Here is a 55,280-nt window from a genome sequence, read left to right as displayed (position 1 = left end):
GGTCGCAGCCGATGATGTTGGCGTACACCATGGCCTGCTGGACCACGCCATCGACCTCGGCGGCATGGATGGACAAGGCGCCGACCAGCACCGTGGGCATGTTGTTCATGATCGAGGACAGGAAGGCGGTCAGCAGCCCGGTGCCCAGCGATGCGCCCCAGAGGCCGTAGCCGGCAAAGACGTTGAGCAGGTGCGCGATGTAGTCGGTCAGGCCCGCGTTTTTCAAGCCGTAGATCACCAGGTACATGCCCAGGGAGAAAATCACCACCTGCCAGGGTGCGCCCTTGAGCACCTTGCCGGTGTTGATCGCGTGACCTCGGGCCGCGATCACATACAACACGAAGGCGCACACCGCTGCGATGGCACTGATCGGCACGCCCAGCGGCTCGATCACGAAGAAGCCGATCAACAGCACCGCCAAGACCCACCAGCCGGCCATGAACGTTGGTCGGTCGCGGATCGCCTCATCAGGGTGATGCAGCTGCGCCAGGTCGTAGGTGTTGGGCAACTCCTTGCGGAAGAACCACAGCAGCATCAGCAAGGTCGCCGCCACGCTCACCAGGTTCACCGGGACCATGATCGAGGCGTACTCGCTGAAACCGATGTTGAAGTAGTCCGCCGAGACGATGTTGACCAGGTTCGACACCACCAGCGGCAAGCTCGCCGTGTCTGCGATAAAACCGGCTGCCATGACAAAGGCCAGGGTGGCTGCAGGGGAAAAGCGCAACGCCAGGAGCATCGCGATGACGATCGGGGTGAGGATCAACGCGGCGCCGTCATTGGCAAACAGGGCCGATACTGCGGCGCCCAAGAGAATGATGAACGCAAACAGCTTGCGTGTGCTGCCGCCTCCCCAGCGCGCGACATGCAACGCGGCCCATTCGAAAAAGCCGGCCTCATCCAGCAGCAGGCTGATGATGATGACCGCGATAAAGGTCGCGGTGGCATTCCAGACGATGTGCCACACCTGGGGGATGTCGCCCACGCTGACCACACCGGTCAGCAGGGCCAGCACGGCACCAAACGTTGCGCCCCAGCCCACGCCCAGCCCCCGGGGTTGCCAGATGACAAGCACGATGGTGGCTATGAAAATCAGTACGGCAGTCAGCATTGGGGTCACTCGGTTGGGACGTGATTCAGCTGCACACGGCCTGGTTGACGGGACGGTCGTTCATGCCGCAAAGGCGTTTGGCCTCGGTTTCCAACCACTGCTGGTTAGCGTCCACCACGTCTTTAAGCACGGCGGTGACCCACGCGGGCAACTTGGGATGCAGGCGGTAGTACACCCATTGGCCCTGACGGCGGTCCATCAGCAAGCCGGCCGAACGCAGCAGGGCTAGGTGGCGGGAAATTTTCGGCTGGTTCAGGTCGAGCGCGGCGGTGAGCTCACAGACACACAGCTCGCCCTGGCTCACGATCAGCAAGGTGATTTTGGTACGGGTGTCATCCGCCAGGCACTTGAACAGTGCCGTGGGGGTCATGGGCGGGGCCATACGTCCTCCAGAAATCGCTGTCGTATACGAAAAATCGAATATACGAACTTTCGCATATTTGATAAAGCATATGTATAACTTCGGGCTCAAGCAGCCGTGCCGTCAGCCTTCAGCGGCTTGACTGAGCAGCATCCCTTTTGAGGGGTGTGTCCGGTTTGCAGACGCCAGACGACGGCTGGACCGAAAAAATCTTGCCGTACGGGATTTGGCTGTAATACTGTAAATTCATACAGTTAAGAGTCATCCCCATGGCCACGTCTTCCTCCACCCCATAGCGCGGACTGGGGATGCGCCGCGAGCTGATGGCCAGAGCTACACCACGCGGGTTGACCTGCTTTGGGCTATAAGGATCCGTTAATTGATGTTTTCTAATAGCAACCGTTGACTGCTCTTATCTGAAGAAACCGGCAAGGATGTACGATGATTGACAATTCAAACGAAGTAATTAATGCAGTTAAAGAAAGTAAGAAAGGATGGCGAACCTTAGTAGATCTCGCAGCCATAGGCACAGTGTTATTGCTCATATCTTCTTGGGTTTTTTCACTGAATGGTCGGTCTTATCATGACGGTTATTTATCATATTTAAATCAGGAAACGACCATGTATCCAGTGGCATCAAGTGATGCTGGTTTCTATGGAACGATTGCGTGGTTTAAGTTAACCATAGGCATCCTTAATACGCTTTCTAAAAGCTCAATTAAGGTTTTTATTATAACCTTGCTCCTTATTTTGCTGGGGGTTATTGTCTATACTGTGTTTCACCACTACGCTTCAGCAAAAATTCCAACAAATAGGGTGGGGAAGAAAGTCTTAATTAATCGGTCACCGCTTTTTCGGGCTTCGATTATTAATAGCTTTTCTGTTATTCTCGCGCTCTATGCTGCGCTGGGCATGTTGATATTTACCATATTGTCGATTATGCTTATGATTAATCCTTTCAGGGATGTTGGGAAAGATGCCGCGCGTAAAGATGTTGAGGATGGATATCTTAATGCACCGTGGTTGATGCTACGTACGCCATCCGGCGAATCTCCTGAGCGCTGGAAAGTAGTTGAGTGTTCCACCCAATTCTGTATCCTTTATAAAGATTCTACGGTTATCTCTGTACCAGTAGGCAAGCTTGAATGGGTAGAGGCATTACCTCCGGGGATTAAAAAGCAAAAGCTTTAGCCGAGCCTAACTGTCTAATCGCCATAACGCGCGTAGAGCGCTTCGTGGGAAGCTAGACATCTGTAGCTGCGCGATCTACGGATCGCGGCGCACTAAAATTATGGAATGGGCTGTCTAAAAGCTTACTAATCGTTCAGTTTTCCCGACAAATAAACCGTGTTAGTAAATATTTAGGAATAAAGTCGTGGCAAAAAATTCAACTTATGGCTCTGAATCAAATATAGATTTATGGTTAGGCCGGCTTAGCCATATATCTCAATTTGGATTTTTTGCGCTTACTATAGGCGCCTTATATTTTACGGTTATCCCGTTATACAAAACTGCGGCTTTAGAGGAAGCCATCGCTAGGCGTGAAGCTGAGCTGGTCACTACAAATGAGAAGCTGCTAACGGCGACAGAGAGCCTTAAGAAATTGAATGCCGAAATTTACCTCCGTAATCGAGATGATTTAATACAAGATCTAGTTTATATTTCTCCATTTTGCTCAGGGCTTATGGTGCCGCCAGCCAAGCGGCGCAACGCTGGCTCTTTGGGGGATAACCTGTTAAAGGTGGATGCTGCTGTATGTTTAATGGAGCATTTTGAAATGTCTAAAGCAAAAGTCGTTCTTTCTAGTGCTGACTACGAATATCTGAAAGGTGTCGTAGAAAATATTAGTAACGAGTTGGCTAAAGAACAAAACTCTTTGGTTGATAATATTGCAACCCTCGAAGATCGCGCAAAGAAAGACCCGTCTATTCTGCTTCCTCCGGACGAAGCTGATTTGGAGCTATCCAGGGTTTTTAAGACGATCGGAATTGATGTGTCAGGTGATGACGAAAAATTAGCTGTTGTAAGAACAAAAACCCGATTAGCTTCGAGTTTCTATGAAACGGTCCGAGTGAAAATACTTGGTCTTAGGAAGCTAAGTTGGCCTCAATCCTAACTTTGACTCCCAATGGGCTCTACCGCCCTGCAGCATCAGGGTAATCAAAGGATGGGAGGGTTCGAAGCCTAGGGAGCAGAAGGTTTGCGGCGATTCCTTGCTAAGCCTAGCGGGGCGAAGGTCAACCCCTAGCCTGTTGACGGGGCTGTCAGCTATGACATAATCATTAAGCGCACACGTGGCGCGCAAGGGTGGTTACAGGGATCTTCGGATCGCGCCCCGTTGCTGAGCTTGCTCAGTTCGCCCATGGCGAGGTAACAACGTCCTGCCCCGTCGCAATGCGCGCAACGCGGCGGCTGAGACCCCCTCTTTAAGGGGGGGTCGCCTTTCTCTCACGGCGTGTGCCGGTTCCTCACTTCCTTCGGATACTGCCCTTTGGGCTTTTTCTGCGTGTCCAGGGCAACCTTGAAAATACTGAAGCCTTTTTTGTTGACCGGCACCCCCGGAGCACCTTCGCCTGTGCGCGCGAAATAGGCGCTGGTAACGTGTATGCGTAGCACGCGGTATTCCCGAAACACGGCCAGGCAGACCTTGTAGGGTTCGATGACCCCATTCAGGTTGTTTTGGACATGCAGGGTGAAAAACCGTTCGCCTTCCTGGTGGTAGAGCAACGCGCCCTGGTCGAGCTGTTCGATGATACGGCGCAGCTGTTTTGAGGCAGCGTACCGCTCCAGGCACACCGCTTGGCTATGGCGACCGTCTGCATAACTGAAGGAAATATTGTGCTCGGTGCCGTCCTTGGTGAAGCAGTGCAGGCCGTAGGTCACCACAAAGCGGATTTCACCCTGGTGAGTCTTGAACACGACTTCATGGCAGTCCAGATGGCTCAAATCGTATGGCTTGCCATCGTATTCAAACGGCGGCCAGGTCTGGATTGAATCTACATGGAATTTAGGCAAGCCGGTCTCTCTGCCGCCAGGTTGATCGAAGGGCCAGCATTATGCCAAACGGGGCTTGGGCCCTTCAGTATTTCACCTTGTACGTCGGTGAATCCTCAGGCCGGTTCTGCCGCCGATCATAGATCCGAGTCGTGCTGATGTTGGCATGGCCGAGCCACGCCTGGACCTTGGCAATGTCTGCCTCATGCTCCAGGGCATTGGTGGCCGCCGTAGCGCGCAGGCCATGCACGCCCAGGCCGTCTACCTTGATGCGGGCTTTTTTTGCATAGGCTTCGACTAGCTTATAGATGCCATCCGCCGTGATGCCGCCTCGGTCAACAGGACCGCGCAGGGGTAGGAAAAGCGGGCCTTTCGGCGCGACCAGGTGATGCCCGGAACGCTCCAGGTAGTCATGGATGCGGTCCGCGGCCACCGGGTGCAACGGCAGGTACCGCACCTTGCCGCCTTTGCCGTGGACTAGCAAATGCTTGATGCCGCGGCGTTCCAGGATATCGCTCACCGTCAGCTGCGCCGCTTCCTCCCGGCGCAGCCCGTGGTACAGCAATACCGCGAGCAGGGCGCGGTCGCGCAGCCCTTTCAGCGTGGCCACGTCCGGTGCTTCCAACAGTGCTTTGGCTTGGTGATCGCCCAGCGCTGGGGTCTTGCCTTCGTTGGTTTCGATTCTGGGCCGTTTGACGCCATGCACGGGGTTTCCACCGGCAACGGCGTTGCATTCCAAGAGGTGGTCGAACAGGCTGGCCAGCGCGGCCAGTTTGCGCCGGATGGTAGCCCCGGCCAGGCCGCGTTTTTCCAGCTGGGCACGCCAGGCGAGAACGTGGGCACGGTTCACCGCCCGAAAATCTTCCGCTGTGGCCAGCCCTATAAAGGAACAGAAGTCTTCCAGGTCGTTTTGGTACGCCCGACGCGTGCGCGGGTTATCAATATTGGCAAACCATTCGACCGCCGCTGGTACCGTGGCCAGGTGCTGGAACTCGGCGGCAGTCAATCGACGTTCGTTTCCCTCCTGGTGAACCATTAGCTCGCTCATTACCCCTCCCCTCCCCCAAAACGATTTTTTGACGCTGCCGGCTAAAAACTCTTGATAACCTATTTTCTCACCACTAATTCCATCCAAATCAGAGATAGTTTTCTTTACTAATGCACCTCCATCGCTGGAAAATTGTATGAGTCCGGCCAATACACCTTCTGCGATCAACTGATCTGAACGGAGTTTAAGCAGCGTCGACGTCAGTCGAACAACTGCCTGTTGAAGCTTTGAACGAACGGGCACGTTGTTTTAATTGGAGGAGCTTTCATCTCTAGCAGGCTTGAGAGAAAGACAACGCGGCGCGACGTTGAGCCGTCCAACTGTAGTGGTCTACTAACCCCGGACAACTTTTTAGGCGAAAATGATCGCCACATAGAGGTGTTTGATGAGCAGACAACGACGTACCTTCACCCCTGAATTCAAGCGCGAAGCTGCCAGCCTGGTGCTTGACCAGGGCTATAGCCACACCAATGCAGCCCAGTCGCTCGGGTTGGTAAAATCGGCCCTGCGCCGGTGGGTCAACCAGCTCCAGCAGGAACGAGGCGGTGTCACACCGACCAGCAAAGCGCTGACACCCGAGCAGCAGAAAATCCAGGAACTGGAAGCCCGAATCAACCGCTTGAAACGAGAGAAATCGATTTAAAAAAAGGCTACCGCGCTCTTGATGGCCGAGGAACACGAGCGCTTGCGTTAATCGATCAATTGCGCTCGGAGGAGCCAGTTGATTTTTTGTGCTCGGTCTTTGAAGTCACTCGATCCTGCTGCTACGCATACTGCCGTAGACGTCGAACTCCGGACGCTTAACGGGTGTATTTGGGCAGCCGTGTGAACGAGTTATTCACGCAAAGCCGAAGCGCTGCGGGTAGCCGCAGCATCATGTTGATGATGAAAGCGGACGGTCTGCAAATTGGGCGGTTCAAGGTACGCAGGTTGATGCGCGAGATGAACTTGATCAGCAAGAAACCGGGCTCCCATGCCTACAAAAAGGCCACCGTAGAGCGACCTGATATCCCGAATGTGCTGAATCGTGAGTTTGCTGTCGCGTCCCCTAATCAGGTCTGGTGCGGTGATATTACGTACATTTGGGCCAAAGGCCGCTGGCATTATCTGGCCCCCGTTATCGACCTATGTGCGCGCCGGGTTGTGGGCTGAGCATTCTCACCCAACCCTGACGCTGACTTGGTAATCAAGGCGTTGGACATGGCTTACGAGCAACGTGACCGGCCGCAGAATGTGTTGTTTCACAGTGATCAGGGCAGCCAATATGGGAGCCGAGCGTTCCGCCAGAGGCTCTGGCGATATCGCTTCAAACAAAGCATGAGCCGGCGTGGTAACTGCCTTGACAATGCTCCGATGGAGCGGCTGTTCCGTAGCTTGAAAACTGAATGGATACCGATGGTGGGCTACATGAGCGCTGCGCTGGCGAAGCAGGATATCGGTCGGTATCTGATCCAGTAGTACAACTGTCAGCGACCGCATCAGTTCAATGCCGGGTTAGCACCTGGGGTCGCTGAGGAAAAACTTAACGCAGTGTCCGGGATCAGTTGACCACCACAATAGGGCTGATGGTTTTCTCGTTTTGCACGCATTGGTGCTGCGCTGGCTATGAAGTTTGATGACGTCTATACGCAGAACCGCCGGCTATGGGTTCGGTTGCGGGAGAAAGGTGGCAAGCAATACACAATGCCTTGCCATCACTCCCGGAAGAGTATCCGCACACCTAACTGGTGGGGACCGGTATTGACCTGGACGGTAAAGGCCCTTTGTTCAGAACGATAGCGCGAGGCACTAAGCAATTTAGCAGGACCGCCCTTCCCCAGCCGAGCGCCTACCTCATGGTACGCCGCCGCGCAACAGCTGCCGGCATTCATACACGTATTGGCAACCATACTTTTCGGGCAACAGGAATCACGGCTTACCTGAAAAATGGCGGTACGCTGGAAAGCGCGGCAGCCATGGCGAATCACTCTTCAACCCGTACCACGCAGAACTACGATCGTCGAAGCGACGAAATCAGTCTGAGCGAAGTCGAACGTATCAGGGTGTGACCCCCATATACCCATCTAGTGATCGACGGTCCTGCCCCTCCAGCTTCATTCCTCTCCGTGTTGCATCGAATAGCATTTTGGAAACCTGACTCGTTGGTTACGACCGATAACCTATATTTAGCGCTTCTACGTGCCAAAGCCTGGCCTAAGGCTGCCTTTGAAATTCAGGTTTACAGTGGCAGTCCACGCTCTGAAATGACGTGCTTCATTACAAGGGTAGACGTTAGCCGCTGGACGTTTGGGAGCCTTGATAAGCCATCGTCGTACAATTTCTGAAAGGCTGGCAGATCCCGCGCTACGACGTGCAGGAGGTAATCAGGCTCGCCGAACAGGCGCTGCGCATTAACCACTTCTGCTATGTCGATAAGCGCGGCTTCGAACGCCGCCACCGCTTCCTGATTGCCTTCGCGCAAAGTGGCGAAAACCAATGCTGAAAAATTGAGCCCAAGGACCGCAGTATCCAGCTGGGCCCTGTAACCACGAATTGCTCCAGATTCCTCCAAGGCCCGCACGCGACGGTGACACGGAGAAAGGCTTAGCCCTACCCTTTCGCCCAGATCAGTGAGAGACAGACGGCCATCCTTTTGTAACTCAGCAAGAATATTTCTATCGAGCCTATCCACAGAGAGAAATCTCCCGATACCCATGCGTTAGACGCCGAATGTTAAAATAAAATACCCGTTTATTCTCGATATTCTTTCGGCACGAACTCGCCATCGCCGCGTTGGCAGATGGGAGGTTTTTCTCGGAAGACAGGATGAGCTTTAGTACCTTTGCGGCTTTCTGGGCTGTGTCGTTTCTCTTCGTCATCACTCCGGGTGCGGACTGGGCTTATGCCATCGCAGCCGGGATGCGGGGTCGTGTCGTTGTGCCGGCTGTAGCGGGCCTTTTAAGTGGGCATTTAATGACAACGGTGATCGTTGCGGCGGGCGTTGGAGGGCTTGTCGCAAGCTTCCCGAGGGTCATGATGGCAATGACTTTGGTGGGGGCCTGCTACCTGATCTGGCTTGGCATAAACGTGCTTCGCCATCCGTCCGTTCCCGAGGCCGGAGCGGATGACATGGGCTCGGGTCTACGCTGGGCTATCAAGGGAGCTTGTATCAGCGGGCTGAACCCGAAGGTGTTTTTGCTGTTTCTGGCGCTGCTTCCACAGTTTACGGAGCCGGATTCGTCGTGGCCTGTCCCCGCACAGATGGTCATGTTAGGTCTGGTGCATACCTTCAGCTGCGCTGTGATTTACCTCTTGGTCGGTTTCGGCTCCGAAGTGATACTCCGTGCTCGCCCGCGTGGTGCCTTGCTGGTGAACCATTTTTCCGGAGGAGCCATGATCGTGGTGGGCCTCCTTCTGCTCATTGAGCAGTCCTTAGCCTAAAAGGTATGAATATGAGTGAACAGACCTTACCCTACGGTACCAGCAGCAATTCAGCTAGCGGTCCCCGGATCAGAATTCCCCATCTGATGCAGATGAAGAAAAATGGTCAACGGTGGGCAATGTTGACCGCCTACGACATGTACACCGCCAAGATTTTCGATGCAGCCGGGATTCCGGTTCTCCTGGTCGGCGATTCGGCCTCCAACAACGTCTTCGGTTACGACTCTACCCTGACCGTGACGGTTGATGAGATGATTCCTCTGGTCCGGGCTGTCACCCGATCCACACACAGGGCACTCGTTATCGCTGACCTGCCTTTTGGCTCCTACCAGGCTTGTGCAGAGCAGTGTTTTCACACAGCGGTGCGCTTTATGAAAGAAGGCGGAGCGCATGCGGTAAAGCTTGAAGGTGGCGTTGAGATCATGCCCCAGGTCGAAAAGCTCGTGTCTTCTGGCATCCCTGTCATGGCTCATATCGGTTTCACGCCGCAGGCAGAGCATCAGTTGGGAGGATTCCGGGTACAAGGGCGTGGCGATGGTGCTCAGCGGCTGATTAATACCGCTCGCGCGTTCGAGTCAGCGGGAGCTTTCGGGCTGCTCATTGAAATGGTGCCTAGCCAGGTGGCCGCTAAAATCACCCATGCGGTAGGTATCCCTACTGTGGGAATCGGTGCCGGCAATGAGTGCGACGCCCAGGTGCTGGTATGGCAAGACATGGCCGGCTTGCGGGGAGGACGTTTACCGAGGTTCGTCAAACAATACGCTGATGTGCGCGGCGTACTGCAGGAGGCCGCCCAGGCGTTTGCTTCTGATGTTGCTGCCGGTACGTTTCCAGCGCCCGAGCATTCATTTCAAGACTGACGAAAGCGTAGTCTCTAAGCGTACTTAGCATTAATAGCCGCCATGTGAATCGCCACGGATGGCAATATTACCGATTGGTAAAAAATAATGTGACACAACAAGCTCAGATGCTGGCACCTCGACAAAGCTTGTTCAAAAGGACATTACGGTGCGAAGCATTTTTGATAAGATCCTGGCGTGCGGGGACACTGATTGAGCAGTATACGCTATGAAAGCCAGTTTTGAGAAAGTGCCTACCCAAGCTAATGCTTCCTGGACATTCCTGAACAGGAGGCTGGATCATGCCATTCCTTTCGAATGGCACCATCACCCTGAATACGAGCTGACGCTCACCTTGAACAGCCGAGGTCATCGTTACATTAGCAGCAATGTTGCCAGCTACGACGATGGCGATCTCGTCTTGGTAGGGCCAAATGTTCCGCATAGCTGGTCATCCTCTGAGCGGATCCGAACAGGACAACCGCATACCGCCCTGGTGATCTGGTTTTCTGAAGCCTGGGCTGAGTCTCTGGTGAGCTTGCTTCCTGAAATGGGCCCGATCCGCCCATTACTGATTGCGGCTCAAAACGCACTTATGTTTAGCGAAGGGGCATCACGCCAAGTACGGCCAATGATCGAGGCGATGGTGACTCAGGAGCCTGCCGAACGGCTAGTGTTCTTGCTCATCGTGCTAAATACATTGGTCCAAGATAACCACGCTACCCAGATTCTTCCTGCGCAACCTATGCACTCCTGCCAAAAGGTTGTAGAAGACGATCGTATTCATCGGGTACTGGAATTTCTGCACCTGAACTACGCCACCATGGTCAGCATCCCCGATTTGGCAGCGATGGCATGCGTCAGCGTCTCGGCATTTCATCGGATGTTTCGCAAGCACACGCGCTGTACTGCGCTGGATTATATTGTGCGCTTACGAATTGGCCATGCATGCGCGCTCCTGATGCAGGGTAATTTAACTATTTCTCTTATTGCCGAACGGGTTGGCTACTCCTCGCAGGCGCTGTTCAATCGCCAATTCAAAGCGCTTAAGGGGCTGACACCCTCGGAATTCCGCCGACAGCATAGCCACCATTTCTGTAGGAACCCGTGTGCCCGATAGGCTTATTGCTTCAGTCTGCAAGGCTACAACGCCACAATAGTATTGGAACTCGCCTCAATTGACACTGCCGGTGACGCAGCTGGAAGTGCTTCTATACCTGTGTGAAAAACAAAAAACAGGTCCTATCATGAGCAAGTATCAATCTTTTGAATCTGCTGTCCTTCCAGAAGATTACAGAGATAGCATCATCAGGATGAAGCGCGCACTACGGTCCCAGATCGGCGACCTAGACGCGTTGTTTGCCGAGGTCAGTGATTTTATTCGCGCAGAGATCGCCTCAATCAAGGACCAAGAGGCCAGGACGGGGTCAGGATGGCCAGTACTTGACTTCGAGGATATTGCTCAAGGGAGAGTTACCGAGGCGCAGATAGCGCACATCAAGCGCCGAGGCTGCATGGTCATCAAAAACCATTTTCCTAGGGATCAAGTACTGGCATGGGAAAAGGACCTTTTGGATTACCTGGACAGGAATGAATTCGACCGCGTTTATAGAGGTCCTGTCGATCAATTTTTTGGCAACCTGGACGCCTCCCGGCCTGAGATCTTCCCTATCTATTGGTCCAAGGCCCAGATGGAATTACGTCAGGATGAACGCATGGGCAAAGCCCAGTCGTTTTTGAACCGTTTATGGAAGACAAACTCACAGGGGCAGGAGTGGTTCAATCCGGACGTCAACGCACTCTACCCTGATCGCGTTCGCCGCCGTCCGCCGGGAACCACCTCCAAAGGGTTGGGCCCGCATACCGACTCCGGTGCACTGGAGCGGTGGCTGCATCCTGCTTACCTAAAAGTGTTCGACAAGATCTACAGCAATGAATTTGCTTCATACGATCCTTGGGACGCCGCCTTCCGCACAGAGGTGGATGAGTATGCTTACGAGGATACGGTCAAATGTTCCGCATTCCGTACCTTCCAAGGGTGGACTGCCCTTTCTGACATGGGGGCTGATCAAGGAGTTTTGCACACCTTGCCAATCCCTAAAGCAATGGCCTACATGCTACTCAGGCCATTGCTCGACGACGTGCCTGAAGATGAGTTGTGCGGTGTTGTGCCGGGCAAGGTGCTTCCGGTGTCCCCAAAATGGCACCCACTTCTGGTAGAAGGGCTTACGCCCATCCCCGACGTGCGGGCCGGGGATTCGGTATGGTGGCATTGCGATGTAATTCATAGTGTTGCACCGGTCGAAAACCAGCAAGGCTGGGGCAATGTCATGTATGTACCCGCAGCGCCGATGTGTCCCAAGAACCAGCGCTACGCTCACGACGTGTTTCGCGCTTTTGAACGGGGGGCATCCCCCGATGACTTCCCACGTGAGGACTACGAAAAATCCTGGAAAGATCGGTTCACTCAAGAAGGGCTGAATGCCATTGGCCGTGCAGGGCTAGGGCTTGAATAAGCGACACCGGTTTCCCCCAGGCAAGCTACAACACCACACAAAAAACAATAAAGGTAACGCTATGAACCGACTCACCCGCCTCGCTTCGATTATTTCGCTGGTTTCACTGCTCCCCGCCGTCGTCCAGGCTGCCGAGAGCAAGGGAACCGTTGAGGTCGTGCACTATTGGACGTCCGGGGGGGAAGCCAAATCAGTGGATGTGCTCAGGAAAATCATTGAAAACGATGGCTTTACCTGGAAGGACGGTGCCGTAGCGGGGGGCGGCGGCGGTGCGGCGATGACGGTCTTGAAGACTCGCGCAGTTTCAGGTAACCCTCCCTCGGCTGCCCAAATCAAGGGACCAGACATTCAGGAGTGGGGTAAGCTGAATTTGCTGACCAGTATTGACGATGTCGCAAGGGCCAATCACTGGGACGATCTGCTGCCCAAGGCGGTGGCCGATAACATGAAGTACGACGGGCACTACGTCGCGGTGCCGGTCAATATCCACCGTATCAATTGGCTATGGATTAATCCTGCCGTGCTCAAACAAGCCGGTGTGATCAAAGCGCCCGCTACGCTTGAGGAGCTTTACGCCGCCGGCGATAAACTCAAGGCCGCGGGGTTCATTGCCATCGCGCACGGTGGCCAGGCTTGGCAGGACACCACGATTTTTGAAAATCTTGTCGTAAGCATTATGGGCGCTGACGGCTTCAAGAAAGCCTTTATCGACATGGATGCTGACACGTTGACCGGGCCGAAAATGGCTGAAGTATTTGCCGCATTGCGCAAGGTCCAAGGGTATCTGGACCCGAACGGCTCCGGTCAGGACTGGAACCTGGAAACGGCCAAGGTCATCAACGGTAAAGCAGGTATGCAGATCATGGGTGACTGGGCCAAAAGTGAATGGACTGCAGCAGGTAAGCATGCCGGTACTGACTACGAATGTGTGCCCTTCCCAGGCTCCCAAGGCTCATACAGCTACACCATAGACTCGTTGGCCATGTTCAAGCCTGCTGAAAATAACAACACGCCGGGTAACATAGCTGCGCGCAATGATCTGGCCAAGGTTGCGCTTGAGCCGGACTTTCAATACACGTTCAACCAGAACAAAGGTTCCATTCCTGTAATCAAGGGCTTGGACATGAGTAAGTTTGATAGCTGCGCTCAGGCTTCGGCCAAGGACTTTGCTGAGGCGGAGCGATCGGGCACCCTTACACCGAGTATGGCGTTCAATATGTCGACCTCCCAAGCCGTTCAGGGCGCCGTGTTTGACGTGGTTACGAATTTTTTGACTGACACGAAGGCCGACGCTAATGCGGGCGGTAAAAAACTGCTTGCGGCAATTACTGCTGCTCAATAAAGGTTGCCGAACGCCGCTGCCAGGCCAAGCGCTGGCAGCGCTATCTGTGCAGCGTTTCCATGGCAGACCTATCAACATTTCACCTTATAAGTAGGTGAATCCTCCGGCCGGTTCTGCCGCCGATCGTAGAGCCTGGTCGTGCTGATATTGGTATGGCCCAACCAAGCCTGGACCTTGGCAAGATCCGCCTCGTGCTCCAGGGCATTGGTGGCCGCCGTCGCACGTAAGCCGTGTACGCCTAGCCCCTCAACCTGGATGCCTGCTTTCTTCGCGTAGGCCCCCACCAGGGTTTAGATGCCGTTGGCTGTTACTACAAGACCTTTGGGCCAGTGCCGCAAGAGTACAAACAACGGCGCTTTAGGGTTGGCCAACACATATCCTGAGCGCTCTAGTTAAGGATGGATACAGTCTGGTGCGACCGGGTGCATGGGTAGGTAGCGCACCTTGCCGCCCTTATCGTGGACCAGCAGATGCGACGTGGAAGCACGGCTGGACGATGGTACCGACCCAGGCACCCCACTGTTCATGAAAGGGCGGATGGTGGATGTCGACGAAAAACCGTTGGCGGGCGCGATAGTCGATGTTTGGCAGGCCAATACCGGTGGCACTTACTCGTACTTTGGCCCGAGCCAGTCGGAATTCAACCTCCGCCGACGCATTGTTACAAATGTCGATGGCCTTTATCGCTTCCGCAGTATCGTGCCATCGGAATACGGCTGCCCACCAGTCGGTCCGACCCAGCAACTGCTCGATTAACTGGGACGCCACGGTCAGCGCCCAGCGCATATTGACTTCTTCATCTCGGCGGCCGGCCATCGGCATCTTACTACCCAGATCAATTTGGCAGGCGATAAGTACCTCTATGACGATTTCGCGTATGCCACCCGTGATGAGCTAGTGGCGCAAATCCGTTTCAGTGAGGACCAGACCGCTGCGGCAGCGTACGGAGTCGTAGGCCGGTTTGCAGAAATCGACTTCGATTTCACGCTACAGCAAACTGAAGTGCTGAACGAGCCGCACCGCCGCGAACGCGTGCGCGCACTTGAGTCGTAGTCTCGGTAAGAGCCGAGCTTGGACGCTTTCTCTAAACGACAGGGTGGCGTCCAACGAGATTATCCTCCGAAGAAAATTGATGATCTTTTTGATTAATTTGAGCACTGTCCTTCGAGCAATGTGGGTGCGCGCCGGCACCTACGAGCCGACCTCCAAGAGTCTCAGAACCGAATCGATAAGCAGACTGCTTTTCACAAGTGCGCTCATAGCCTAGCGAAAGCAATGACCTAAGTTATCAAAAAGCATCGAAAATCTTCTCTTGAAATCGCGAGCTTTAATAAAAAAATTCCGTCTCCTGAGATCGACTCACAGTTCAATCCCAGCGGGCTCGTTACTTGCTGCTCGCGGCTCTGTGCGTTACACTTGAAATGCATTGGAAATGGGGTCCTTCACTTAGGTGAAGTTATTCGAGTCTCTGATTGCGCTGAGTAATTTCGACAGTTTCGTCTAGGATGCACAAACTTCAGATCTCCCTTGTAACCTTGAGGACGGTTAGCCGACGAAGTGTTCGTACATGAGGACGACAGCGATGACTACCATGGCTGCTCCTGATACGCGCATTACAACTGTAGCGGCGGCTGGCCTCGTTCGTAGCACGGTTTTTGCGCTGTAAGCGATTGTGAGAGTCGGCCGTGCTACGAGTGCTCATGGCGAGGGCAAGGCGCTCCTTTTCGCTGTGGACGCGGATATGAATGTCGGTCGGCTCCTAGCCATTGGCCGGGTCGATGTCATCGCGGCAGGACGAACTGCCGCACACCAAGTTGGTCATCGCTTTGAGCAATACGTAATCGCCGGGCCGCGACCACAGTTCATCCAAAGTCATCTGCTGATGGGCATCGATGGCGGTGTTGAAGAAAAAGTTGATCGCAGGGCAGCCTTCCCGCGCTTGAACCCAGTGGGCGGCCAGCACGCGGCTAAGGTTGTCGTTGCAGTTGTCGTGCCCGAAATTACCGTGGCTTTCGTAGTAGCGGGCGGCCCAGGCGAGGGAAGGCGTCGTGGCGGCCGACGGTGTCCTGCACCACTTCCAGCATGCGTTGCAGGCGTCGGTCGAAGAACTTGCCGAACAACCCTGGTGCCGGGTACGCGCTGCCGTTGAGGGTGCGGGTGACGGTCTGGTCCAGCTGCAGCTCGATGCCCCGGTCCAAATGCGCGGCGGTCAAAGGCAACGAAGTCCGAGCACTGCCGTCCGGCAACGTCGAGCACCTGAATGTATTGGCCCTTGGCGACGGTGTAGCTATGGTCGGTGCCCGCGCTGACCGGCTATTTGCAATGGGTTTGGCCATAGACTGCATCGGTCTTGACCCATTCGCTTCAAGGCGAAAGTACATAGCCAAGATCGAGATAGTCGATGACAAAATTCAGAATTTACTCGTTAGTCACATACTGCAAGAGCATAGCTGCCTCACACCTTGAACTGCTCAACCAGGCGCATTGATGGCTAGCCAACGCGTTCAGCTTGCCGCTTACCCTGGCGCTCTCCGTTGCCTGTTCTGCCAGTTGTTCGGTGACTGTACTAATCGCCGCCACGTTCCGATTTACTTCCTCTGCCACGGCACTTTGCTCTTCAGCCGCGCTTGCAATCTGGAGGTTCATTTCGGTGATCACGCCGACGGCATCGCTTATTTGCGCCAATGCCTGGGACACTTGAACGACCTGTTCGGCGTTCGCCTGCGCTTGGTCCCGGCTGGAGTGCATTGTAGCCACTACTTCGCGAGTGCTTCCATGGATGAGCTCAATAACATGACGAATTTCCTCAACCGAGTCCTGGGTACGCTTGGCAAGGCTGCGGACCTCATCCGCCACAACTGCGAACCCGCGTCCGCTTTCGCCAGCGCGAGCGGCTTCGATTGCGGCATTGAGTGCAAGTAGATTGGTCTGTTCGGCAATGCTGCGGATGACATTGAGTATCACGCCGATTTGTTCACTGGTTTCGGCTAAGGTCTCAACCTGCGCGATCGCCTTCCCGACCTCATCTGCCAGAGCCTTAATACCTTGAGTGCTGCGGGTCATGACGTCCTTCCCGGTTCGTGCAGAAACTTCGGCATTCTTCGCGGCGGATGCCGCGCCAGCGGCGCTTGCGGCGACCTCATGCGCCGTCGCGCTCATCTCGTTTGAAGCGGTTGCGACCTGCTCGATCTCTCGATTTTGCAGTTGCATCCCCTCACTGGTCTTTTGCGCGATCAGGGATGACTCGTCTGCCGTCTCGCGCGCATTGGTGATGCTGGTTTTGATATCCGCGACGATGGGCTGAAGCTTATCCAGGAACTTGTTGAAATTGCCCGTTAAAGCGCCAAGTTCGTCGTGCCGCGGGTAGTGCAGGCGCTGAGTCAGATCGCCTTCGCCACTTGCAATGTCTTCGAGCATACCGGCGACCTTATTGACGGGGCGTGTCACACCTGATGCTGTGAGCCAGAGCAATATTATGCCTATCAGACCGGCTACGGCTGCGATCAACAAAGTAGCGAAGGTTCCATCTCGCTGAGCCTTGCTCAATGTCGCCTGAATCCTGATAGAGTCTGCGAACAGCACATCTCTTGGCAGGTCAATGGACACACCTGCCAGGGTGATGATTTTTAGCCTTATGGACAATGTTCGGGCCATAGTCATGATCGCCAATTTGGGAGTGGTGATGGACGTCCGTCTAGTAAAGCGGCGTCTGTATTTGGAATGGCATTAATCCACTTGCGGCTGCCCGGCAGGTGCCGGGCGCGCGTTGTTCGAGAGTTAGAACTTGGCCTGAAAAAGAAGTTGTGCGTAAACATTGGTACGACTGTCGTCTAGCTGAGAGCCGCCGTTGTCGATGTCTTTTTCAGGCTTGTAGATTCCGATCAGAGGAATGGCTGACAGATGCTCATTCATCTGCCACATCGCATAAACGTCTAGTTCGTTACCATCCTGATTTTCGAATACGCCTGCGGTTTTACTCAACGTTTCGAAACGATAGGCGAGGACACCCAGGGTTACACTGTCCGCCGGTGTAAGCGTCAGCCCAAGCTGGTGGATGCGGGTATTTGTACTGAAGGGGCCTGAGTAATTACTAGCGACTTCACCTTGAAACCATGTTCCTATCGCCCTGACGTTGCCATAGAACAGCGGATCATATCCTTCTGAAAAAAGGCTGAATCGATAGCTCACAGTAGGACGCCATGGCACCTCGGAGAACTTCCAGCCAGACTCGAGGTACCAAGCTCTTTCGTCTCGTGCATTGCGATGTTGCTTGGCGTATTCGCCGCTGAGTAAGAGGTTTGGATTCCCCAGATTACCTTGGCCTCTGAGAGAAACTGTCCTCGTACCAGCACGGTCCAAAAAGTCGAAGGCAGGGTCGGTGTCTACTACTTTCAGGTAGGTCAGCCCAACGGTCCCCAGAGCGGTGACGTTTTCCAGCGTGCCGGCGATGGTCTCGGCTTTACCTTGGGCAGGGTTATCGGATTTGAGCCACATAAGGTCTCCACGCAGGTCCTGTGCGCCTCCAATTTTGAGTACGGCCGTTTCATCGAAGGCTTTGCGCCCCGTGAGGTAGTAAGCTCCACCACGGTTCACAGAGCCCCCTAGAAAAGATTTCCCGATGTTGAGTGCGTCGCCTGCGATAAGGAATCCGTCACCAATGATGACGTTCTGGCGACCAAATGAAATGTCCAGGCCGTCCTTGCCCAAGGCCGAAAGGCTGTCACCTGATTTCCAACCCAAGTAAGCGTCCTCAATTTTTGTCGTACGCTCAGTCCCATCAGTCCAGCCAGCTGCATCACCCTGACCAAAAGTCACGCTTGATAACCAGTTAAGCGCACCGTATGCGCGCTGTGATTCCTTGCCCGTGCTGGCCCATCCGCTAAAGCCGTACTTTGCATACGACTCCTGCCAGTCCTTACTCCCGCCAGTCGTGGTGTTGGACTGGCCATAACTTTTGCGACTATGAAAAATGCCGACTGCCAACTCGGCATCCGCATTCAACGCCCCTTCGTCTGACGAATACAGCTCGTATGCATTAGCTTCTGCTGCCGTTTGTAGTGCAGTACAAAACAGCAGTGCGCTAATCTTTTTTTTAGTTTCGACCATCGTGCTCACTCCGTTATGGGTTTTACCGTTAACGTCTTTATAAGTTTGGGGCAAAAGCAGAACGGCAGATACGGAAAAACCCAAACATCGAATGTCATCCGAAATTCGAAAGTAAGCGGGTCTCAATAGCCTGCCTTTTCTTTATTGTTGTTGTACGCAAGCAGTGCCCGAAGGGCGGGTCTTACACATAAGAAATTGCCCTACTGAAGAGGTAGGGCAATTGGTGTTATTAGATAGGGAAGGCACGTTCTCCCATCTGCAGGGTTACCCATTTGAGTTCGGTCATGTCTTGGACAGAATAGCGACCGTTTTCCTTACCATGGCCGCTGTCTTTGAAACCGCCGAAAGGAGCATTCGGATCATCGTCAAACGAGTTGTCGTTGATATGCACGGAGCCTGCTTCAACACGCAGCGCAAAGTCGAATGCTTTTTGCAGATCGTTGGTAACGATGCCCGACGAGAGGCCATAGGAAGTGTCATTGGCCAATTCAAGAGCATGTTCGTAGTCTTTAGCCTTGTAGATAGAAACCAAAGGACCAAAAGTTTCCTCGTTGTAAACTGCCATCGAAGGTTCGACGTTTATCAGTACCGAAGGCTGGAACAAGTTTTTACTGTATTCACCACCTGTCAGCAGCGTAGCGCCTTTCGACACTGCATCATCGATCTGGCCTTTGATGAATTCACATTGGCGTGCATTGATAAGCGGACCGATGATGGTCGAAGGGTCGGTGGGATCCCCACAACGAATTGTCCGAACTTTTTCAGCGAAGGCGCTGCAGAACTTCTCGTAAATGGGCTCTTCAACGACGATCCGGGAGTTGGCCATACAGACCTGACCTTGGTTGAAGAAAATGCCGAATGCCGCCGCACGGACCGCGTATTCGAGATCTGCGTCTTTGAGAATCACGATCGGGCTTTTGCCACCCAACTCCAGCACGATTCGTTTTTGAAATTTACCAGCCAGTTCGGAAAGGTACTGGCCGACTTTGGCTGAACCAGTGAAGGTCACCATCTTCACTCGTTTCTCAGAAAAGAATTTGTCACCTAATGCTTCGTTTGTGGTCGGCAGGACATTGAATACGCCTGGCGGCAGCCCTGCTTCCTCGAGGATTTCGGCAAACATCAAGCCGATAAGAGGAGTCTGCGGAGCTGGCTTAAGCAAAAACGCGTTACCTGCTGCGAGCGCAGGAGCCAGCTTTTTCCCGTTCAGCAGCAACGGGGCATTAAACGGCCCTACACCTGCAATGACGCCAAGCGGCTGCCGGAAGGACATGGAAATACGCCCCGGTCCGTCAGCAGGCATCGTCTCGCCACGAACGTCACGTGCTTGCCCAGCGGCGATCCGGAAGGTACTCACCATATAATCACATTCGAACATGGCTTTTCCGAAGACGTTGCCTCCTTCTTGGATCAGGATATTTACGATGTCGCTGCGGCGTCGCTCGATAATGTCAGCAGCGCGGCAAAGGATAGCCTCACGCTCCTTGGCCAGAGTTTTACCCCAGGTTTTCTGCGCCTCATATGCCGCAGCGATAGCCACATCGATGTCTGCAGCAGTCGCGAGTTTTACAAGTGCCAGCGCCTGTTGATTGTAGGGATTGACGACAACCTGCTCAGGTTGATCAGCACTTTCCCAGGATTTGCCGTTGATATAGGGATGATAGGTTTTTAGTTGCGTTGTGGCCAAGTCAGTCATAACAGCCCGCCTTTGAGTCTAGGGTTGCCCAGGTTGAATTTCTCTGGGCGTATCGGCAGAGAAATTTCAGTCTTTTAAGCGTTGATCAGAGATGAAGCCGAAAAACCAAGCCTCAGATTTTTTCGCTTTTTTTCCAGTTCGCCATCAATGTGTTTGATGGCAGTGTTTCGTCAAGCAGTTTCTGCGCTGTGATCACACCTGCAATCGGAAGCCCTTCGGGGTTCAGCAGGCCTACCTGTACCAGCAGGCTCGCCTGGTCCCAGTAAATGTGCTCGTGGTATAGCTTGTCGCCACGGAACCTGACCACGCCAAGCATCGGGATTTCGACGTATTTTCCAGTCGGTGCAACGTTAGGGAGAAGCCAGTCGATTTCGGTTGTATGCGTAAAGCACATGATGAACTCATCAACAATTTGCAGCGCGCCAACCGTCCGAGACAGCGGGATCAGCTTCATGTCCGGCGGATTACCATGGACGAAGTGGTGTTGGTAGAACCGGCTCAGTTGCTTATTGCCAACGCCGCCAGTCATGGTCGGGATATGGTTCACATAAGGTTCTGCGACCATGGTTGCCATGGTGGCAGGAACGTCGCGGGTATCGAACTCGTGCTTTACATGCTCGTCCCAAAGCTCGGACAAGTTGAATTGCGGACCAATCTCGCGCTTGAGCGCTGCGATGGTGCGTTCGTGCGCCATTAACGCGGCTGGTTTATCGAAGTGTTCGCTGCCAACACGAGCGAAAGCGTGGTCGACATTGGGGTAGACGTAGACCTCGGCACTCTTGTTGGACTTGAGCGCCGTGGAGATATGAGCACGCGCATCAGCATCGCAGTAAACGTCGTTTTCGGCAAAGTGCAGGACTAGGCGCCCCGATATTTGATTGGCTTCATCGAGGTAGCTTTCTATGCCCATCCCATAAAAACCAACGGAGCAAGCTGCTTTCGTCCGGGTAGCCGTCAGATAGGCCAACTTCCCGCCCATGCAGAATCCCACGTAGCCCAACCCGTCGCCTTCGACTTGGTCGAGTGTTTCCAGTTTGACGAAGCTGGCAGCAATGTCGTCGACGGCCCGGCCCACATCCATGCGTTGAAACAGATCAATCGCCTTGGTGAAGTCTTCTTGCGTGTAGCCCAGGTCTACGTCGCGCTCCAACCTCCAGAAGAGATCGGGGACGAGGACAACATAGCCTTCCTCTGCATACAAGTCGGCGACGGCGCGCATGTTGGCGTTAACACCGAAAATTTCCTGGCCTAGTACCAGCCCAGGGCCTTTTCCGCTCGCGGGTACTGCAAGGTAACCGCGAAAGGTATTTTGTTTATCCAAAGTTTGGATAGCAACGAACTCACCCATCTGGAATGCCCCTTAAAAATGAATTACTCAGAATGAAGTTGGAACCAGACCTTTGGCGACAAACCCCGGTCCGGCCCAAGGATCGAGAAGCCGCCATCAACCGGCACATCGACGCCTGTCATCCAGGAAGCGCCTGCGCTACATAGGAAAGCCACAACGTTCCCGATTTCCTCGCCCCGACCTACGCGGCCAAGAGGATGGAAATCCGCGCCGACCTTGTCGGCCAAAGCGATATCGTTATTCGTCAGTGATGCAACACTCGGTGACCAAGTCCAAGCCGGTGATACGCTGAGTACCCGGGTACCCTGGGGGGCGAGGCTAACCGCAAAATTTTTGGTCAACTGCAGCATCGCTGCTTTGGACGCAGGATAAAGCGCCCTGCCAGCGGCACCGAACTTGCCGCCGGTGCTGGTGATGTTGATGATCGTGCTCCCAGATCGTAGAAGCGAGGAAACCTTCTGGACGAACATCGCAGAAGAAACAATGTTGACATTCAAACTCTTGTGCCATTCGTCCCTGGAAGAAGCGATTCCGTTGTCTGCGTAGATGCATGCATTATTGATGAGGATGTCGATCTTGCCGAATTGATTGATGGTGTTATCAATACACCTATCAATGTCTTCATCGTTTTCAACATCACACTCTGTATAAGACGCACACGGGCCCAACTCCTCGCTCAATCGACGACCGGCTTCGGCATTTCTGCCTACCAGCATCACCTCGGCGCCCTGAGCGAGCAAAACTTTAGCGATATCCAGGCCTAGACCTTGAGTGCTGCCGGTAACAATCGCAACTTTGCCTTCAAGACTCATACCAATGACTCCATCAATTGGCGGACGCTGGTGATTCGTGCAATTAGGCTCATGCTATTAAGCGATGCCTGATGCGCTGAAGGATCTGCAGACGAGCAAGCGTCGGACGGCACCATCACCTTGTAACCGCAGTCCACTGCATGTCGAACTGTGCTTTCTACGACCGAGTGAGTGGCAACGCCGGCAATGATCAACGTCCGAGCACCAAGCATCGTTAGCAAAGCCTCGGCATGAGTGCCATAGAACGCATTGATCCGTTTGTGCGTAACGACGTATTCATTGCCGTTTTCATGGGGGCTCAAAACCTCGAGAAACTCTGCACCCCAAGACCCGTCTATCACCGCACCGATTTTTCTCACGTTTTCGAGAATTGGTGCGTTGGCGATCAGGTCAGAATAATTACCGCAGTAAGCGACGCGGGCATGAATGATGGGCCAGTCGTTTTTTCGCGCGCCCCGTAGAAGCTTCCCCGCAGCTGCGATGAGATTCGCCCGACCTTCCCCGTCGGTGTCCATACCTACCTTGATGCGACCGTCAGCGTGCAGGACGTCGTTCTGGTAATGGAGCGCAATGACGACCGGCCGATCCATCAAACGAACACCTCGAGGTTGGCGAAGACGTCGTTGCAGTTGACCAGGTCGACACGTTTCAGCTTGATCTTCCATCCATCGACTTTATTGCCGATCAGTTTGTAGGTGTAGCGCCCTGCGAGTTGACGCTGATCAAGCCGCCACTCGGTTGCTTGGAAACTGGCACTGACCACCAGACAGTCATCCTCGTCCAAACCTTCGATGCAGACGTTACCTACCAAGTGGGCGGTTTGGGTCTGAGGTTGTTGTGACCAGTTGCGAACATTCTCGACCCGGCGGATACGGGTTTCCCGGAGCATCCTGTTCTCCCAGAACAGAGAGATGTGGTCAAACGGGTTGGCTTGATTGTGCTTATGCGGCACCCAGTACATGCCGTCATCGGTGAATAGTTTGTCCCACTCCCAGAACTTCCAGGTATCGAGCAAGCGAGCCTCTCGGTAGATGAATTGTTCGATCGAACGTACTGTTGCTTCTTCGACAAGCGTGAGAGTCAGGTCGGTCGTGTTTACGTTGAAATTACGGTCAAGCAACATTGCCGCTCTCCTTGGCGATGATGGTTCCAGTCATGAATTTTTTCCAGGCAGCGAATTGATTGCGCATCGGCAATTCGCTAGTGCCATTGGTAGAAACTGCACCGTCTTCCAGAATCTTGTCGGTACCAACATAGCGATGCATGCTGATCCAGTTGCCTCCGCGGGTCATATTCCCCTCTTGGCAGCGTGCATAGACTTCAACGTCATCTGGCATTACGTTCGAGGACGGCGAGTTGATGACGTTGGCATAGGTCAATGCACGATCAAAGACCACGTCTGGTGCGCCCTTTGGACGGAACGTCTGAATTTCCACCATGGTTTTGTCGACGGAAACCGGGCGGATAACACGAAATTGCATGAATACGGTGTGAGGCGATCCGCTACCGTAAATTACGGTGTTGTGGCGGTTCATGCCCATGATTTCGCGTGCCCTTTCTGCGCCGTAAGCTTCGCTCAGGCATTCGAAATGGGCTTTGGAAACCTCATCGCGTTCAGCAGCGCCCGGATCGAAGATTGCTTCCATGTAGCCATGACCATTGTGATAAGCGCGCAGCTCCAGTTTTTCCCAGAAATCATACGGCTCACCGTTGCCGTCCATGATCAGCAGTTCGAAAGGCATTTCGCCGATGGATTTAGCTTCCTGGCGAGCCGCATCCACAGATGATTCGTGGGTTACGCGAGCGTGCATCGTGTCATGCAGATTCTCGTAGAACACTTTCCAGTTGGAGCGTTGCTGGACGCGGAATATGCCGCCCGCTACTTCCAACTCACCGATTGGGGAACGGTCACACATATTGTCGATAGACGTGACCACTCCGCCCAGGAACGTTTTCAAATCTTCGCCAAATGCTGCTTGGCTGGCGAATATAAAGCCACGATAATTAGCAACCCGGGCCACACTCACCATGGAGAAATCGGGATGTTTAGGGTCGTAACAGGTGCCTTCGAATCCGCTTTTTAGCGGAGCAGAAAGATGCGATCCGTCGAGCTTGAAAGTCCACGCGTGATAAGGGCAACGGAAGAACTTGCCGACGTTACCGTCGCCGTCAGCAACCAGCTTAGCACCCTTGTGAGGGCAGCGGTTGTAGTGGACATTAACCTTGCCGTCTGGCGCCCTTACCATCACAACGTCTTGGTCACCGATACGAGTGGTATGGTAATCGCCAAGGTTCTTCACTTGGCTTTCGTGACCGACATAGATCCAAGCGTGGCCGTAAATGCGCTCCATCTCGAGCTGAAATAAAATAGGGTCTGTATAAACGCTCTTATGGACACTATCTTCTCGGATCAGGTCCGCGATTTGTTCATTTGTTGGAATCATTGTTGTCTCCATTACTGATTATAGGTCCAGTACCAATTTGGCGGTTTTGGCACGGGAAACACATGTGCAGAACGATCCGCTTGCACGTTCACGATCGGAAAGGCAGATATCTCGGTGGTCTGCCTCCCCATCAATAATCTGGGTAACGCAGACACCGCAGTCCCCTCGGCGGCAATCGAACATTGGGTCCAGGCCAGCTTCGATCATGACGTCTAGCAAGTTTTGCCCAGGATTTACTGCCAAGGTCATACCGCTGGCGCGGAGTTCGACCTCAAATGCCTGATCGCCTTCTTCTTCCAGAGTTCCGGCAAATAACTCGTAATGTAGTTGTTCTTCGGGCCAGCCTAAATCGCGAGCGATCTGAATGACTGAAGTGATCATTGCAGTGGGGCCGCAGATGTACAGATGCTTATTGGGAATGGGATTGGCCAGCACTGTTGCGGCAGGGAATCGTTTCTCTACGTCACCGCCACTGATCCAGCACTGGCTGTTATCCAAGCATTGAACCTCAGTGAGATAAGCCATATTCGATGCTTCACGACCTGCGTAATGCAGCGTGAAGTCCCGATGAGATTCAACCAGTGCACGTGCCATGCTCAGTATGGGGGTGATGCCGATGCCCCCAGCGATAAGCAGGTAGTGCTCGGCGTCGGCCACTAGAGGGAAATGATTCTTAGGAATCTCTACTTCCACCTCCTGACCTTCAACCAGGCTGTGAACCCATTTCGAACCGCCCGTGCTTTGATCATTTAGCTGCACAGCAATCTCATAATGATCGCTAGCTGAAAAATTGACTATTGAATAGGCACGTTTTTGTTTGCGTTCACCAGGAATATGCAACTCTAGATGGGCTCCCGGTGTGAATCTCGGCAGGGACGCATTATCTGGCGAAATCAGCACTAGACGGCGAATGCGCTGAGTCAAATTTTCAATTTTTTCAACTTTTAAGGAAAAACTGGACATAACGAAATCCTACGCGCATATAGCGGTCGAACATAAAACGTAACAGGCGCCCGGAGGTGCTTTGGTTAGGTATTACTTTCTGTAAACTTTTCAAAGTACATACGGATCGAGCTAAGCTTTTTGTCGGTCTGCCAAGATTTGATAGATTCCACCATGGGCGGAGGACCGCACATATACATATCAAATGGCGTGTCAGCCGTTTCGTATTCTCCCAAGTGAGCCGGGATAAATCCTTTCAGACCCTTCCATTGTTCGCTTGCATCGCTCAAAACAGGTGTGAACTCAAACCCCGGGATCTTTGCTTTGTAGGCCTCAATACGTGCGAGCTCACACAAGTCCTGCTCGGTCCGAACGCCGTAGAACAGGTGTATGGGAAAGCCTGATCCGCCTTTTTTGGCCAGTTGATCCAACATGCCCAGGAAAGCAGAGAGCCCAGTGCCACCTGCAATCATGATCACCGGCCGGTCAATGTGCCGCAGATAAAAAGCTCCAAGGGGGGCTTCCATTTTGATCGTATCGCCGACCTTGCAGCGGTCACGTACGTAGTCCGTCATGACGCCGCTCGGCAAGAGCCGAACGAGAAACTCCAAGTTCCGGCTGCCGGGTGCGCAAGCGAACGAGTATGAGCGACTGTGCTCTGTACCCGGTACTTTCAGGCGTGCGTATTGGCCTGGAAGATAGTTCAGGACTGGTTGGTCGGCGTTGATTGCGACTCTGACAATAGCCGTGCTGTTTGAAATCTGGATAACTTCAGTCACTGTGGATGTGACTTCTGCGGTTCCCTCGTTTCCGCATAGGGTTGAGTCAAAGTCAAAATAAAACGAGGCGTCGGAAAGCACTCTTGTCTGACAGGAAAGTACTTTACGTTCAGCCAAATCTTGCTCGGAGAGTGCTTCTTCATCCACGTAGTCTTGCGTGTAGCTACCAGACTCGCAACGGCCCTGACAGGTCGCGCAAACCCCTTCACGGCAATCCAGAGGGATTTTTATTCCGCACTTGAGCGCCGCGTCCAATAGAATGCCATTGGGCGGTACTGAGCAAAACAGAGTTTTGCCGTCAGCGAAGTTCAACGCAACCTTGTACATGGCTTAACCTTTCCTACGGCTTAAATGTGGTAAAAATCCAACACGGAGTTAATGGTGTCGTTCAGGAGCACGGTGTGCTTCTTGGAGATCAGCCAGCCTTCGCCGTTGGGCCGCAATGTGTAGGTGGCCCGCCCAAAGAAATGCTCTGCTGTCGCTTGGCGGTAATACAGGGTCTGCCAATTGACTCGAGCTTCTAAATAGCCACCTTCCATTGGCTGGATACGCACGTTGCTGATCTGGTGAAGCGTGCGCGGCATCGGTGTCGCTGAAGCGGCTTTGCCAGTACGGATACGGAAAACCCGGTCTTCAAGGCCGCCTCGGTTGGGGTAATAGATCAAGGACATACCCTTCTTTGGATCGGTGGTGTAAACGTGTTCCGAGTCCCATTGAGGAAGATGCAAGACGCTGTCGTCGCTGAACAACGCGAGGTAAGCGTCCCAATCTTGGGCGTCACACAACTCTGCTTTCTTATAGAGGAATTGCTCGATTTGGTATTGGAGTTCGGCGCTCATGGCTTATACCTCTTTGAGTTTCAATGCTTGGGCGTTGGCTGCCTTACGAGCGAGTCCGTTGAGCAGAAACTTCTGCCAGTTGCCGTGCTGATTTACGTACAGACCTTCATGGGTAAATTCCGCGCCGATCATCGCTGGGGAGATCCCGATGGTTTCGGTATTGCGGGTAGGGCCCGTTGTCCACTTGTCGCGACCACGTGAAATGTCACTCCATCGTTCCAGACGTGCCTGGAAACCCCGTTGTGCTTCACGGAACTCGACCAGGTCGTCAGGTGTGCCCATCCCGGATACGTTGAAGAAGTCCTCAAACTGGCGGATACGGTTTTCTCGGTCTGCATCAGACTCACCTTTCACGCCAAGGCAGAAGCTGTTGATCTCAGTTTTATCCCACGCTATGGGACGGATAATTCGCAATTGGGAGCTGATCTGGTCGAGGAAGAACATACTCGGATACACGTTCAGGTTTCGCAGGCGGTGCATCATCCATTCCGCTTTGTCCTGCCCGTACTCTTCGACCAGCCGCGGCATGATAGTGGCGTAACCTGGACGCACTTCTGGGTTTGGCATATCGCTGAACAGCACGCTATGACCGTTGTTAAATGCAAACCAGCCGTCGTCGGTTTCTTTATCACCTGCACCCAGCTTGCTGTAATCCAGCGTGTCGCCTGAATCTAGGCCCTTGGAGGCATTGACCTGCTGCCGATGCTGCACGGTCGAAACGTAGTTGTAGTGAACGGTACTGACGTGATAGCCATCAAGGCCATTCTCGTTCTGCAGCTTCCAGTTGCCGTCGTAGGTATAAGCTGACTTGCCCGGGAGCACTTCAAGCTCACCGGTTGGAGACTGCGCGACCATCATGTCAAAAAACACTTTGGCGTCGCCCAGGTAATCTTCCAAAGTGTCAGTACCTTGAACGTCAAGGCTGACGAAAACAAAACCCTTATAGCTCTCGATACGTGCTTTTTTAAGCCCGCGAGTTGCCTTGTCAAAGTCTTCGCCGTATTCAGTAGGCGCTTTTACTTTGACCAGACGGCCATCGCTTTTATAGCACCAGGCGTGAAACGGGCAGGTAAACGTAGACTGGTTGCCTTTGCCGACTCGAGTGAGAGTTGTGCCTCGATGCTGGCAAGCATTTACAAGCGCGTTTAAATTATTTTCGCCGTCACGAGTAATGATTAGAGGCTGCCTGCCAGCACGCATGGTGACGAAGTCGTGTTTGTTGGCAATTTCACTTTCGTGACAAGCATATATCCAGTTCTTTTCGAAAATAAGTTCCATTTCGAGATCGAAGAGCTCTGGCTCAGTGAACATATCTCGTGCAATACGGTAAATGCCTTCTTCGCTTCGGAAGTCTAAGCAGCTTTCAATATATTCCTGCCATTGGCTTGTATCACGCATACGGCTCATCGGTAGATCCTCAATCAAGCGGCTATCCAGGCTTCACATTAGAGGTGGATGGCGGCGATTGGTCTATCCAGTTTGTAGATGAGTTCAGTCCATTTAATTAGGTGGGCTAACAGAAAGGGTATCAAGTATTTATATATTAAATATAAGATGAGAATGATTATCTGTACTAGACAGGGTTTTTTAATGGGTAACATTGACTGAGTAAATCAGTATCGACAGGTTGATACCCAAAAATACATGGTAACAAAAGGTGCGAATTCCCTGAAACCGAGCCCGGTATTGGTGCGTACCCGTTCGGATGGATTGCGGTTATCTAGTCTTTTTTGGCGCTCTATCCAAATTGTCGGATTTCTTCATCCAGATTTCCCAATTGCTCTCATTCTTTCAGCGATGGCACGTGTCTTGCTATTACTCCTAGGAGCGCCGTAGAGCGCACCTCCTTTAACAGTGGAGCCTAGTCATGACCCGGCCTCATGTCTTTGTGAACAACAATATTCAGATCAACAGCTATGACATGGCTGGCGCACGTGCGTGGATGGAACAGGTCTGTGGCCCTCATAGCCTTTTCAGTAGTCACCCAGACCAGATCTCATTTCGTCATTGCGCGCGTGTCTTCCGTTCGTACGCAACGACGCTCGGTACGATGGAGTACGGAGCTGATGTCCGTATTGGTGTGGAGAGTTCAGATCATCTAGATAGCTACAGCCTGAGCTTACCGTTTGCCGGCGAGCAGGAGCTCGTCTATCTCGGAAATCGTATTCAGTCTAACCGGAATGTTGGGGTAATTGTTTCCCCCTTTCATAGCCAAGAGCTCTCCATGGCAGGAGACTGCAAGAAAATATCTGTGCTCATACCGCGGGTCACCATGAGGTTAGCACTTGAGGAAATTTTGCAGCGCCCGGTAGAGATTCCGATCAACTTCGATCCAGTAATGGATGGTCAGTCCGGCGCGAGTGCGTCATGGTGGCGCCTAGCTGCGCACTTTGTATCAGAGCAGGAATGCGGTGGTGCCTTGTTCGACCAGACACTATTTTCTCGAGATATCGAAGCGTCATTGGTGCGCGGTCTTATCCTGGCTCAGAATAATAACTATACCGCTGAGATTCAGGAATGCATGCTCGGAAAGCTGCCGAGCTATCTGCTGAGGGCAAAAGAATTTATACACGCGAATGCTCGTGAAGATCTTCGCCTAGAGGATATAGAGGCAGCCGCAGGTGTATCGCGTTTCAAATTGTTTGATGGCTTTCGAAAGCATATGGGAATGTCCCCGATGGCGTACCTAAAAAAGTTGCGATTGTCGGAGGTCCGGAAACAACTGCTCAAGGGGGGGAGGGGGATCAATATCTCAACTGTCGCCACAGAATGGGGGTTCAATCATTTGGGGCGTTTTGCAAGCGAGTATAAAAAGCTCTTCAACGAAATGCCCAGCGCGACCATGCATAGAAATGATAGCAGTCGGGCACACTTGATCTGAAGTTTGAGGGAAAGTTGTGTATGCTCCATGGCGCTATTCTTATGAAGCCCTTCCACCATATGAGTTGTTAGGGCTTTTTTGTGGCTTGAGTACTCAGTCTGGTCAATGTTCGTGCGGAGTTTTTGAATGCCTATCCTCTGATTCTGGAATGGTTCCGATTTTTTGGATCATTTTGCTAAGTATTTGGATTGTTCTTGGGACACTTCTGCTGTGGAATAGTCCTGCGCGGGGGTGGCTCACAGCAGCGCTAAGTTAGTCAAGGTGCAAGCGATACTCGCCAATTTTTGAATCGCATACAGCTCCATCAAAGAAGCCTGGTGTACAATGAATTTGGGATGAGCGGAATAATGTCTACCGACGATAAAAATCAAGAACAGCAGACGTCAATGCAGTTGAGCCGTCGTAGCACTTTGTTAGGCATGGCTTTAGGCGCTTCCACACTTGCAGCATCCTCTTTGGTGCGCGCAGCAACGTCAGAAAAGTCAGCTCCAGGCCTACCCGCCGATGCTTATGATGTGATCGTCATCGGCGCGGGCATGGCAGGGGCGACGACGGCTCGAGAATTGGGTGCTCGTGGAAAAAAATGTCTTGTCCTCGAAGCTCGCAATCGACTTGGGGGCAGAACATGGACGGCCGATATTTTTGGTCAACCGTCAGAGGTCGGAGGACAGTGGATTCATTGGTATCAGCCTCATGTCTGGGCCGAGATAAAAAGGTATGGCCTAGAAATCGATGAAACCCCCGGGGCCAACCCCACCTATGGCACCGTGCTCATAAACAACGAACTGAAGAATGTTGATCCTGCGGATTCGTTCGCAATGCTCGATAAAGGCATGAAGGTATTTTGTGGCGACCTGATCAATGCTTTTCCTCGACCCTATGACCCAAATTTCGATACCAGCTTCTTGAAACACGATGATATCTCCATCGCTCAGCGTCTGAAACAGATCGATCTGGACATCACGACTCATACGATTCTTGAGTCGTTCTTTGCCACGGCAGTCAGCGGTAGCTTGGAAACAGCTGGCATGCTGGACCAGATTCACTGGTATGCCCGCGCTGACAACGATATGGGCCGCCTGCTGCGTGCCTGTACCCAGTACTACATCAAATCGGGCACTTCTTCGCTGATCAACAGCATGCTCAATGAGAGTAAGGCTGATGTTCGCACCAGCAAACCAGTACGGAAAGTTGAGCAGACAGCGTCAGGTGTGACGGTAACCACTGAGAGTGGTGAAGTCTTCAAAGCCAGTGCTTGCGTCGTCGCTATGCCAATGAACTGCTGGAATGACATTCAATGGTCCCCGGCACTGCTTCCCGGGAAGGTTGCCGCGAGCAAGGAGCGCCATGTGGGCGCTGGCTTCAAACTGAAGATCAAAGTAAAGGGTAACAAAGGTGCATACCAGAGTCTTGCCGGTGTAGGGCATCCCGTGAACATGGTGTACACCGACCATTTCTATGATGATCACACGACACTGTTCTGTATGGGCTATCCAACGCCAGGCTTCGACTACAACAACAAAGCGCTGGTTTTGAAAGAGGTAGAGAAGCTCCTGCCAGACGCTGAAGTCTTGGACACCTTCGCCTACGACTGGACGAATGACCCTTACTCCAAGGGTAGCTGGTGTGACTACAAGGTAGGGATGTGGAGTAAATACGGTGCAGATATGCGCAAGACCGAGGGGCGGATCGTATTTGCTGGCTCCGACGTCGCGGACGGGTGGCGCGGCTTCATAGACGGCGCGATCGAAACCGGCTTACGCGCAGGCCGCGTGACTGCAGAGTTGCTGTCTTCAAAGTCCTGATGCGCAACGGCTTCGCGTCAATGACGCTTGCGCTGGTTTCAATAAGCGCAATGGGCGGGCATGAGGAGTGTGACCCTGTCATGAGCGACCAGGCTTGGACTCAGTGCGCCGTTTGCCATTCGTTGAAACTAGGAGATTCGAGCAAGTTTGGACCGAATCTTCGCGGCGTACTGGGGCGCCGATCGGGTTCGTTGCCGGGTTACGTTTTCTCACCAGCGATGGCAAACAGCTATTTCACATGGACGGGATCCAAGCTGGACGCATTTTTAGAGGGGCCGCAGATCCTGGTTCCCGGTAGCGCAATGCCCTTCGGGGGACTGGCCGATGCACAAACGCGCAGCGCCATTATTTGCAAGCTTGCCAACTCTAATAATTAGCGGTCATTGGACAAAAAAAGGTTAAAGACATGAATCCAGTCATGACGCACTTCACACGCAATCGCTATCTTCTGATACTCAATATCGTGGCGGTCTTTTTGTGCTTCAACACGGTGTACTTAGCACTGCAAGCGGGAAGCTTCGAATATGAGGCTACAGGTAACATCGTCGGCCAGCTGGAGGTTGGGATTGAGGGTTCCCCGAACCTCAAATGGATGATGCTGAGCGACATGTTCGGTTTCTACCTCTTCAGTATTCCCTCCGGGCTATACCTCTGGTTCGCGCTTAGAGAAGATCGCCCGTACCTACTGTCATTGGCGACGATCGCAGGGGCTATTTTCGGTATTGTCGGCGCAATAGGTGCAGCTGTTCTGTCAGTGGCTTGGCCTGTTCTGACTGTCCTCCACGCGTCTGCGACCGATTCTGCAAATGTGCTCATCACCCAGGAAGTTTTCCGTATCCTGACCATGGTTGTACAAGATGGTATGTGGGGACGACTGGAGTTTTTCCTATCTGGCGTCTGGTACCTAGGTCTGTCGATCATCCTGTGGCAGCACAAGAAAGCTTTCGCCCTGGTTGTGTTCGTGAATGCCGCCTGCGCGTTGGTGTCGAGCTTCGGCAAGATGTTCGATATGGGTGAGCTAGCGGGACTCGCTCTGACTGGCGTCACGTACGCAACGCCTGTGTTTTATATCTGGCTAGGAGTCATTGCATGGCGGGGACGATTGCCCAGTCCGAAAGATCACGCCAACTCTATCAGTGCTGATCGGGTGGTCGCGGGTTATTGATGCGATACCTATTGGGAATGTGTGACGGTTACTGTTTGCGGTCTTACTGATCTTCCGGCTGCTATTGAAGAAAGTACTTTCCATATTTACTCCTTGGTGAGGGTGCCGCTGGTTGCCCAGCGGTACTTGTTTTTTCCAGCTCTCGGACCGAACTATCGTGCTCATTTGCAGCGCGGGGGCGATGACGCACACTTATGAAGAAGAGGGGAAATTAAGATGGGAATCATGGATTGGAAGCATTGGATTGTAATCCTTGTTGTTGTTGTATTGGTATTTGGTACCAAGAAGTTGAAAGGGTTGGGTACTGACGTCGGAGAAACCATCAAAGGTTTTCGAACCGCTATGCGTGATGATACCCCTATTCCACAGAATGATAGCATTCATGGATTGCCTAAGAGTCCGGTTGCTTCCAGTGCCAACTTAGGAACAGCAGTACCCTCCGAAAGTACGATACGTGCCGCTACTGAGTAGCAGACAACTGTTGGTCACCTCAGCTAATGCTTTAGAGAATCAAGAGTTCAAATTTTCTCAGCGCGAGATGCCTATCGTGGTAAAGATCTTCACGGAGGTCGTCAAGCGGGATATTCTCCGCCAAGGCTAAATGGTGTACTTTCGCTAGCGAGTATATACGAATGCTCCGGTTGAAGAGTATGTTGTCCTGAAGGAACACACCGTTTTGACGCCAAAGCGAGGAGACATCTGCAAGTGCCAGATCAATGCCATCGACCACTACGCGTCCGCGCTCCGGGATGTGAAGCTTCTGCAGCAGTTGGGTTAGCGTGCTCTTCCCCGAGCCGGAGCGGCCAGCTACTCCGATGAACTCACCGGCCTCAATGGTGAGATTAATCCCTCGAGGATTCTATCAGGCCGATCTCTGAAGTGCACATGATCGAATTCAAGCCGGCCTTTGATAGTAGGCAGCGCGCTTTTGTTGGCTTGGCTCAGCTCGTTCTTCGTATTGAGGATATCGTCCAGTCTCTGGACGGAGATACCTGTCTGCTGGAGGTTCGTCCACAGCTGGGCAAGTCGCATGATTGGCTGAGCGAATGATTGACCTATGAGATGCTCGCAACAAGGCAGTTCATGACAGCATCGTGATGAGGTGTGGCTTGAAGAGCCTGCTGTAGCCCCGTCCCTTTTTGCTGAACCAAGCTAACCGCTATCCGCAAATTTGACTGAAGCGCACGGTGCTCTCGGAGGAAGCATTGCAAGTAAAACGAGAGGAGCGTTCAGAGCTCGTTTTGGCTGTCTTGGGGCGCGATCCGAAGAAAGCGAGTATTATCACGCTTCAGTACAGCATGACACCGGTTCCGATGATCACTGGATCATTCAAAATGAACCGGGCATTTGGTAGCTCTTTACGTTCCTGCGCTACAAACAACCTGCTGCCCGTTAACGTTTCTAGGCTCCATCTACTACATGGCTGCTTGCACAAACACATGCCAGCTACCGGATGGCAGGATCTGGCAGCAATGTTCGCTGATTTCGTACCGTGGGCTCGCCTAACTTTCATAGGAAAGCTATTTCCGGTCTCTACCCTGCGGCGACTACTGACTTCGCTCAGTTCCTAGAGCGGAACGGACCATGCTGCGCATGGCATCGCTCTGTTCCTGCTGGCAGGCCGTTAATGCTGCCTTGATAATTTTGCGGCACGCGGAGTAGAGTCTATGGGGCGCTATATCAGCCGATTTATGTGCAAGTCTGCGAATTCAGATTACGGCCTTGTAACTATTCTTATGCATGCGAATTTAATTCTGAACTAACCAGTCAAGGTGTGGGTATCTTTGCGACTTCACAAAATACTATAGACTTGAATTGGAGAAGTTCTTTCAACGGGTCTTATGTTGAATCAAAGCGGCTAGCCCTAGATGCTTGCTGACGTACCATGGCGCTTGTAGCCCGCAGCTACGTCCCATAGTTGTTGTTCGGGATGTGGCTTAAATGGGTCGATTGCAGCCTATCGCTATCTGCAGCTGCCCACCCCATAGCTGCGATATAGGAGGCCTTGTCAGGGTGGTGGAGTGCCGGCCGACCCTGATTGAGGGATGAGGCGAGAAATGATGGCCAGAGCTTTACGACGCGGATTTCAGTTCTGGACGATGTACGGCCGGTGGTGAGCGGTCATTCTTGCTTTGCTCTGGATTATCGCCTGCCCCATAGCTTCAACTGAACCCGGCCCAATACTTGCACAGATCCCAAACGGCTCCGGAAAAAATTGCGCCTATCGTGAGCGCGATCAACGCTCCAGCCCTTTTGCCGACTCTGCTCATGCTAGATGCTGGCCGCCATGCAGCCAGATTGGGCTTAGCGTCGACCATTTTCGCCGAGACCAGCAAAGCAACTAACAGTGGTATGCAGCCAATTCCAATAGACGTAACGAAGGGCAGTGAGATCCAAGTCTGCACATAGTTGGTCGTGATTAAATACGCTAGGCTGATTAGGATTAGGCAAAGCGCTAATGGAGCCCAAATCATTTTCATCGAGTACTCCAAGCGCTCGACCTTGGCAGTGGCGAGGCTCTCAGCCTGCGTCGATTGCGAAAGCTGGGTTTGCACAGCGAGTCGATCCCTCCTTTCTGCTGCGAGTTCCTCACTCACACCGCTCAAATTACCAGAGACAGCTTCTAGATCCCGCAATGCAGCCAATCGGGACTGCCGTTCCTGTTCGAGCTTTTCACCGGCAGCCTTTAGGTCTTCCGATACCACGCCAAGATCGTGAACAGCAGCGTTATGAAGCGAGATCAGCTCTTCTCTGACGTATTCGAATACTTCCTCGTTGGAGGCGCTGGAGTTTTTCAAGCGCCCTCGTAGCGCCTGGTTGGTGAGCATCACCTTGATGGTCGTTTCCGTAAAATCCCCGACGTTTTCGAATCGAGATATCGATTCCAAAATTTTCACCGTGACCTTCTCGTCCTCGGCGTCGAATGATTGGAAGTAAAGTGACATACGCAACGAATCCACGAGGACGTCATCCAGGTCAGCGCTTCTTGGAATCCAGAATTGAAGGAGCTGGATCAGGCTACTCGGATGGAGCACCAACGGTAGACCACTGCCTTTGGCCGAGCGCTTCTGTCGGTCGAAGCTAATCAATCGCCAATCGATGGTGACTGCCCAATACTCTACGTCGAATGGAGAGTGATCGTTTGTCGAACGTCGATCCTTCACCGCGTGCCAAAGCACAGCATCATGAAGGAGTGTCTCGTAACCTTTTCGTTTGGCTTCAGGTAACTCTAGTACCTCTCGATCCATCTCGGTCAATACGTCGTCAATAACGTCTTGTTTGAAGTTATAGATGGCCGGATTCGCATCCAGAATTTTGATGCCTTTGCCTTCAAGCACCGACCTTATGTCTTCCACATAAGGGCGAAAAAAAGTCTCGGCGCTCAGCCCTGGGGCTTTCGTGGCGGCATCGAGGAATTTTTTCGCGATGCTTGGAAGCGGTTGGCTCAGTGCTGCTCGCGACATGGCCCGCGACGTCCGTATGTGCTCAACCAGGCGAATCTGACTGGTCAGTACTCGCTGCACTTCGTCGAGCGTGCTGGGGAGGACGTAGAGGACAATCTCAAAATTTTTGCCAGTGCGTTCGGTGATCTCCACCAACGAAAGGGCCGAATCATCCCCAGGATTGTCGTGTAGCTTAAGGATGGAGAACAGAAAATTGGTGTCCAGGACGACCTTGATCGTACGTTTTTTCCGCTGTCCTTCAATGGCGGCAAGCGTCGACGATTTCAATTGAGACGACTCTGCGAAAAAGTGAGCGCTTATGAGCCGAAGAACGTGACTCCGGCAGGCTTCGTTTGATGGAGAGAAAAAGGCGGCAAGCGTTTTCCTCAGCCCTTCCTGGCAGCTTTGCGAGTACTTTGATAAGAACGGGTCTACCCAGTCGACGTCCCGTTCGAGTTGGCCATCAACGAGCAGGTGAAAAAGGTTGGCTCCTGATACCTGGATGGTTCGCTGCAAGCACCTTCTGAATTCGGCATACGTGGCCTCAGCATCCAGGATCGGACAATGCTTCTTGCAGTTCGCAATGAAGACGTCCTCACACGCTTGCTGCTCCTTGTCTGCGACGGCTTTTGCAGCAGTCAACTCAGCCCGCTTCGTTTCGGTTAACTTGTATTTTTTGGCCAGAGTGGTCACTGCGCCCTGAGCGGACAGGATGTCGAGCTGAGCAAGCAGCCTGTCATTAGCGACCTCGTAGTAGAGATCTTCCTTGAGCTTGGCCTGCAGCTCCCCGATATCAACAGTTTTGTTGAGTTGCCAAAGCGCGCTTTGGACCACTTGGCCCAATGCCTTTTTCCACCAGCCCGACTCGTTGAGCTCAACGTGGTGGATCAGGGAAACTGTCTCTGCAGATAGCGGGTTCGGAATCATTATTGTGCCTTTCTTAGCCTGCAAAAAACCGTTTCCTACACAGAATTGGAAGAAGTGCTCACGATGGCGCTGCGCTCCGAAAAGCTGGCGGCCAATATCAGAAAGCTACTATCCTGTCGGGATACCTGCAAGCCATGGTTCCCCTGGCTCGACTTCACGACTGTAGCCGTACGGGTCTACGGTACGACGCGAGCAGCAGCGCGTGCGCTTTTTGACTGATGGAGTAGTTGAGTGGGACGGACGTTCGCATTCGTTGACGAATCTGGCAATCACGACTTGGATACGTCGAAAGCTGGAAGCTCGGGCTTCTTCGTAATTTGCTCGATAATCATTTCTGAAACCGATCTGCCTCGGGCCTATGAGCTAGCCGAAGGGCTGCGGGTGAAGCATTTCCAGACAGGTGAGATCAAGTCTAGCAAGCTCAAGGCAAAGGACTCTGAGCGTCGTCGGAAGATTCTGGCGGATCTCGCTGAGTTACCTCTTAAGCTCTACTTCACGGTCGTGGACAAGAGCCGGATGTACAAGGATGGGGGGCATCAATTCAAGCAGTCCTTCATCAAGAGCGTGAACAACCTCTTGTACGAGCGACTGTTCAACCACTGTCAAGACTTGCACATGACCGTTGACGAGCACGGCGGGCCGGAGTTCCAAGAGAGCCTGCGCGACTATGTAGCGGCGCGATACTCCAATGACCTCTTTGCTGACTCGGCATTTCAGACCAAAAGCAGTAAATGCGACGTCTTGATCCAGGCGGCTGATTTCTTCGCAGGCACTCTGTCCCACATTTACGAAGGCAAAGCTTCGAACGAGGTGCTCGAGGTATACAAAAACATCCTGCGCAGTCGAACGCTAGGGCTGCTGGAGTGGCCACCGAAGTATCAGCCCCTCATCCCTCCACCGATGAGCGAGTCTGCGTATGCGGACTACCGAGTACATCAGCAGGCCCTGAAGCAGGCGGATCAGTTTCTCGCCAAGCTCGGTAAGCGCCATAACGAAGAGGAGCGCTTACAGCTCTGCATCCTGGATTACCTAAGATTTCGAAGCGAGTTCGTCAGTGATGAGTACGTCTCAACGGAGGATATTGCCAAACACTTGGCGGAAAGAGGCTTCCCGGGACTAGGCGACCAGAAGATCAGATCCAGCGGCATCGCGAAGCTTCGTGACTCCGATGTGATCATTGCCAGCGCCACTAGGGGCTACAAGATCCCTCGAACCCGTGCCGACATCAACGATTTTTTAGAACTGGCATCGAGCCAAATTTTACCCCTCCTTGATCGAGTCAAAAAGGCTCGGGATGTGTATCGGCTCAGCAGCGTAGGTGAATACGACATCCTAGAGGGAGAGCAGTTTGCTCAGATCAGGAAGCTGCTTTTATCGCTTGAGACCCTATAGGTCAGATTTCACAGATAACTTGGCAGGACGCATACTTGGGTTTCTCTTTTGGTGTAGTGCTTTTTGCGTTCGCCTACAGGGCGTGCTGCGCTCGGCTCGGTACTGCTCCAAGTACGCAGCCGATACTAGGTCCTGACGCGTTCGGTCTTCACGCAGGGATAAGGTACATTGCCGAATCGGCACCGCAGCACTTCGTCGTCGAAAACGGTATCGCCGCCAGTCAGCCCGCCAATGGTTGACGCCGGGCGCGTGTCGGCGCCCAAGCCACCGGCGAAGAGGATGCGCTAACCGGGCTAACCGCCGGAATTCGCTGGGCGGCTGGCTGAGTGATCAAGGGCGGTGTTGGGAATGATGTGCCAAGTTGCCAATAGGCTCTGATGTAGTTCCAGGTCAACCCAAGGCTCGTCGCCAATGTCAGGCCCCGATCAGCAGCGCCGGATTCAAGCGCGACCTGACCGCCGACGCGGCGAGTGCGGCTCGAGCGCCGTCAAAGGTGACGCGTGCCGATCCCTTTCGAGTTCTGGATGGTCTCGTAGCATCACTCTCTCCTAGCTTTGGTTCTGTATTCATAGATTGCCCAACGCCGTTGCTGCGTTGGGGCGCTAACTGGATGCTCACGGCGGTACCGCGGTGCCGGTGCCAGGCGTCAATAAAGCAGTCGGTACTACACCTTTTATCGGCCGTGGCGCGCTTGGCCAGAGTGAAATGATCAATAGAGGGAGTTTAGAACGGTACTGCCTCACTTCGGCTCAACCGACACCACCTCGACATACCGGAATTTCTTCCGCGCCGCCTTCACCGCTTCCTGCTCTGCCAGCAAGGTGCTCAGCGTGTCGGCCTCATGCACCACCTCCTGCGTTTCGCCTTCAAACACATTCCCGACCCTGAGCGTCACCTTGAGCCTGGGCGTAAACGCCTTGTCGACTTTCCGCTTCTTCGCTACGGCCGGCGGCGGCACGATGATCACGTCCGGAATGGCCTCCAGCGGATCAGGGATGTGCACGTGTGTGGGCGCCGGCGCTTCCGCAGCCCCAAATAGCGCACGGCGCATTTCTTCTTCGGTCAGGTCGTTCATGTCGCTCTCAGTTTTGTAGTGCCCGCAGGGTATGGCCGCGGCAGTTAACGCAGCGGCTGATGATAGATCACGGCGCACTGGACAGGTTGTATAGCCGCTGAAACGCCGGAGCCGTGAGTGTGGGCTGGCTTAGACAGACGTGGATACCCTTCTCCTGTCGGAATAAACGTTACGCCTGCCCTTCCGCCCTCGCTTCCAGCAGCGCTTCATACCGCGCCTCGAGCCGCTCATGGGCTTTCTGCAGCTGATGCAGCTGCGCCGCGGCACTCTCGGCCTGTGCCCTAAACCCCGCACTCTCCTCCTTGGCGTCCGAGCGCTGCACCCGCAGCCGGTCGACCATGTCGCGACTCTGCGCGAGCTCCCGGGTCAGGCGCTCGGTCTCGAGCCTGGCGGCATCGCGGACCCGGCTGGTTTCCTTCATCAGGTGGTTGGAGGTGCTGTCGAAGATGTCCGCCTGCCGGCTGACCTCGGCGCGCAGCGCAGCATTCTCCTCCGCGTGCACCGCCTGTAGTCGTTCGAGCTCGGCGGCATGGGTCGCGGCGAAGCGCTGCTGTTCGGCCTGGTGCGCGGCTTGCAGCCGGGTCAGCTCGTCGCGGTGCTGTTGGCCTTGCTGCTGCTGTTGGCTCATCACCTCGCGCAGCTCGGCCTGCAGGTCGTCGCTCTGCCCCTGCGCGCGGCTCAGCTGCTCGCTCAACCGCTGTACCTGGTCGGTCAGCAGGGAAATCTGCCGCTCCTGGTCCGCGAAGCGCGCCCTCGCCTGCTCCGCCTCGTTCAGGGCCGCGGCCGCCCGCGCCGTGGCCTGATCGGCCTGTTGCAGGTGGTGCGAGCGCTCGATCGCATAGGCCTGGGTTGCCTCATTGAGCGCCACCTCCCACACGGCATCAAGGGCTTGGCACACCGGCTCGGGGATCCCCGGTCGTTTCAGCCGTGCGCAGAGCAACGGTCCGGTCCTGACCCAGAACTGCTTCACCTCATCCCCCACCACGTTCGGCGAGGCGGTGACCCCGTGGTGCTCGAGGATCAGCGCACGGATGCCCGTGACCGATACTTCGGCCCCCGCCTCGAGCAGCTGCGCCGCGTAATGCCGGACCAGGTCGCGGGTTTTGGGCAGACCGCTGCTGGGGGGTGTCGGGGTCATCACGAAAAGGCTCCTTGGTGAGGAAAGGACGGGGCTTTTCAAACGCCCGGTTTTCCAGGCTCGTAGCCCGGTTTCAGGTGTAAAACGGTCGAAAAACGCAAAATTCAGCTAGCGCAGTATTAATTTTTTAAGTACTGCAATCAATATTAAAAATATCGTTACTCCAAAAAATTCGTGATTACCTCCAGTTATCACGAATTTTTTGCCCAAGGCGGTTACAGTGGGTAAGCTTGGCAGTAGCGGGGCCATCAGCCACTGATCGCCAAGCTTCACTCTTGTTCAGTAAAAACAGTTGGTTACCAAGGATAAACTTGCGCTGTGGATCAAGTTGCTCATGGCCTCGCATTGCTCCGTCCGCTCCGGCTGAGCCCGTTGGATTTCAAGGCACTGATTCGTCAGCGCGGATGGCGCATGGCTGACGCGGCCGTGCGCTGGAATGTGCGACCTGAAACGCTCAGCCGGATCGCCGCCGACCCTTCCCGCGAAACGCGCTGGGATGACCTGGTGCGCGCGCTGCCTCAGCTGACCCGCCGCGAGCGGGCCGCCGCCACGGCGGCCCGCCTGGCACTCTGTCCGCCGCGGCCTCGGGCCCGTGCCGGCCTGGCGGCGGCAGACGATCCGAGCACCTCCCCCTCCCCGGCTGCATCGCCACCGGCGCCGCTGTCCTGGGCCGATGACGAAGAGGAGGATCTGGACGACTCAGCCTATGGGGCCAATGGTTTCCGTTACCGGGGGTATGTCGGGGTGCATTCGGAGCTGGTTGTGGTCCGGGAGATCGGCAGCTTTGCGCCTGAGGGGGCGGTGTTGGTCGTCAGCGATACCCGACTTGGGGTGAACGCGCACGCGGAGCCCCAGGAGGAGTACTGCTGCGAATCGCCCAGCGGCCTCCTGCAGTGGCTGACCCCCGATGAAATGGACGACTGGGTGGTCTCCACGGGCAAGACCCGGAGTGTGTACTGATGACCGAGGTGTTGACCGTTGCCAGCAGTGATCCGATCGATTTTCAGCAGGCCGTTGCGCTCGAGCAGGTGCCAGTACCCGGGGCGCACCGCGGCGCGAATACCCTCCCCGACCTGGTCCAGGCCCGCTCGGACATCGAGGCCGCCGCCATCTGGCTGGAGGCGACCACCGACAACCCGAAAACCCGCCGGGCCATGCGCAAGGAGGTGGAGCGCTTCATCCTCTGGGCGCTGCATGTCCGCGGTAAGCAGCTGTCCCAGGTCGGTGTGATGGACGTGCGCGCGTACGTGCGCTTCCTGCAGGACCCGCAGCCGGCCGGCGTGTGGGTGTCCACCGTCAAGCGACCGCGGCAGCACCCGGAATGGCGACCTTTTGCCGGACCGTTGAGCCTCGCCTCGCAGCGGTACGCGCTGGTACAGCTGGGCAGCCTGTACAGCTGGATGGTCAAGGGCGGTTGGCTCAAGGGCAATCCCGTGGCCCTGGTGAAAAAACCGGAAGCGCCGATCGATCCGTTGATCAAGCGGCTGTTGCCCCCGGAAGGGATCGCGCTGGCCTTCGAGGTGATCGCGGCGACAAGAAGTCCGCTGAAGCGGGCACGGGATCATTTCATGTTCAGTCTTTTTTATCTGACCGGGTTGCGGACCTTTGAAGCCACGGCCGCGGACATGGGCACCGTGCGCCGCTCAAGCAGTGGCAACCTGTGGCTGATGGTGCACGGCAAGCGCAACAAGCGGCGTGAAGTGCCGATTTCGGAAGCCCTGTATGAGGAGCTTGGGCGGTACCGGGTCGCCTTTGGTCTGCCCCTGGCCATACTGCCAGGCGAAGACACGCCCTTGCTGATGGCCGCCAACAGCAAGCGCAAGCGGGCCAGCAACAGCACCGTCCTCAAGGCCATGATCGAGATCATGGGGCGCGCCGCCGACCTGGCGCGAACCCGGGAACAGCTTGAGCTTGCTGAACGGCTCGCCGAAGCAACGACCCACTGGCTGCGCCACTCATGCTTCAGCCACCTCGCGCAGGCCACGGGCGACCTGGTGATGGTGCGCTCGCTGGCCGGGCATGCGCGGATGGACACGACCAGCCGGTACCTGCACGCGGAAGCGGATGACCTGCACCTGCGGGTCAGTCAGACCCTGCTGACACCGCCCAGCCGGTGAGCCTGCACGGGTTCTGGAAGCAGGCAGCTACAAAGAGAACGATCACTCAAACCATACGGCGTGAGCCCGGCCGCCGTTGTTGCGTGGTTGTTTTTTGATCAATGGCTGCAAGGAGCACCAGATGGCCTCTCTGGGGCGAAGATCAAGGTCTTATCCACAGAGTAATCCCCTGATTTTGTGCATGACTTTGGTGAGGCCTTCTGTCCAAAGCCAGCCGCCCTTTGCAAGCAGCAACACCTGACCAATTCTGTTGAAAAAGTCGACTTTTCCAAACTCGTGGAAAACTGGTCGATCGAAGCCTTAGCTGCGTGCTGCTATGTGAAATCGCAGGTTTGACAACTCTGCGAAGACTCTGGATTTCAATCTCAGTCGCTTAATTCTTTGCCAAAGAGGCCGAGGTCAACTGTTCTAAAAAGAATCGAACCATAGCTGCCGTTCCCGTTGGTAGAACTTGCCAGAAGCAGCCATTGCTACAACCTCTAGACTAGCGTGGTTCACTTCGTATATGTGTAATCGTAGTTGTGTGAGCAAGGCACACTACATGCGTTGTAGTACTCTAAACCACTGCCTGTGGAGAGCAAATGTAAGTTTTTGACAAGGATCTGAAGTTATATGGCATTTGAGGCCAAAAATACCGCAGGTTCGGCTGGGACGGTACGATCTTTTTTCATAAAGCTGGATGAAGATCTACGGCTATGTCTGCACGACAATTCAGAACAGCTCGAATATATCCTAAATACATTGTCGTCTAGATATGCCGCAATCATGCTAGGTGCCGTTTGGCTGGAAGTTTACCGTGGCGGAGGTCTGCTTCAAATATATTTTGTTTAAAAGTCGCCCTGAGAATTGCAGAAGAAAATCCAAGCGTTCCAGTTTGTAAGCCGCGCTACTCGCTAAAATCGATAACCTGGATTTTACGTAGCAATGCTGATACGGGTGAAATTTTGGTGTCATCGCGACCCGGTCTGCCTCGGCTATTGACAGTCCTAATGCAAAGATGCAATTTATAAAGCAGTTGTTCAACTGGCTCAAGCAAAAGCTTCGGCTTTGTACCCGTCATGACAAAGCTTGCCAGAAGATTCAGAGCCATGATCACACTGGCTTGGTCGAGAAATGCCTGAGTACAGACTTTTCAAGCAAACCCTAATGTTGAATAGATATTTTGAAACCCCCTACTAACTCAAAACTTAGCGCTAATTAGGTTTTGCTGCCTTCTCCTACCCAGAGGATTATTCTCTTGAAAAATCTTATCAAACTTCCAACCACGGCTACGTTTAACCTCATCAATCTTCTAGCGCAGGCTACGCAAAGTTTCATCAGCCTAGAACCAAAAACTGCACAAATCTTTAGCAACCTCCATGGCCAGAATGCGCCAAACCTCATCAAGTTCCAAGCCAAGACCGCACCAAAAATAATGCCAAGCAGCCCAAATTTGAAAGCTGGCTGTTGCCATTCATATTCGCGACCAAATAGCAAATGATTAATCCAGCGCGCACCTAAATGGTAAGGCGTATCCCAAGTCGTTAAAAACGAGATAACGGAAGCGAAGAGAGATATTAAAAGGATAACAAATCCAACTCTATTTATCGGGTATTTAAATCTTTCCAAACGCATTATGAGATCTCCTTGATTGATTTTAATAACTACCTAAGTCTTAAGGTGAGGCGGCCATGACACTGAAGATAGTAGGTTGACGGCAGCAGAAAGTCTTTCTTGAGACGTAATCGGCCTTCTAATTAAGCTAAAGAGTGATAGGTATTGGGCTACTGAGAGCTCTCGTCTCCCACCGTACTTGGACGGCCAAGTTCCTCATGCTAAGCATCTGTGCTGAATAACCCCATCGCTTACCTATCAGCTACCTAAGGATATCTTAAGATATAAACATATACGCGAAATTTTACGTAATCAAACGGGCAGGAAAGCACCTCATGCCCGTCTGACTGCTGCAGAGTTGTGGATCAAGCCTTAATCATATAACTCTCGATGTCCTCGATAATCCTCAACGACTGTGCCACCTTGCCGTCAATTTCAGCGTCCAAACCGGCAATCACAGTTTTGGTCCGTTCGGCCTTGATCACTCCCAGAAGGTCCATCTTGTCGATCAGGTAGCAGACAAATGTCATGCAGAAGGCGGTCATTCCGCCGACTAACACGGCGGTAAGCACCGGCGCGAACGGTATGAGCGAGGGGACGCCCATTATCAGCTTTTCGGCCATCTCTTCCAGTGCAACCCCGCCGATTACCACGCCACCAACCGCTAGTAGCTTAAGAGCTTCATGCGCGGCCTGGTTGAAGGTCAGATCTTCAGGCGGGAAGATCATTACTTTGAGGGCTTTGAGCAGGGAGAAGACGCCCTCGCGGATCATGCGAACAGCCCGCTTTCCGGTGGTGACGAACATGTTGATGAGCATGGTGATGGCGTTGGACACGAAACCGGAGATGAAGCCGCCGGTAAAGCCCTTGACAAGATTTTCCCATTTTGAGGCCACTCGTGTGCCCGCCCTTTTCAAACGGACGGCTAGTTCATCCAGTATGGAATTGCTGTGGCGGCCGTTCATGTAGAGGTCTTTGATTTCGTCGAAGGCGGCGGTGAAGATTTCGATCATCAAGAGGCCGAAGGCTTGTTGTGCGCCCATTTTCAGGCCTTCGCTGACGCCGGTGATGGCGGCGTTCTTCGAATAGAACTGGGCTTTTCGGCCCAACGTAGGCGCATGATTCTCGGCCGTCTCCTGACCTCGCTTCACAGTGGCGTTCAACCGGTCCCGGTCGATGTTGTAATGTTCTTCATTAGTCACCGTACGGCTGTCCGCCGTGGTATCAGCCCATTCGGTCTTTTCGGTATCGGACATCGAACTGTTGATGGAGCGGTCTGTGGAGACCAAATTTCCGGTATCCGTACTGAAATCAGCCTTCTCTGTAGGGGAGAGCATAAAACCCCCGTTTTTATGAAAAGCCGAATTGGAAACGATGTGATCGGGGCTGGAGTCTGAACCTTTGATTCGTTCACCCGTGTATCCATCGATCAGATAGCCGTCAGCATCAAGTTGGCCTTGGGTGAAGGTACTGCCGGCCGAGTGTTTACCGCCTTGAAATTTTTTGCCTTCGCTATTGGGAGTATTGGTGTAGTCATCCCGTCTGTACTCATCCTGCTCTCGGGCATAAATCTTCTGCCCAGCATTATGAATAGTAGTCACATTCCCGCCCACCTTGTCGTGAACGGCGATGACCTTACCTAGCCCCAGGGGCCCTGCTATAGCACCGATCACATCGCGCCGGCACTTTTGCAGCATTGTTTCGAGTCGAGCTGCCTCGAAGCCTTGCTCCAACTCCCGGATCAGTCGATCCGCTTCAGCTGAAGTATCAGCGATGTCCATCGATAGCACCGACAGATAACCCAGTGACGATAATCGGGATGCATCTGCCTCTGCGCTGAGCAGAGTCGCGACGGCTTCGGGTAATGCGGCGCTGTGAATCAGCGGCCGCCCTTGTACAGCGGCGCGCAGGGCCTGCTGTTGCTTGAATAAATCGAGCTTGCTCATAGGGGTCCCTTCCTCAGGCGGCTTTCAGCTCATTCCAAGCTTGCATGAAGACATTTTCGGCGGGCAGAACTTGCCCATCGGAATGCACGACTACCTGGATGATTTCATCGAACACCGGCATGTCGATTCCGGAGTCGTGCGCCAATTTGAACGCCATGCGCAAGCTGGGAGGCGTCTCGTAGAGATCAGTGATCTGGGCAATCACCGACGCAGGCAGTGCGGCGGCAGAAAGTCCGGAGATGAACATCTCGATGTTCTGCTTTTCGGCATCACAGATCTCGCCGTCGCAGTTGGCCGCAGCGATTGCTACCGCTTGCATCGCGACAATGCCGTCAAAAAACTTGCCTGCACTTTTCAGTTCGGTGAACAGCAGTTGCAGCTTCTGGCGAAGCTGCTCGACCACCGCTGCGTTGTCCGCTTTGCCTTTGGCGTAGCCTTGTTGTTCGTACTGTTCTCGCTTAGCGGTGTCATCGCCTACATGCGCGCCGATCACAGCGCCTGCGACGCCAGCGCCGACTGCAGCCGCAACAGCGCCCCCGCCTGCCAATGAGCCCGCCAGGCTGGCGGCGCCCAACAGGGAACCCCCTCCGGTGAACGGTACCGCTGCCACGGCAGCAACCCCGATGACGGCGCCGCCTGCGATGGCCCAGTAGTTCAACGAGCCATCTTCATTTTCCAGCTTGGTGCCCAAGTCGCTGGCGAAGTTTTTCGACGCATCGTAAGCCTCGGAAGCAGCATCCGACACGGTCTCAGCGGCGCTGGAAACGGTGTCGGTAACCTTATCTGCGGCCTCGATCATGGTTTCGCGGGCTGAGTCGTAGGCTCTGGAAAGCGCGTCGCTGATCGAGGAGAAGATATAAGTCGCACCTGGCATGTCGTCTGCTGCGGGGTAAGCATCGAGTTTTTGCAGTTCACTGTAGGAGCCATCTTCTGCTTGATCGAAAAACTTTCTGAACATGAGCAACACATTCCTTGGTAATCGTGACTGGGATAACGTCTGTGCATGAGGCTTACGTAGAACGACTCGCTCAGACGGCGCTATCCAAGTGTTCGGCTGACGATGGCAAAGGTTTAGGATCCGGAGGAGGTACTATCACTAATTCAGCGGGCGGGATGGAGTCCTTTGCACCGCGCGGGCATGGCTTCCGCTACAGCGACTACGTAGGCGTGAACGCCGAACTGGTGGTGATGAAGAGATCGGGAGTTTCGCGGCTGAAGGTACCGTGCTGGTGGTCACCGACACGCGGGTCGGCGTGAACGAGGACGGCACGGCGCAGGAGGAATACCGCTGCGAAGCCTCGCAGGGGACGACCCTGTGGCTCACGCCTGCGCAGATGGACGACTGGGTCGTCTCCACCGGCAAGACCCGGAGTGGCTTCTGATAATGAATGAGAGTGTGAACCGCGAAGGATTGCCGCAGGCGGTGGACTTTCAGCACACGATGTCGCTCGAGCGCGTACGGCCGACGGCGTTCATGGACGAGACGGACGCCCTCCCCGACCTGGTCCAGGCCCACTCTGACATCGAGGCCGCGGCCATCTGGCTGGAGGTGACCACCGACAACCCCAAGACCCGACGCGCCATGTGCAAGGACGAGCGCTTCATCCTCTGGGCGTTGCATGTGCGCGTCAAGCAGCCCTCGCAGGTCGGCGTCATGGACGGGCGTGCGTACCTGCGCTTCTTGCAGGACCCGCAGCCGGCCTCGGTGTGGGTGTCAGGCACCAAGCGGCTGCGGCAGTACCCGAACTGGCGCCTTGCCGGGCCGTTGAGTCTGGCTTCGCAACACTATGCGCAGGTCCAGCTGGGCAGCCTGTACAGCTGGATGGTCAAGGGCGGCTGGCTCAAGGGCAACCCCGTTGCCCTGGTCAGGAAACCCGAAGCGCCGATCGATCCGATGATCAAGCGGCTGTTGCCCCCGGAAGGCATCGCACTGGCCTTCGAGGTGATCGCGGCTACAAGAAATCCGCTGAAGCGGGCACGGGATCATTTCATGTTCAGTCTTTTTTATCTGACCGGGTTGCGGACCTTTTGAAGCAACGGGCGTGGGCACCGTGCGCCGTTCCACCAGTGGCAACCTGTGGCTAATGGTGCAGGACAAGCGCAACAAGCTAGTTCAAAGCCCAGTCGCCCTTCGAAAGCTGCACCAACCGCCCGAGGCTGTGTGAAACGCTAATTGGAAATTAAGTACGCGTCCTGGAAATTCAGCTGGCCAGCGTGTTCAGGCCTAAAGGTAGCGACGCAAGTAGATGATTAACTGAGGCTTCTCGCTGGACAACCATTCGTTTCGGTAGTATCGGAATGATGATAAATTGCCATTCCTGATGCGAGGAATGCCCAAGGAGGGTTTCGTGAGGAATGGTTTGCTGGTTTCTTGTGTGGCTCTCTCTCTTTCGGGATGTGGAGCCGGTGACGAGGTATATAAGAAGCAGGCCGAGACCCTTCGGGCGGACGTGAAATCTCTCCAGGCGGAGGTATCAGCTGCAAAGGGAAGAATCGCCCAGCTTGAGCAGGAAAACACCACCCTCAAAGAGACTCCTCCAGTATTGATGGCTCAGGTCAGAAAGGCTGTTGATAGTAGCGACGAAGCAGCTGCGAAGGCTGCACTGGCGTTGCTGACTACCCGCTACCCAGACTCACCAGAGGCCGCGACTGGGAATGGCCTCTTGCAGAAAATGGTCAAGGATCGTGAAGCTAAAGAACAGGAAGTCCGCCGCCTGGCGGCTCTTGGGATGAAGGCTATCCCAGTCAAGGGCTCCTTCTCTGCTGACGACAGCGCCGTCACGCTTCAATCAGCTCAAGTAGCTAGCCAGTGGAGCTTCAACGATCACGGTGATGAGTATGAGTACCGGTCAGCCGAGCGAGGCTCTCGGTACATCACGGCAAAGGTAACTTATTCTTCCAAGAGCAAAGACCCACGGCTGGCCCCTCTCATCGTTTACGCATCAAACGGCGGCGAGCTTAAACGGCTTGGCGTCATGCGATTCGAATTTGTTAGCTGGAGCAGTTACGCGACCTTCCTAGGCAACTACCACGACGACGCCAACGATTTTGCTCACAATGCCAGCATCAGATTCTCAATGGGTCTTCAAATCCCTAATGAAGCGATCACTAAGCCGCTGTACATCGTGGCCTCGTCTTCAGGGTGCGCTGATCGTACCTCGGACCGTTTCGGTAACCCACCAGTGAGCTACTCGACCTACAGCTGTAACCAAGCTGCTCCCGAGGTGCTTCGCGCTAGCGATTTTGTCGAAGGAAGATTTGGTATCGTTAAGCGCATTGATTGACTTAGAGATAGGATCTCAGCCTATGAAGAAGGCCTTTATCGCGATAGGCATCACCCTGCTCTGCTTAATCGTCTATACCCAATTTACGATATTCGTGGTACCGCCAATAGGAGCTGTGCCTGAGGGCAGGACAGTCATCATGCTCCGTCTTAATAAAACGAATTTCATCGATAGTGCCGATGCCATGTGTGTTCGCATCCAAGGCTACGTCAGCTTGCTTTGCCGAGGGATGACTATGGCAGGTGTCGTAAACGCTACCACCATCATCGCGCGTCTGCCCTACTCTGAAACCATCTACAAGATAAGCACCGGTGGCAACACCTACGATCGATAGTTCGGCCATGCAGGCTTGAATTATCAGTCCTGCCAGATCTGCCTGGCTACTCTGGTTCCCATGTGTCCGAGGGCATTGATCATGGCCCGGATGAGCCGCTTTAACGGGCTCGCTTGCCGCTGGCTGCGGTGAGCTTGCAGACATTGGATCTTGAATCATCTTTGCGATCTTGCTCCGTGCGCGATTTCGGCGCCCTTTCCGACTCAGCTGACCTCCCAGCGAGGCTGTTACCAAGAAGGCTCGCACTTACCCTATCACCATAAAGCAATAAAGAGGGGAGATGGCTGCCGGGCGGCCCATCAAAATCGCTGGCTAGCCGCTGCAAGGATAAGTCTAAAGGTGACGTCGGCAATTGGGTCAATTCCATGCTGGTGGCAACAAGCGAGATGATTAAAATATCTTATTGCGCGCCTGGGTGCCGACTTTACGAGAACGAAAGCTGGCAATGTTGCGGTGACCGATCCCGTTAAATTGGCAGCCACTTACGGATCACGTTGGCGTTGATGCCGTGATGGATGGCTACGCTAGAAGTCGTCGCTCTGGGTTGCAGGCATTCCTAGACGAGCCATGCAGGCCAAAGGGGCTCTTTACGAAACTCCAGATGGCAATATGCTTGGCCTTGACTACAGTGAGTCATCCAGATGCCGATTGGATGGTTAATTTTGATGACTGCTACTGATACCAATGCTGTGCTTAGCCATACCGTCAGGACTGGCCCAGGTACTGTACAAATTGATCTTAAAGGCGAAACCGACGTTCCGTTGAGCGTTACCACCACTTCGAACGGCCAAATTGTCGTAGGGGCTCAAACAGAACATTTGGCATGGGGCTACCCTGGAGCTCCCGGGGACGAAAGCCTAGGCTATGAATTCGATCACGCCGTTCTTCGTCTCAATGCCAATGGTACCCTTGATAGCAAATTCCATGACGGTGGAGTCGACGTCGTACCCGCTCCGTTCCCTTCGGACGCGTATTATGACAGGACATACGTCCAAGCCGATGGCAAGGTACTGATCGCTACCACTGCCGCTGCATCCTTGAAGCACACCTTGCGCCTTGAGCGGTATAACACCGATGGCAAACTCGATACGGCTTTTGGCCATAGCGGCGTGGTGTTGATCGATACCTCTTACAATATTGAAGGCTTTGATCTTGGTTTGGGTGCAGACGGTGCGCCGTATCTCAGCGCCTCTGGCACCAATCAAGCCACGGTGGTAAAGCTAGATAAAAACGGCTCTCTAATCGATGCCTTCGGTGATGGAGGAGTCTTGACCCTCAGCGCAAGCGCCACGGAGGGGGAGATATTCAGGGCTACACCTACGTACCAACCTGACGGCGATGTGCTGCTTGGTATCTGGTACGTTGCAGATAGCGGCTCAGAAATACCCGCTGAACAAAACACGCTAGCCTTCAAGCTTGAACGTTACAACCCTGATGGCTCCTTGGATCTTGCTTTCGGTGAAAACGGTACCGCTTTCCTCGAGGACGGTGAAGATTTTACGGTTAGCGAAGTCGCAGCCGTGCAAGCTGATGGCAAGATCATCACGTTGGCTAGAGACCTCACGTCCGGCTTCCTGGCCAGGTTCAAAACCGACGGGTCCTTGGATAGCACTTTCGGAGACGGAGGAAAGGTAACACTCGAGATGGGGTGGCCGAACGAGTTGGGGGTCCAAGCGGATGGCAAAATCCTGGCTATCGGGAACCCCGATGGGGACATCCATATCGCTCGATTAAATGCGGATGGTAGCCTTGATACGAAGTTTGGCAGCAGCGATGGAAAGCTTCACATCGATGGGTACCTTGGTGAGGAGATCCTTCGAGGTACGGATGCTGCTGAAGTCATTCGCGGCTTGGCTGGTAACGATGTCCTGCTGGGGAACGGGGGCAAGGATGTGCTACAAGGAGGGGCCGGCGCAGACATTTTCCGTTTTACCCAGATTAGTGACAGTTACCGGACTACATCGCAAACGAACAGTGACCGTATCCTGGACTTTGATGCGCATGCAGATCGTATCGACCTAACCAAGCTTGGCTTCACGAGCATAGGTGATGGCCGAAACGGCACCCTGTCGGTGCAGGTCAGTGCTGACGGCTCCAAGACCTACCTCAAGAGCTATGAGGTCGATTCTTCCGGGAAGCGTTTCGAATTGGCGCTGGACGGGAATTTTTCTGAAGAACTCAACAGCACCAACGTAGTTTTTTCGGCACCCACCATCCAGGGTACCTCGGGCAAAGACACAATCACTGGTTCTGCTCTTTCCGAAATAATTTTCGGCTTAGCCGGAAATGACAAGATCAATGGCGGGGCCGGAGCTGACGTGATTATTGGCGGTGCAGGGGCCGACCACCTGAATGGTGGGGATAGGGTCGATATTGAGTTGCATACCTACCCAAAGGAAGATGCCGACGTGTTCCTCTACACCTCTATTGATGACAGCTATAGCACCGCCACGCAGAGCTTCTCAGACCTAATCGTAAATTTCGAAACCTACTACGATAAAATCGACGTTTCGGCCCTTGGCTATACAGGCTTCGGCGATGGGACTGGGACGACGCTGAAGGTAACCTACAGCAGTGCATTGGACAGAACCTACCTCAAGGATCTAGAGGCCGATTCTAAGGGACACAAATTTCAAGTTGCATTGACCGGTGACTGGCTGAGAGAGATCGAGGAAAAGAATATGGTCTTCGCTCCCCAGGCAGAAGTAGGGCTGGTAGGTGTTGCCTTGGAGAACGGTGAGGCCCACTCCGTCAGTTGAGCCGAAAGCATGCGCCAGATGAGCGCTCAGTAGGCGCATGGTGAAAGCGGGATGAGATAGGACAGCCAGCAGCTGGACGTGAAGTCCAGTGTTGGCGTGTTGGCGTGTTGGCGTGTCCGCATGATAGCCGACAGATCAATCTACCGGCGTTGAGGCAACCCCTGGGACCTCAAGGAAGCAGAGGGCTGAGCCGTCTATCCAAAGCGAAGAGCGCTTGCGCTATCAGTGGGTTTGCATGCGAAAGCCTTCTACCTCGGATGTAGGGCCTAGTGGACCCCATCCCAGCTGCTGCGTTATACCTGCGCTTAGCTGATGCAATTGCTCCACGTAACGTCGCCCTTTTGGCAGCAAGGTAACCTGGTGACCTTCATTCCGGGCGGAGCTGACCTGGATATATCCCGAGACGACGAGCGTTCTCAGCACCTCCACTTCGGCTATGACGATAGCGTGCCAATTTCCTATGGAAATCAGCTTGAGCACCCTGAACTCCTTTTCCTCATAGGCCTTCATATCAACTCCTTCTGATAGTCGATTCATGGTAGCTCCTGGCCACCTTTCGTGGCCATTGCTTTTGCATCAGGTTGTCGGAGCCGTCAGCAGAAGGTCTTTGGACGACTCAATAGCGTTCATTGGCGAATGGATGTTAAGTCGCGCAACGTATGAGGAGTTGCAGGATAGGGGGAAATGTCTGCTCCCCATTGCTATCAGAGAGAAGGGATCAACCTTATACTGGACGTTAATACACTCATTGGATGAACACATGTCCCGCCTTGCAGAATACCGTGCCCTGGAACAGAAACTGGCGGCTCAACTCGCCGAACTTGAAAGTCTGAAGAATGACAAAGGGCTGCAGCGCGAGGTTGAGTTCGAGCAAAAGCTGCGGGAATTGCTAGATGAATACGGCTTTAGCCTCAGACACATCATCGCGATCCTTGATCCCCAAGCCTCGCAGCGTTCCACCCCTGAAGCGAGACCCTCAACGCGCAGAGCCCGTCAGGTAAAACGCTATAAGCATCCGGATTCCGGCGAGATCGTGGAAACCAAGGGCGGCAATCACAAGACGCTCAAGGCCTGGAAACAGGAATACGGTGCAGAGACAGTCGAGTCCTGGCTCGAGTAACGCCCGGCAGTCTCAAGCTGAGCTTTGGTCTCTCCGAAGCTCAGCCAAGCTTCTACACCTAGTACCTCCCCGGCCTTAGCTTTGGCCAGTCGCCGTATGCCCGTTGAGCAGGTGCTTCCTGGCCAGGTTGAATGAAACCCTGCCTCCCTCCCCCGCTACGTTTCAAATCCCGGAATCCGCCATGGCCGAGGACTGTCTGGTTGCGCTTGAGCTTAAGACCCTTCAGCTCACAGCAGATCGGGATCCCCTCCGCGTGACAGCAGCTTTCGCGCTCACCGCTACTCAAACGCCCCCATTCACAATATGTGAATTGGGCAAAATCGACCCTCAGGTTCAATAGGCGCAAGGCTGCCCTACCCTTCTGAACGTCCGAGCCGGCGACCTGTCGCCTGGGGCTGGTACGCATACAGTGATCTGGGCGAAGAAGAATTCGCCGTCGCTGTGCGCCAGCGCTTGAGAGGACACTGCGTCTGTTAATAGTTGGAGGCAGTGACTATGCCATTCCTCCTGCTGCCGCAGTGCTACGTCGAGGACACGGTCGAGGCGTCTGCAGAGCTCAGCTTGGCCAGGCCCTGCCAGTGTAGTGGTCAACTAATCCCGGACACTGAATTGAGTTTTTCCTCAGCGACCGCCGGCGCTAGCCCTTCGTTGAACTGATGCGGTCGCCGCCAGTTGTATCGCTCCATCAGGAACCGGCTGATATC

At 54.0% G+C, this 55,280-nt stretch carries 44 protein-coding genes and 6 pseudogenes; 23 read left to right on the top strand and 27 right to left on the bottom strand.

Annotated elements, in window-relative coordinates; genetic code table 11:
• Positions 1-1,111 (bottom strand): arsenic transporter (locus tag G7016_RS22905; protein WP_181118012.1); only part of this gene is annotated, 1,111 nt, incomplete at its 3' end.
• A gap of 25 nt (positions 1,112-1,136) precedes the next feature.
• Entirely contained in the window at positions 1,137-1,493 is a 357-nt protein-coding gene (locus G7016_RS22900) for a metalloregulator ArsR/SmtB family transcription factor (RefSeq protein ID WP_181118010.1), read from the bottom strand.
• A 420-nt stretch (positions 1,494-1,913) separates the two neighbouring features.
• Between G7016_RS22900 and G7016_RS22895 the strand changes: the two genes are divergently transcribed.
• Complete coding sequence (locus G7016_RS22895; protein ID WP_181118008.1) at positions 1,914-2,663, top strand: hypothetical protein; 750 nt, start codon at positions 1,914-1,916, stop codon at positions 2,661-2,663.
• Positions 2,664-2,847: 184 nt separating this feature from the next.
• A complete protein-coding gene (locus G7016_RS22890) occupies positions 2,848-3,588 on the top strand; it encodes a hypothetical protein (RefSeq protein ID WP_181118007.1) in 741 nt (246 codons plus the stop codon).
• Positions 3,589-3,920: 332 nt separating this feature from the next.
• Here the strand turns inward: G7016_RS22890 and G7016_RS22885 are convergent, their stop codons facing one another.
• Both G7016_RS22885 and G7016_RS22880 read right to left on the bottom strand, forming a co-directional pair.
• Entirely contained in the window at positions 3,921-4,487 is a 567-nt protein-coding gene (locus tag G7016_RS22885; protein WP_181118005.1) for a hypothetical protein, read from the bottom strand.
• A 64-nt stretch (positions 4,488-4,551) separates the two neighbouring features.
• Positions 4,552-5,514 (bottom strand): tyrosine-type recombinase/integrase, encoded by a 963-nt coding sequence (locus tag G7016_RS22880; RefSeq protein WP_181118019.1) that lies wholly within the window; start codon positions 5,512-5,514, stop codon positions 4,552-4,554.
• A gap of 385 nt (positions 5,515-5,899) precedes the next feature.
• On the opposite strand from G7016_RS22880, the pseudogene G7016_RS22875 reads away from it, so the two are divergent.
• Positions 5,900-7,062 (top strand): annotated as a pseudogene (locus tag G7016_RS22875) (IS3 family transposase).
• A gap of 287 nt (positions 7,063-7,349) precedes the next feature.
• Positions 7,350-7,562 carry a tyrosine-type recombinase/integrase gene (locus G7016_RS25270; protein ID WP_258195313.1) on the top strand — a complete coding sequence of 71 codons (213 nt, stop codon included), beginning with the start codon at positions 7,350-7,352 and terminating at the stop codon, positions 7,560-7,562.
• Positions 7,563-7,732: 170 nt separating this feature from the next.
• On the opposite strand, the gene G7016_RS22865 is transcribed toward G7016_RS25270, so the two are convergent.
• On the bottom strand, positions 7,733-8,185 hold the full coding sequence (locus G7016_RS22865; RefSeq protein ID WP_181118003.1) for an Lrp/AsnC family transcriptional regulator: 453 nt from the start codon (positions 8,183-8,185) through the stop codon (positions 7,733-7,735).
• A gap of 134 nt (positions 8,186-8,319) precedes the next feature.
• On the opposite strand from G7016_RS22865, the gene G7016_RS22860 reads away from it, so the two are divergent.
• The 5 genes from G7016_RS22860 to G7016_RS22840 all read left to right on the top strand — a co-directional run bounded on the left by G7016_RS22860 (position 8,320) and on the right by G7016_RS22840 (position 13,631).
• Positions 8,320-8,934: a LysE family translocator gene (locus G7016_RS22860; protein ID WP_181118002.1), complete on the top strand. Its 615-nt coding sequence runs from the start codon at positions 8,320-8,322 to the stop codon at positions 8,932-8,934.
• An 11-nt stretch (positions 8,935-8,945) separates the two neighbouring features.
• Positions 8,946-9,794, top strand: coding sequence for a 3-methyl-2-oxobutanoate hydroxymethyltransferase (panB, locus tag G7016_RS22855; protein WP_181118001.1), 849 nt, complete (start codon positions 8,946-8,948; stop codon positions 9,792-9,794).
• Positions 9,795-10,002: 208 nt separating this feature from the next.
• Complete coding sequence (locus G7016_RS22850) at positions 10,003-10,893, top strand: helix-turn-helix domain-containing protein (RefSeq protein WP_181118000.1); 891 nt, start codon at positions 10,003-10,005, stop codon at positions 10,891-10,893.
• 127 nt (positions 10,894-11,020) lie between these two features.
• Positions 11,021-12,289, top strand: coding sequence for a DUF1479 domain-containing protein (locus tag G7016_RS22845; RefSeq protein ID WP_181118018.1), 1,269 nt, complete (start codon positions 11,021-11,023; stop codon positions 12,287-12,289).
• A 61-nt stretch (positions 12,290-12,350) separates the two neighbouring features.
• Positions 12,351-13,631, top strand: a complete 1,281-nt coding sequence (locus tag G7016_RS22840) for an ABC transporter substrate-binding protein (protein WP_181117999.1) — start codon at positions 12,351-12,353, stop codon at positions 13,629-13,631.
• A 71-nt stretch (positions 13,632-13,702) separates the two neighbouring features.
• Here the strand turns inward: G7016_RS22840 and G7016_RS22835 are convergent.
• Positions 13,703-14,119: pseudogene (locus G7016_RS22835) on the bottom strand (tyrosine-type recombinase/integrase); the annotation flags it as partial.
• Here G7016_RS22835 and G7016_RS22830 point away from each other — a divergent pair.
• Positions 14,112-14,684, top strand: a pseudogene (locus G7016_RS22830) (dioxygenase family protein); the annotation flags it as partial. The pseudogenes G7016_RS22835 and G7016_RS22830 sit on opposite strands and share 8 nt — an antisense overlap.
• A 598-nt stretch (positions 14,685-15,282) precedes the next feature.
• On the opposite strand, the pseudogene G7016_RS22825 reads toward G7016_RS22830, so the two are convergent.
• The 13 genes and pseudogenes from G7016_RS22825 to antA all read right to left on the bottom strand — a co-directional run.
• A pseudogene (locus G7016_RS22825) lies at positions 15,283-15,941 on the bottom strand (DUF1989 domain-containing protein); the annotation flags it as partial.
• A 145-nt stretch (positions 15,942-16,086) separates the two neighbouring features.
• A pseudogene (locus G7016_RS22820) lies at positions 16,087-17,240 on the bottom strand (methyl-accepting chemotaxis protein); the annotation flags it as partial.
• Between the two features lie 168 nt (positions 17,241-17,408).
• The gene (locus G7016_RS22815; protein ID WP_258195311.1) at positions 17,409-18,737 is read right to left on the bottom strand and encodes an alginate export family protein; all 1,329 of its coding nucleotides are present in this window, start codon (positions 18,735-18,737) and stop codon (positions 17,409-17,411) included.
• A gap of 229 nt (positions 18,738-18,966) precedes the next feature.
• A complete protein-coding gene (locus G7016_RS22810) occupies positions 18,967-20,433 on the bottom strand; it encodes an aldehyde dehydrogenase family protein (protein ID WP_181117997.1) in 1,467 nt (488 codons plus the stop codon).
• A gap of 112 nt (positions 20,434-20,545) precedes the next feature.
• A complete protein-coding gene (locus G7016_RS22805) occupies positions 20,546-21,781 on the bottom strand; it encodes a dienelactone hydrolase family protein (RefSeq protein WP_181117996.1) in 1,236 nt (411 codons plus the stop codon).
• Between the two features lie 23 nt (positions 21,782-21,804).
• Positions 21,805-22,593 (bottom strand): SDR family oxidoreductase, encoded by a 789-nt coding sequence (locus G7016_RS22800; RefSeq protein ID WP_181117995.1) that lies wholly within the window; start codon positions 22,591-22,593, stop codon positions 21,805-21,807.
• A complete protein-coding gene (locus G7016_RS22795; protein ID WP_181117994.1) occupies positions 22,590-23,183 on the bottom strand; it encodes a cysteine hydrolase family protein in 594 nt (197 codons plus the stop codon). Before G7016_RS22795 ends, G7016_RS22800 begins: the two co-directional genes overlap by 4 nt.
• Complete coding sequence (locus G7016_RS22790; RefSeq protein WP_181117993.1) at positions 23,183-23,716, bottom strand: aromatic-ring-hydroxylating dioxygenase subunit beta; 534 nt, start codon at positions 23,714-23,716, stop codon at positions 23,183-23,185. The genes G7016_RS22795 and G7016_RS22790 overlap by 1 nt, the downstream gene beginning before the upstream one ends.
• A complete protein-coding gene (locus G7016_RS22785; RefSeq protein ID WP_181117992.1) occupies positions 23,706-25,037 on the bottom strand; it encodes an aromatic ring-hydroxylating dioxygenase subunit alpha in 1,332 nt (443 codons plus the stop codon). Before G7016_RS22785 ends, G7016_RS22790 begins: the two co-directional genes overlap by 11 nt.
• An 18-nt stretch (positions 25,038-25,055) precedes the next feature.
• Entirely contained in the window at positions 25,056-26,000 is a 945-nt protein-coding gene (locus tag G7016_RS22780) for a PDR/VanB family oxidoreductase (RefSeq protein WP_181117991.1), read from the bottom strand.
• Positions 26,001-26,065: 65 nt separating this feature from the next.
• Complete coding sequence (gene antC / locus G7016_RS22775) at positions 26,066-27,085, bottom strand: anthranilate 1,2-dioxygenase electron transfer component AntC (RefSeq protein WP_181117990.1); 1,020 nt, start codon at positions 27,083-27,085, stop codon at positions 26,066-26,068.
• Positions 27,086-27,105: 20 nt separating this feature from the next.
• Complete coding sequence (gene antB, locus G7016_RS22770; RefSeq protein WP_181117989.1) at positions 27,106-27,597, bottom strand: anthranilate 1,2-dioxygenase small subunit; 492 nt, start codon at positions 27,595-27,597, stop codon at positions 27,106-27,108.
• 3 nt (positions 27,598-27,600) lie between these two features.
• Positions 27,601-29,004 (bottom strand): anthranilate 1,2-dioxygenase large subunit, encoded by a 1,404-nt coding sequence (gene antA, locus G7016_RS22765; RefSeq protein ID WP_181117988.1) that lies wholly within the window; start codon positions 29,002-29,004, stop codon positions 27,601-27,603.
• A gap of 460 nt (positions 29,005-29,464) precedes the next feature.
• Between antA and G7016_RS22760 the strand changes: the two genes are divergently transcribed.
• The 4 genes from G7016_RS22760 (at position 29,465) to tatA (ending at position 33,919) form a co-directional block, all read left to right on the top strand.
• A complete protein-coding gene (locus G7016_RS22760) occupies positions 29,465-30,478 on the top strand; it encodes an AraC family transcriptional regulator (RefSeq protein WP_181117987.1) in 1,014 nt (337 codons plus the stop codon).
• A gap of 347 nt (positions 30,479-30,825) precedes the next feature.
• The gene (locus G7016_RS22755; protein WP_258195308.1) at positions 30,826-32,283 is read left to right on the top strand and encodes a flavin monoamine oxidase family protein; all 1,458 of its coding nucleotides are present in this window, start codon (positions 30,826-30,828) and stop codon (positions 32,281-32,283) included.
• A 406-nt stretch (positions 32,284-32,689) separates the two neighbouring features.
• Positions 32,690-33,448 carry a hypothetical protein gene (locus tag G7016_RS22750; protein WP_258195307.1) on the top strand — a complete coding sequence of 253 codons (759 nt, stop codon included), beginning with the start codon at positions 32,690-32,692 and terminating at the stop codon, positions 33,446-33,448.
• Between the two features lie 216 nt (positions 33,449-33,664).
• Positions 33,665-33,919, top strand: coding sequence for a twin-arginine translocase TatA/TatE family subunit (gene tatA, locus G7016_RS25705; protein ID WP_181117986.1), 255 nt, complete (start codon positions 33,665-33,667; stop codon positions 33,917-33,919).
• A 157-nt stretch (positions 33,920-34,076) separates the two neighbouring features.
• On the opposite strand, the pseudogene G7016_RS22740 reads toward tatA, so the two are convergent.
• Both G7016_RS22740 and G7016_RS22735 read right to left on the bottom strand, forming a co-directional pair.
• A pseudogene (locus G7016_RS22740) lies at positions 34,077-34,495 on the bottom strand (ATP-binding cassette domain-containing protein); the annotation flags it as partial.
• A gap of 1,115 nt (positions 34,496-35,610) precedes the next feature.
• Positions 35,611-37,818, bottom strand: coding sequence for a hypothetical protein (locus G7016_RS22735; protein WP_181117985.1), 2,208 nt, complete (start codon positions 37,816-37,818; stop codon positions 35,611-35,613).
• A gap of 231 nt (positions 37,819-38,049) precedes the next feature.
• Here G7016_RS22735 and G7016_RS22730 point away from each other — a divergent pair, with 231 nt between their 5' ends.
• Positions 38,050-39,210 (top strand): DUF3800 domain-containing protein, encoded by a 1,161-nt coding sequence (locus tag G7016_RS22730; RefSeq protein ID WP_181117984.1) that lies wholly within the window; start codon positions 38,050-38,052, stop codon positions 39,208-39,210.
• A 739-nt stretch (positions 39,211-39,949) separates the two neighbouring features.
• Here G7016_RS22730 and G7016_RS22725 read toward each other — a convergent pair.
• Positions 39,950-40,285: a hypothetical protein gene (locus G7016_RS22725; RefSeq protein ID WP_181117983.1), complete on the bottom strand. Its 336-nt coding sequence runs from the start codon at positions 40,283-40,285 to the stop codon at positions 39,950-39,952.
• 169 nt (positions 40,286-40,454) lie between these two features.
• Complete coding sequence (locus G7016_RS22720) at positions 40,455-41,423, bottom strand: DNA-binding protein (RefSeq protein ID WP_181117982.1); 969 nt, start codon at positions 41,421-41,423, stop codon at positions 40,455-40,457.
• 318 nt (positions 41,424-41,741) lie between these two features.
• Here G7016_RS22720 and G7016_RS22715 point away from each other — a divergent pair, with 318 nt between their 5' ends.
• Together G7016_RS22715 and G7016_RS22710 are read left to right on the top strand one after the other, a co-directional pair.
• Positions 41,742-42,383, top strand: a complete 642-nt coding sequence (locus G7016_RS22715) for a hypothetical protein (RefSeq protein WP_181117981.1) — start codon at positions 41,742-41,744, stop codon at positions 42,381-42,383.
• Complete coding sequence (locus tag G7016_RS22710) at positions 42,383-43,540, top strand: tyrosine-type recombinase/integrase (protein WP_181117980.1); 1,158 nt, start codon at positions 42,383-42,385, stop codon at positions 43,538-43,540. Before G7016_RS22715 ends, G7016_RS22710 begins: the two co-directional genes overlap by 1 nt.
• A gap of 1,197 nt (positions 43,541-44,737) precedes the next feature.
• Here the strand turns inward: G7016_RS22710 and G7016_RS22705 are convergent.
• From G7016_RS22705 to G7016_RS22695, 3 genes are all read right to left on the bottom strand, one after another.
• The gene (locus G7016_RS22705) at positions 44,738-45,154 is read right to left on the bottom strand and encodes a hypothetical protein (protein WP_181117979.1); all 417 of its coding nucleotides are present in this window, start codon (positions 45,152-45,154) and stop codon (positions 44,738-44,740) included.
• Between the two features lie 344 nt (positions 45,155-45,498).
• Positions 45,499-47,079 (bottom strand): hypothetical protein, encoded by a 1,581-nt coding sequence (locus tag G7016_RS22700; protein ID WP_181117978.1) that lies wholly within the window; start codon positions 47,077-47,079, stop codon positions 45,499-45,501.
• Positions 47,080-47,092: 13 nt separating this feature from the next.
• Positions 47,093-48,037 (bottom strand): hypothetical protein, encoded by a 945-nt coding sequence (locus tag G7016_RS22695; RefSeq protein WP_181117977.1) that lies wholly within the window; start codon positions 48,035-48,037, stop codon positions 47,093-47,095.
• Positions 48,038-48,302: 265 nt separating this feature from the next.
• Here G7016_RS22695 and G7016_RS22690 point away from each other — a divergent pair, with 265 nt between their 5' ends.
• The 5 genes from G7016_RS22690 (at position 48,303) to G7016_RS22670 (ending at position 53,456) form a co-directional block, all read left to right on the top strand.
• Entirely contained in the window at positions 48,303-48,461 is a 159-nt protein-coding gene (locus G7016_RS22690; RefSeq protein WP_181117976.1) for a hypothetical protein, read from the top strand.
• Between the two features lie 2 nt (positions 48,462-48,463).
• Positions 48,464-49,111: a hypothetical protein gene (locus tag G7016_RS22685; RefSeq protein ID WP_181117975.1), complete on the top strand. Its 648-nt coding sequence runs from the start codon at positions 48,464-48,466 to the stop codon at positions 49,109-49,111.
• A 316-nt stretch (positions 49,112-49,427) separates the two neighbouring features.
• Positions 49,428-50,363, top strand: coding sequence for a hypothetical protein (locus tag G7016_RS22680; protein ID WP_181117974.1), 936 nt, complete (start codon positions 49,428-49,430; stop codon positions 50,361-50,363).
• A gap of 22 nt (positions 50,364-50,385) precedes the next feature.
• Positions 50,386-50,697, top strand: a complete 312-nt coding sequence (locus tag G7016_RS22675) for a hypothetical protein (protein ID WP_181117973.1) — start codon at positions 50,386-50,388, stop codon at positions 50,695-50,697.
• Positions 50,698-51,362: 665 nt separating this feature from the next.
• A complete protein-coding gene (locus tag G7016_RS22670; protein ID WP_181117972.1) occupies positions 51,363-53,456 on the top strand; it encodes a M10 family metallopeptidase C-terminal domain-containing protein in 2,094 nt (697 codons plus the stop codon).
• A gap of 222 nt (positions 53,457-53,678) precedes the next feature.
• Here the strand turns inward: G7016_RS22670 and G7016_RS22665 are convergent, their stop codons facing one another.
• Positions 53,679-53,993, bottom strand: coding sequence for a hypothetical protein (locus G7016_RS22665; protein ID WP_181117971.1), 315 nt, complete (start codon positions 53,991-53,993; stop codon positions 53,679-53,681).
• 223 nt (positions 53,994-54,216) lie between these two features.
• Here G7016_RS22665 and G7016_RS22660 point away from each other — a divergent pair, with 223 nt between their 5' ends.
• On the top strand, positions 54,217-54,576 hold the full coding sequence (locus G7016_RS22660; protein ID WP_181117970.1) for a histone-like nucleoid-structuring protein, MvaT/MvaU family: 360 nt from the start codon (positions 54,217-54,219) through the stop codon (positions 54,574-54,576).
• The last annotated feature ends 704 nt before the right edge of the window (positions 54,577-55,280 follow it).

It is taken from the genome of Pseudomonas japonica, from assembly GCF_013522925.1.
GTDB lineage: Bacteria > Pseudomonadota > Gammaproteobacteria > Pseudomonadales > Pseudomonadaceae > Aquipseudomonas > Aquipseudomonas japonica_A.
Note: the sequence above shows the minus strand (reverse complement) of the source record. Positions and strands in the feature narration are given on the sequence as shown.

What these genes read in the sequence shown, in the direction of transcription:
- G7016_RS22900 (WP_181118010.1), bottom strand. Translation starts at nt 1,493, where the DNA reads ATGGCCCCGCCCATGACCCCCACGGCACTGTTCAAGTGCCTGGCGGAT.
- G7016_RS22895 (WP_181118008.1), top strand. Translation starts at nt 1,914, where the DNA reads ATGATTGACAATTCAAACGAAGTAATTAATGCAGTTAAAGAAAGTAAG.
- G7016_RS22880 (WP_181118019.1), bottom strand. Translation starts at nt 5,514, where the DNA reads ATGAGCGAGCTAATGGTTCACCAGGAGGGAAACGAACGTCGATTGACT.
- G7016_RS25270 (WP_258195313.1), top strand. Translation starts at nt 7,350, where the DNA reads ATGGTACGCCGCCGCGCAACAGCTGCCGGCATTCATACACGTATTGGC.
- G7016_RS22860 (WP_181118002.1), top strand. Translation starts at nt 8,320, where the DNA reads ATGAGCTTTAGTACCTTTGCGGCTTTCTGGGCTGTGTCGTTTCTCTTC.
- panB (WP_181118001.1), top strand. Translation starts at nt 8,946, where the DNA reads ATGAGTGAACAGACCTTACCCTACGGTACCAGCAGCAATTCAGCTAGC.
- G7016_RS22850 (WP_181118000.1), top strand. Translation starts at nt 10,003, where the DNA reads ATGAAAGCCAGTTTTGAGAAAGTGCCTACCCAAGCTAATGCTTCCTGG.
- G7016_RS22845 (WP_181118018.1), top strand. Translation starts at nt 11,021, where the DNA reads ATGAGCAAGTATCAATCTTTTGAATCTGCTGTCCTTCCAGAAGATTAC.
- G7016_RS22840 (WP_181117999.1), top strand. Translation starts at nt 12,351, where the DNA reads ATGAACCGACTCACCCGCCTCGCTTCGATTATTTCGCTGGTTTCACTG.
- G7016_RS22815 (WP_258195311.1), bottom strand. Translation starts at nt 18,737, where the DNA reads ATGGTCGAAACTAAAAAAAAGATTAGCGCACTGCTGTTTTGTACTGCA.
- G7016_RS22810 (WP_181117997.1), bottom strand. Translation starts at nt 20,433, where the DNA reads ATGACTGACTTGGCCACAACGCAACTAAAAACCTATCATCCCTATATC.
- G7016_RS22805 (WP_181117996.1), bottom strand. Translation starts at nt 21,781, where the DNA reads ATGGGTGAGTTCGTTGCTATCCAAACTTTGGATAAACAAAATACCTTT.
- G7016_RS22800 (WP_181117995.1), bottom strand. Translation starts at nt 22,593, where the DNA reads ATGAGTCTTGAAGGCAAAGTTGCGATTGTTACCGGCAGCACTCAAGGT.
- G7016_RS22795 (WP_181117994.1), bottom strand. Translation starts at nt 23,183, where the DNA reads ATGGATCGGCCGGTCGTCATTGCGCTCCATTACCAGAACGACGTCCTG.
- G7016_RS22790 (WP_181117993.1), bottom strand. Translation starts at nt 23,716, where the DNA reads ATGTTGCTTGACCGTAATTTCAACGTAAACACGACCGACCTGACTCTC.
- G7016_RS22785 (WP_181117992.1), bottom strand. Translation starts at nt 25,037, where the DNA reads ATGATTCCAACAAATGAACAAATCGCGGACCTGATCCGAGAAGATAGT.
- G7016_RS22780 (WP_181117991.1), bottom strand. Translation starts at nt 26,000, where the DNA reads ATGTCCAGTTTTTCCTTAAAAGTTGAAAAAATTGAAAATTTGACTCAG.
- antC (WP_181117990.1), bottom strand. Translation starts at nt 27,085, where the DNA reads ATGTACAAGGTTGCGTTGAACTTCGCTGACGGCAAAACTCTGTTTTGC.
- antB (WP_181117989.1), bottom strand. Translation starts at nt 27,597, where the DNA reads ATGAGCGCCGAACTCCAATACCAAATCGAGCAATTCCTCTATAAGAAA.
- antA (WP_181117988.1), bottom strand. Translation starts at nt 29,004, where the DNA reads ATGAGCCGTATGCGTGATACAAGCCAATGGCAGGAATATATTGAAAGC.
- G7016_RS22760 (WP_181117987.1), top strand. Translation starts at nt 29,465, where the DNA reads ATGACCCGGCCTCATGTCTTTGTGAACAACAATATTCAGATCAACAGC.
- G7016_RS22755 (WP_258195308.1), top strand. Translation starts at nt 30,826, where the DNA reads ATGTCTACCGACGATAAAAATCAAGAACAGCAGACGTCAATGCAGTTG.
- G7016_RS22750 (WP_258195307.1), top strand. Translation starts at nt 32,690, where the DNA reads ATGAATCCAGTCATGACGCACTTCACACGCAATCGCTATCTTCTGATA.
- tatA (WP_181117986.1), top strand. Translation starts at nt 33,665, where the DNA reads ATGGGAATCATGGATTGGAAGCATTGGATTGTAATCCTTGTTGTTGTT.
- G7016_RS22735 (WP_181117985.1), bottom strand. Translation starts at nt 37,818, where the DNA reads ATGATTCCGAACCCGCTATCTGCAGAGACAGTTTCCCTGATCCACCAC.
- G7016_RS22725 (WP_181117983.1), bottom strand. Translation starts at nt 40,285, where the DNA reads ATGAACGACCTGACCGAAGAAGAAATGCGCCGTGCGCTATTTGGGGCT.
- G7016_RS22720 (WP_181117982.1), bottom strand. Translation starts at nt 41,423, where the DNA reads ATGACCCCGACACCCCCCAGCAGCGGTCTGCCCAAAACCCGCGACCTG.
- G7016_RS22710 (WP_181117980.1), top strand. Translation starts at nt 42,383, where the DNA reads ATGACCGAGGTGTTGACCGTTGCCAGCAGTGATCCGATCGATTTTCAG.
- G7016_RS22705 (WP_181117979.1), bottom strand. Translation starts at nt 45,154, where the DNA reads ATGCGTTTGGAAAGATTTAAATACCCGATAAATAGAGTTGGATTTGTT.
- G7016_RS22700 (WP_181117978.1), bottom strand. Translation starts at nt 47,079, where the DNA reads ATGAGCAAGCTCGATTTATTCAAGCAACAGCAGGCCCTGCGCGCCGCT.
- G7016_RS22695 (WP_181117977.1), bottom strand. Translation starts at nt 48,037, where the DNA reads ATGTTCAGAAAGTTTTTCGATCAAGCAGAAGATGGCTCCTACAGTGAA.
- G7016_RS22685 (WP_181117975.1), top strand. Translation starts at nt 48,464, where the DNA reads ATGAATGAGAGTGTGAACCGCGAAGGATTGCCGCAGGCGGTGGACTTT.
- G7016_RS22675 (WP_181117973.1), top strand. Translation starts at nt 50,386, where the DNA reads ATGAAGAAGGCCTTTATCGCGATAGGCATCACCCTGCTCTGCTTAATC.
- G7016_RS22670 (WP_181117972.1), top strand. Translation starts at nt 51,363, where the DNA reads ATGACTGCTACTGATACCAATGCTGTGCTTAGCCATACCGTCAGGACT.
- G7016_RS22665 (WP_181117971.1), bottom strand. Translation starts at nt 53,993, where the DNA reads ATGAATCGACTATCAGAAGGAGTTGATATGAAGGCCTATGAGGAAAAG.
- G7016_RS22660 (WP_181117970.1), top strand. Translation starts at nt 54,217, where the DNA reads ATGTCCCGCCTTGCAGAATACCGTGCCCTGGAACAGAAACTGGCGGCT.